Here is a 57671-nt window from a genome sequence, read left to right on the forward strand (position 1 = left end):
GTGCCCGGCCAGTAGCCGGTTTCGACGAACACAACGATGCCAGCTTCGGCAGCAATCACGGAAGCCTGGGTGTCGTTGACGCCGGTCACGGCGAGATGGGCGCTTTCCACGTTCCATTCCACGCCGGCCTGAGCCACGGCGTTGGCATAGGACAGGCCAACATCGGTCTTGTTGGTCAGCGTGGTCAGATCCTGACCCGCGGCAGAGTTCTGCGCGCCAGACGCCACAGAGGCGATGAAGTCACCCACCGGCACGGCGCCAGAGGTGAGCTGCTTGGTCCAGTAAGCAAGGCCTTCCGCGTCCGGGGCGCGGTTGAACATGTTCTGGTAGATTTCGGTGATGAACTGCTTGGTGTCGCCTTCCAGCAGGTTCGGATACTGGAGGAAGGGATAGGTCTGGAGAGCTTCGGGCTGCTCGGAGAAGCTCTGCGCGATCTGGTTGATCGTCATCTCGCCGGAGTTCAGCCGGCCGATCCAGTAGTTCAGGCCTTCCGGATCGGGAGCGCGGTCAAAGTAGCCCACATAGAGCTGGGAAATCTGTTGGGCAGAAGTAAGTGTCATCTTGAACCTCTTGATGGACTCGATGCGCATCCGGGTTCCCCGAAACAGGCGCGAATGGCGATATTCGTCGCCCCTTCGCACCGGGCTTTCGATGAAGGCCCCCGGAGGGCATCGAGACAGGTACAGCAGATACACTATGCGGCTGCGCGTATGCAATTAATAATTGTAGGTTCACAACCAATCATCTTTGGGTTGTGAACCTTTCCCCGAATTCCAGAGGCTCAAAGCTCCCAATAGGATGGGGCTATGTGTCGCACTGAATAGCCTCTGGATTTGTGGATGCCTTCGTTCCTGATTCTGAGGCACGGAGGCCGTGATGGGGGCTGGTAATTGCAGTGACGCCTTCAAGCGCGATGCTGTCGCGCAGGGCATCGGGCGAGGCTATCCGGTGCCGGATGTGGCGCCGTTATGGGCGGGAGCCAGCACTCGCTTTATGATGATTGTCGCGAAAGGCCGCTGCATCAACACTTGAAAGTTGATCTCAAGCTGGTGCAGCGCTTTCTTTGGTGAGAGCGTGCGGACTTATGGCCGTTCAGGATCTGGTGGAGGCTTGGGCCAACATACAGGGGCGCCCTTCGGCATCTGCTGTCCACAGATCAAGGCCGGTCGACGTTTCAACCGCATTCAACGTCATTGGCGCGCCATCGAAAATCGGCCGTACACTGCGAAAATCAAACAGGGCCGGAGGTGCGCCGAGGTGAAGGGCTGCAAATTCCGATAGCAATGTCGCCTGAAGCGGGCCATGGACGACAAGGCCGGGATAGCCCTCCTCCTCCATGCAATAACTGCGGTCATAATGAATACGGTGGCCATTGAAGGTGATGGCGGAGTAACGAAACAGCATCACCGGGTTTGGGTCCACTTCCGCACGGAACGTAGCGGGGCGGGGCGCTTCTGCCGGGCCTTTTCCGCCAGTTGGCGCATCCACGCCACGATAGACGATATCCTGCCGTTCCCGCACGGCGGTGCCGCGTTCCGTGCTGATGTCATGTGTCACCGTGACGAAACACAGCGTGCCGGTGCGGCCTTCTTTCACCACAACATCATCAATCCGCGAGGCGCGGGTGACAGTATCACCCACCCTCAGGGGGGACTGAAATTCCAGCCGCCCGCCGGCCCACATCCGGCGGGGAAGAGGCACAGGTGGCAGGAAGCCGCCACGCGCCGGGTGTCCATCCGGCCCCAGGGCTGAAAGCGGTGCGGTGGGCGGCGCCAGACACCAGTGCGCGGTGAGAATGGCTGCATCACCTGTCATCGGTGTGCCGGCCGGCTGGTCCAGCGTCACCCGCATCTCGCGCACGAGACGTTCCGTTACAGTATCTGTGGCGGTTTCACTGCGTCCGATCCAGCCGCGCAGATGTTCGATATCGAATTCAGGAGGCATGTCTTGCTCCTCAGAAGGATCGCGGCAGGCCCAGCACGTGCTCGGCCACATAGCTCAGGATCAGATTGGTGGAGATGGGGGCGACCTGATAAAGGCGCGTCTCGCGGAATTTGCGCTCCACATCATATTCGCAGGCGAAACCGAAGCCGCCATGAGCCTGAAGGCACATATTGGCAGCCTCCCAGGAGGCTTTGGCCGCAAGGTGTTTCGCCATATTGGCCTGTGCGCCGCAGGGCTGGTGCGCATCATAAAGGCGGCAGGCCTCATAGCGCATGAGGTTTGCGGCTTCGATCTCGATGAAGCTCTCCGCAATGGGGAACTGTACGCCCTGATTCTGGCCGATGGGCCGGCCAAACACCACGCGCTCATTGGCATAGGCCGTGGCGCGATCCACAAACCAATAGCCATCGCCAATACATTCGGCGGCAATCAGGGTGCGCTCGGCATTGAGACCGGTGAGAATGTATTTGAAGCCCTGACCTTCCTCGCCGATCAGGTTTTCTTCCGGGATTTCGAGATTGTCGAAGAAGAGTTCGTTGGTCTCATGGTTCACCATGTTGAGAATGGGGCGCACCGTCATCCCCTTGGCCATGGCTTCCTTGATATCCACGATGAAAATGGAAAGCCCCTCGGACTTCCTTTTCACCTGATCCAGCGGCGTGGTGCGCGCCAGAAGGATCATCAGGTCGGAGTGCTGGACGCGGGAGATCCACACCTTCTGGCCGTTGATGACATAGCGGTCACCCTGTTTCACGGCTGTGGTCTTGATCTTTGTGGTGTCGGTGCCGGTGGTGGGCTCGGTGACGCCCATGGATTGCAGGCGCAATTCCCCGGAGGCGATTTTGGGCAGGTAGCGTTGGCGCTGCGCTTCCGAGCCATGCCGCACAAGCGTGTTCATATTATACATCTGACCATGACAGGCACCGGAGTTTCCGCCCGCCCGGTTGATTTCCTCCATGATGACAGAGGCTTCGGTGAGCCCCAGACCGGAGCCGCCATATTCCTCCGGGATCAGCGCCGCCATCCAGCCCGCTTTGGTGAGCGCGTCTACAAATTCTTCAGGATAGGCGCGCGCCTCATCCACCTTGCGATGATATTCGGCGGGAAAATCCGCACACAACGCCCGTACGGCGTCGCGAATATCCTGAAACAGCTCGCTCCCGATGGTCTGCATGGTTTGATGTCCTCGACCTGTGTTGGTCATTGCGCCCCCTGAACCGGCGCAAATGGCGCGGATCTGGTGAGACCGGAATGCCGGGGGCGGGTGGCACGCCGGATGGCTCCTCACTCTCCTAGCATTGTGCGTGTTTATTCAGGAAAGTGATTAAAGTGATCGTGTGTATCGTGAAAAGTGCTATCCGGGAGGGGCGTCGGGAACCTGCCGGGCGGCTGCGATCCTGCTGCGCCACAGGGCCGGACCCAGCGCATGAATGGACTGCCCGGTTGCATCAACTGCAACCGTAACAGGCATGTCCTCCACGCGGAATTCATGGATCGCTTCCATGCCTAGATCCTCGAAAGCGACCACGCGCGACGCCTTGATGGCCTTCGAGACGAGATAGGCTGCCCCGCCAATGGCGATGAGATAGGCGGCCTTGTGCCGCGCAATCGCCCCGATGGCCTGTGGCCCGCGCTCGGCCTTGCCCACCATGGCGAGAAGGCCGGTGGCGGCGAGTATCTCTTCCGTGAAAGGGTCCATGCGGGTGGAGGTGGTGGGGCCGGCCGGGCCCACGGCTTCATCGCCGACAGCATCGACGGGGCCGACATAATAGATCACCCGACCTTTCAGGCTTACGGGGAGGGGGGTGCCGGCCCGCAACATCTGCACCATGCGCAGATGGGCCGCATCGCGCCCGGTAAGCATATGTCCGTTCAGAAGCAGTTTCTGCCCCGGTTGCCAATGCGCGACCTCTGCCAGGGTGAGGGTATCGAGATTGACCCGGCGGGCATGGCCTGCCACCGCATCCTGAGTGATCTGAGGCCAGACGGAAAGGTCAGGTGGCTCCAGTTGAACCGGCCCGCTGCCGTCGAGCGTGATGGTCGCGTGGCGGTTTGCGGCGCATTGAGGAATAAGCGCCACGGGCTTGGAAGCGGCATGGGTGGGGTAGGTTGCGATCTTCACATCCACCACGGTTGTGAGCCCGCCCAATCCCTGCGCGCCGATGCCGAGAGCGTTGATTTTCTCATAAAGCTCGATGCGCAGTTCCTCTTCGGGTGAGGCGGGGCCACGGCGCAGCAGTTCGCTCATATTGATGTCTTCGAGCAACGCTTCCTTGGCGAGCAGCATGGCCTTCTCGGCCGAGCCGCCAATGCCCAGCCCCACCATGCCGGGCGGGCACCAGCCCGCGCCAAGTTCGGGGAGGGTTTTCAGCACCCAGTCCACAACCGAGGCGGAGGGGTTGAGCGTGGTGAAGCGGGCCTTGTTTTCAGAACCGCCCCCCTTGGCCGCCAGCGTGATGTGCAGAGCATGGCCGGGCACCAGCTCGGTATGCACCACAGCGGGGCTGTTGTCGCGGGTGTTGCGGCGGGTGAACAGGGGGTCTTCCACCATGGAGGCGCGCAACGGATTGGATGGGTCGCCATAGGCCCGGCGCACCCCCTCATGGATGAGATCGGCGAGGGCGCATTCGGCATCTATACGCACCTGCATGCCCACCTTCACAAAGGCGATGACAAGCCCGGTATCCTGGCAAATGGGGCGATGGCCCAATGCGGCCATGCGGGAATTGATGAGGATTTGCCCGATTGCATCTTTTGCGGCGGGGGACTGTTCGCGCGCATGGGCTGCGGCGAGATGGGCGATGTAGTCCGCCGGGTGGAAGCAGGCGATATATTGCAGGGCATCGGCCACGCTGGTGACGATGTCTGCCCCGCTGATGCGCACCATGTCTGCCATGGGGCTCTCCATTGTGCGTCGCCCTTTTCCATGTTTGGCGGCGCTGTGTGCGGGGGGAGGGGGCTGCCGGTGCGCATCAGCACGAACCGGCAGCCGGGAAGCGGGATCTGCTTCGGATCACATCCCGAGCATACGCGGGAAGAACAGCGTGATTTCTGGGATGTAGGTAATGGCCGCCAGGAAGGCGAGCATGGCGAGCAGCCAGGGCATGACTGCCACGGTCAGCTCGGATATGCCCATGCGGCTGATGCCCGAGGCCACATAGAGATTGAGTCCCACTGGCGGGTGGCACAGCCCCACTTCCATGTTCACGATCATCATGATGCCGAAATGCACGGGGTCAATGCCCAGCTTCACGGCGACCGGAGTGAGGATCGGCGCCATGATGAGCACGATGGAGGAAGGCTCCATCACATTTCCGGCCAAAAGCAGCAGGATGTTCACCATGAGCAGGAAGCCGATCCATCCCAGGCCAAGATCCACCATCCACTGGGTCATGACCTGAGGAATGCCCTCATTGGTCATGAGGAAGGAGAACAGCGCTGCATTCGAGATGATATAGAGCAGCATTGCCGACATGTTGGCGCTGGAGAGCAACACCCGCGGCACATCCTTCAGGCGCATGTCCTTGTAGACGAACACGGCGATGACGAAGGCATAGACCGCGCTCACGGCGGCGGCTTCCGTTGGGGTGAAGGCACCGGAATAGATGCCGCCCATCACCAGCACGATCAGCAGCAGGCCCCAGACGCTTTCGCGGAACGCCAGCCAGCGGGTCTTGATGGAGGCGCGGGGCAGGCGCGGATAATCATTCTTCCACGCCCGGTACCAGGTGGTGACACCCAGAACTATCGCCAGAAGCAGGCCCGGCACTACGCCGGCCATGAACAGATCACCAATGGAGGCGGAGGAGACACGCTCGCCATTGGGGCCTGTCATGTTGAGCCCGGTCGTGGCGACAGCATACATTACCATCACGATGGATGGTGGGATCAACATGCCGAGCGAGCCGGATGTGGTGATGATGCCGGCGCCGAACTTGTTGGGAAACCCCTGCTGCACCATGGCCGGCAGCAGAATGGCGCCGATAGCCGCCACGGTTGCCGGGGAAGAGCCGGACACCGCTGCAAACAGGGCGCAGGCCAGCACACCGGCCAGACCGAGGCCGCCATGCCAGTGGCCGATGAGCGAGGTGGCGAAATTTATCATGCGTTTCGCCACACCGCCATGGGTGAGGAAGTTGCCAGCGAGGATGAAGAACGGGATCGCCATGATCTCGAACTTCTCGATGCCGGTGAAAAGCTTCTGGGCCACGATGTCGACGGGAATATTCGTCAATGTATAGACGAATGTCAGCACCGTCATGCCGAGTGCGATCGAAATCGGCATGCCTGTCAGAAGTAAAAGAAGAAACAGGCTAAAGATGATGAGGGCGCTCATCGGCCGTTCTCCTTCGGAAACAGATCGGAGGATTCCACGCCGGGCAGATCGTCGTCCAGGCCATCAACATGGGTGTGGTCATGAACAGGCAGCTCACCTGTCCGCCAGAAGGTCCAGGCAACTTGCAGGAAACGGAAGCACATGAGGTAGGAGCCGAAGGGAATGGCGAGATAGACGAGCCAGGAGGGGAGTTCCATCTCCGGTGTCATGTCGCCGAAGGCATAGCGGGCCATCACGAATTTCAGGCCAAAGGAGCCGACCACCGCGGTAAACAACGCGCCGCACAGCAGGCCGAACAGGATCAGCACTCCTCGCGGACGATGGCTCATCCGGTTAATCACCACATCGACACCCACATGGATGCCTGTGCGCACGCCGTAAGCTGCGCCAACCTTCGCCATCCAGACGAACAGCAGAATGCAGGCTTCCTGCGTCCATCCCAGATTAATGTGATAGACATAAGGATACAAAAAGCGCGTGCTGGCAGCATAACGCTGGCATACAGCCACGAAGATCAGCAGGGTGGCTGTTGCGATCAGCACTGAAATCAGTACTTCCTCGAAATGGTCGAGAATGTGAACGAATGCCGCGCGTACACCGTCTTCCCGAACCTTCAACGCCATGTACAGGGCGAAGCAGAGCGCGGTAATGGCGAGCATTATGTATAATTTATCCAGCGATTCATCCATCATCGCTCTCCCGGCCAGAGATGATCCATGACCATGGCGCAGCCGCAGCCATGGATTACCTCCGGCATATGTGCCGTGGTCGTATGGGCGGGAACCGGGGCGCGTGACCTGCTTGTGAGATCACGCGCGCAGGATCACTTGCCTTCGGGCTGGGTGGTGTCAGGCTGGGCCGCGTTGAGCACGGCGTCGATGGTGCCCTGACCAATGCGGCGGGACATTTCGGTATAGACAGGCTCAAGCGCCTTGCGGAAGGCTGCGGTGGCCTCCGGGGTCGGCTTCTGGATATCAATCCGGCCGGACTTCTTCATTGCCTCAAGGGCATCGTTATTGTCGCGCTGCGCGACGGAATTGGCATATTCCGTGGATTCCGCCAGGGCCTTTTCAAGCTGAACGCGGAGGTCTTCTGGCAGACCATCCCAGAACGGCTTGTTCACGATCACCGCATAGCCAATATAGCCGTGGTTGCTTTCCAATCCGTGCTTTTGCACTTCATAATGGTTCTGCGTGTAGACATTGGAGGGCGTATTCTCCGATCCATCCACGACGCCGGTCTGCATGGCCTGATAGACCTCGGAGAAGGCCATCACCTGAGGCAATGCGCCCAGCGCGCGGAACTGTGAATCCAGAACCTTGGAAGACTGAATACGCATCTTCAGGCCGTGGAAATCTTCCGGCTTGGTGATGGGGGAGTTGGCTGTCATGATTTTGAAGCCATTGTCCCAGTACGCCAGCCCCTTGATGCCCTTGGGCTCCAGCTTGGCGAACAGCTGACGGCCGACTTCACCTTCGGTGACACGGCGCAGCGCATCCTTGTTCGGAAAAATGTAGGGCAGGTCGAACACTTCAAACTCGCGCACCCCCAGTGGGCCGAACTTGGCCAGAGAGGGGGCCAGCATCTGCACGGCGCCAAGCTGGAGCGCTTCCATCTCCTCCTTGTCCTTGTAGAGCTGGGAATTGGGGAAGATTTCCACCTTGACCTGGCCGTCGGTGTATTTCTCGGCGAGTTCCTTGAACTTCTCGGCCCCACGCCCCTTTGGCGTGTCGGGTGTCGTGACATGGCTGAATTTGATGACTGTCTGCGCGAACGCAGATGGGGCGCTCAGCATGGCGGCGGTGGCGAACAGCGCGCCGAAAATCATCTTTTTCATGTTTTCCTCCCTCGTGGCTTTGTGCCTTGGTCTTGTTTTTAGGTGTCGGGCCAGAACCTGTGCCTGACTTCTGAATGGTGCAGCCCCGTCAGGAACGCGGCTTTCAGGAGGCGACTTTTGCAAACAGGAAGGGGCAGAACCAAAGACTATTTAAAGCTGGTTGCTATCACATTTCCTTATGTCCAAGGAAATGGATCATGACAGCCTCACGACATCAGCCCGGAGGTTCGGCAATGAACCGGGATGATGCGCGTGGCTGGATGGGGGAGGCGGTTTTGGAGGCCGTCTGGCACCCGCCTGGCACCGGCTTGGACCCCCCCCAGGGGCGTGTCATGATTTCCGGCTGTATTCTTCTTCCGGGTTCACAAGCGTGGCGGGCCATGCGCCTTCCTGAACCAGCCGAATCAAGGTGATATAGGCAAGTTCTTCGATCGCGCGCACGGCATTGGAGAGGGGGCGGTCGCACGGTCGCACCAGATGCAGGTCGCGCGAGAGGACGGGCTGGCCCAACGGCCATTGCCGCAGCCTGCCTTCCTGAACTTCCGCCTGCACGGCGGCTACAGGCAGGATGGAATAGCCCAGCCCCCCTTCGACCAGCATCTTGATCTGCCCATAGGTGTCGATATCAATTACGGTGCTGAGATGGGCGGATTCAGCCTGGGCCTGTTCGGTAATCAGGGCGCGCAGGCCATGGCCGGGGCTGGGCAGGATCAGTGTGAGATGAGACACGGTGGTAAAGGAGACCGGGCCGGGCGGGGGCTCATCCGTGCCCAGCAGGTCGCCGGCAGGCCGTGCCGGGCCGACAAGGGCCAGTGTCTCTGACAAAACACGCCTGGCTTCCAGATTGCGGTCACTGACGGTGCGGTACAAAACACCAAGGTCGATTTTACCTTCGCGCAGCCAGTCCAGAACGAAGCCGCTCATGGCCTCCGCCACCCGCAGCTTGATCTTGGGATAACGCCGCCGTGCCTCGCTGATGAGCGGAACGCAGAGCATTTGGCTGACAGTGCCGGGAAGACCGAAGCGCACTTCACCTTCGGGCTCGTTCTGTCCGCCTTTGACAGCTTCGCGGGCCACTTCCATCTGGTTGAGGATCAGCCGGGCATGGCGCTCCAGAGTTTCTCCGGCCTCTGTCGCGCGCACCCCCTGTGGGGAGCGAAACAGAAGCTCCACGCCGAGATCCATCTCCATATTGCGGACATGCTGGCTCAGGGCCGGCTGTGCCACATGCAGCACCTGGGCAGCACGGGAGAATGACCCGACCTCGACGATGGTGACGAAATAACGAAGCTGGCGCAGATCCATGGTGTTTCCTTGGCTGCCTCTTGGCGGGCAGAAGAAAGCACTATAGGCGCAAGCTTGTTGCAGAGCAAAATAATATGGAGAGCTGAAAACCCCGTGTGAACACGGGGCACGCGTGGCAGGGCCCTTGGAGGAAAACCTTCAGGAAGGCCGGGTCAGCAGATGGGCGCGGTGTGGTTGCGGCAGGGCGATGCCACCTTCCACTATTGTGGCGTATCGGGCGACGAGATCTGTAACCTTGTCTTTTTCGCGCACTGCACTCTCTGCTCGGGCCGGATCCACTTGCACCACCCGTGCAAGGAAGGCGTCTGAGTCTGCAAAGCGGCGGACATCATCATATTCGCCTATATTCAGCACACGCACTTCGCCTTCTGCGGCCGCCTCGGCCAGCGCGATCTGAGCTGCGGCGCGGATGTCCGTCTCATCTTCAACCGGCTGCATGCACAGGAAGAAGGGGCCTTCAGCCAGAGGTTCAATGATGAGAACCGGGCCGCGGCTGACGCGCGCACATTCGCGCAAGGCGGCGCGCATCAGGTCCAGCGGGACATGGTGGAAGGAGTTCAGCAGCACCACGGCATCAAAACTGTTATCGGTGAATGGTACCGCCTCGGAGCCCGCCTGCTCGAAGCGGGACTGTGGCAGGCGCGCGCGGGCAGTGGCGATGGCCTCGGCCTGCGGATCAATGCCGGTGACGTGCGCACCGCGTTTTGTAAGGGCGGCCGCAAGTGCGCCATTGCCGCAGCCTGCATCCAGAATCTGGCGACCCTCCAGTGGACCAAGCCAGCGCTGAAGAACGTCCATTGTGGCTGTTTCCGGCCGAGGCAGACGGCCGGGCGGGCGTGTGAGTTCAGCTTGTGCGGCGGGGGCTGCATCAACGCTCATGAGATGCTCCTTCAGGCCGCTGTTTCCGGCCGGGTTGCTGGCGGAGCGGCGAATTCCGCACGCACTTGCTCTGTATTCGCGCCCAGAGCCGGCACGGGGCCGAATTCCGGCAGGGTCTTGTTCACCAGTGCTCCGGGTGCAAGGCAACGAACCGGGCCGGTGGGTGTTTCCACTTCCACATAGCGGTTTTGGGGATGGTGCGCGACATCTTCCATGGTGCTGACACGGCCATATGCCACACGGGCCTTTTCAAGGCGCTCCACCATCTCCTCACGGGGGGCCGCAGAGAAGACCTGCACGATGATGTCATCCAGCGCAGGGCGGTTGGTCACACGCAGGCTGTTATTCTCAAATCGTGGATCTGCCGCCAGTTCCGCATCTCCCAGCACATCCGCGCAGAAGATGGCCCATTCCCGCTCATTCTGAATGGAGAACAGCACGGCCTTGCCATCGCCACAGGCATAGGCACCGTAAGGTGCAATGGTTGGGTGTTTGAGGCCCGCCCGCTCCGGCACCTTGCCGCCATAGGCATATTGCAGGTAGGGCACGTTCATCCAGTCTGCCAGGGAATGGTAGAGCGAGATGGCGAGATGGCGGCCCTCACCTGTGCGTTCACGAGCATAAAGGGCCTGTAGCACAGCCTGCAAAGCCGTCATGCCGGCTGCGATATCACAGACTGAAACACCGACCCGCGCAGAGCCATGTTCATTGCCCGTAATGGAGGAGAGCCCGCTTTCCGCCTGCACGAGAAGGTCATAGGCCTTCAGCTGACGATAAGGCCCTTCATCTCCATAGCCGGAAATGGAACAGGTAATCAGGCGAGGGTTGTTCTGGCGCAGCTTCTCCGGGGCAAAGCCGAGCCGGTCTATGGCGCCGGGGGCGAGGTTCTGAATGAACACATCGGCCTGTTCCAGCAGGCGATGAAGCAGAGCGGCATCTTCCGGGGTCTTCAGATCAAGGCAGATGGATTGTTTGCCCCGGTTCAGCCACACGAAATAGGCGCTTTCGCCATGGACCAGAGTGTCATAGCCGCGCGCAAAATCACCTTCCGGTCGCTCGACCTTGATGACGCGCGCGCCTGCGTCTGCAAGCCGGCCGGAGACATAGGGGGCCGCCACTGCCTGTTCGACGGAAATGACAAGCACGCCTTCGAGATCACGTTGCATCGCGTCATTGTCCTGTATCGCTGCGGTCTGGGAGCTTTTGAGCATTTGAGAGAGGATTGCCTTGCGCGCAGCAGATTTCAAATAGGAGTGTGGCCTAGCTGTCATAATGAAAAACGATATAGCCCCTCCCATCGGGGCCATAGCCCGTGGCTATGAGGGCGAGCGCAATTCCCTATTTTGCGCGGCGTCAGCCGGAAGGCACTGTGGCGGACAGTCTCTTCACTGTGCATCCGCATTTTTGCCAAAGGCTTCCGCATGTCCGCCGTGCCCGCTTCTTCTGTTCTTTCTGCGCAACAATGCGTGCGAGATGGGCGCTTGGTGGCCCTTTTTGTTCCCGGCACGCGGCCGGAGCGCTTCGGCAAGGCGCTCGCGACCGGAGCGGATGTGGTCATCATTGATCTGGAGGATGCCGTCGCATTGGCCGAGAAGGAGAGTGCGCGGGAGGCGATCTCTGCTGCATTTCCGGCCGCAGGGCGCATTCTTTTGCGGATCAATGGTCATGGCACGCGCTGGCACGAGGAAGATGTACGCCTTGCGGCCCGTTTGCCCCTGGCCGGGGTGATGCTGCCCAAGGCGGAAAGCGCCGCGGGTATGGCGAGGCTGAATGACGCCCTGGGTGGACGGATGCCGCTGGTGGCGCTGATTGAAAGCGCTCTGGGCCTGGCGCATGCGCGCGAGATTGCATCTGCGCCGGGCGTGGTGCGCCTTGGCTTCGGCTCCATTGATTTCGCGGCGGATCTGGGATGCGCCCACACCCGTGATGCCCTGCTTCTGGCGCGCAGCGAACTCGTGCTGGCCGCGCGCCTTGCCGGATTGGCCGGCCCCATAGATGGTGTGACAGCGGATGTAGGCAAGATGGATCTGGCCCGCTCCGATACGCTCCATGCCGTGGAACTGGGGTTTGCGGGAAAACTCTGCATCCATCCCCGCCAGGTCGAGACCGTTCAGGCGGCCTTTGCGCCTTCGGAAGAGGAGATCGCCTGGGCCCGCCGCATTGTCTCCAGTTTGGAAGCGGGCGGTGCCGTCGTTCAGGTTGATGGCGCCATGGTGGACGCCCCTGTGCGCTTGCGGGCTGAGCGCATTCTTGCGCGCGCCGATGGTTCGGGGGGCGAGGCTTTGTCACAGATGTGATGGGCTGAATGAGGGATGATCCAGACGTTATTGCCGGGACAAGACCATCTGGTGTGGCGTAGGCTACGGATCATTCGCAGGGCCGCCCTTCAGTGTAATGTGGACAGAAGAGCTTGGATCGCATGCGATGCTCCCCTGTTTCGTCGCGGTTCACCCATTGCGATGGGCGCAATAGGAAGAGATTTGTTTCATGTCGGCTTATGATGCAGAAAAAGGCGAATCCAAACCTGTAGGAGCACTGCATGGCGTCCGGGTTCTGGATATCGCAACCTTTATCGCCGCTCCTTTTTGCGGCACAATTCTTGCGGATTTCGGGGCCGAGGTCATAAAGATCGAACATCCCGAGACAGGCGATGCGCTTCGTCATTTCGGCACAGCGACAGAGTGTGGGGATTCTCTTGTCTGGCTGAGTGAATCCCGCAACAAGAAAACAATGTCGATTGATCTGCGCAAAGTGGAGGGGGCCGCCCTGTTCCGCGCGCTGGTCGCAAAATCTGATGTTGTTCTTGAGAATTTTCGTCCGGGCACGCTGGAAAAATGGGGTCTTGGCTACGAAGACCTTCGGAAAATCAACCCGAATATTGTCATGCTGCGGGTCAGTGCCTATGGGCAGACGGGTCCGAAAAGCCATGAACCCGGCTTTGCCCGGATCGCTCATGCATTCGGTGGCCTGTCCTATCTGGCGGGAGAGGCCGGCCGGCCGCCGGTGATCCCCGGCTCGACATCCCTTGCAGATTACCTTTCAGGCATGTGGGGGGCGATTGGCGTGCTGCTGGCGCTGCGTGCGCGTGATCGGCTGGGCCATGGTCAATATATTGATATCGGGCTTTATGAATCCGTTTTTCGCGTGCTCGATGAAATTGCTCCAGCCTATGCGAAATTTGGCATTGTGCGGGAGCGTATGGGTGCGGACACCGTCAATGTCTGCCCCCACAGCCACTATCAGACGCAGTCCGGTGAATGGGTCGCCATCGCCTGCACGAGCGACAAGATGTGGCAACGCATGGCAAATGCACTGGGCAAGCCCGAGCTGGCGGAGACACTGCCAACCGCAGAGATTCGCGTTGCTCACCGCGATGAGGTGAATGCGCTGGTGGCGAACTGGATCGGCAGCCTGACATTCGCCGAGGTGATGGAGGAAACTGCGCGCTTCGAGGTTCCTTGCGGACCTATCTACTCGATCGCCGATATCTTCCGGGATGCGCAGTATGCAGCGCGGGAAAATCTGGAGAAGTTGGATGATCCCCGCGCGGGGGAACTGGTGCTGCCCAGCGCCATGCCACGTTTGTCTGAAACACCTGCCATCCTTCGTCATGCGGGCCGGGAGCGGAATGCGGATACGGATGACATTCTGGGCGAGGTGCTCGGTCTTACGGAACAAGAAATCGACGCATTGCGGAGCGGGGGCGTGATCTGACAGCCTGGCCATGCCAGGCCGAGGCGCGTTGGAGGGGGATGTAGTATCCGGCTAATACCTCTGGCCACGTCTGCCGACCTACCCTTCCCGGACCGTCAGCAGGGAGGATGCGCGATGGCAAAAATTCTGATGATGACCGGGGATTTCACCGAAGATTACGAAACCATGGTTCCGTTCCAGACATTGCAGGCCTGTGGCCACAGTGTTGATGCGGTTTGCCCCGGCAAGAAGGCGGGAGAGACCGTCAAGACCGCGATCCATGATTTCGAGGGTGACCAGACCTATACGGAAAAGCCCGGCCACAATTTCGCGCTGAATGCCGATTTCGACATGGTGAATGTTGCGGATTATGATGCGCTGGTCGTTCCCGGCGGGCGGGCGCCTGAATATCTGCGGATGAACCCGGAGGTTCTTGCGCGGGTTCGTCATTTCTTCGAGGCCAACAAGCCTGTCGCGGCAATCTGTCATGGAGCGCAGCTTCTGGCAGCCGCCGGCGTGCTGAAGGGGCGCACCTGTTCAGCTTATCCGGCCTGCGCCTATGAGGTCACGGCCTCGGGTGGCACCTTCGCCGATATTGCGGTGACAGATGCCGTAAGCGATGGCAATCTGGTCACGGCCCCTGCCTGGCCGGCCCATCCGGCATGGCTCAGGCAGTTCATGGCGCTTCTCTGATCTGACCGGGAAGGAAGCCCCGCAATGTGCGAACTCTTCATCAAGGCTGCGCCCGACCAATGGCAAAGCCGCACACATAGTTTGCGTATTGATGGGGTTGCGACTTCCATTCGGATTGAGAACCATTTCTGGGAAACATTGACTGAAATCGGCCTGCGCGATGGCATGACTGTCGCGCAGCTCATCACCCGGCTTTGGCATGAGGCGATGGATGCCGATCATGATCTCGGCAATTTCACGTCATTTCTGCGCGTATGTTGCGCACGCTATCATGCCTTGATCGCGGCCGGGGAGATCTCGGCAGATCTGAATGAGCCGATCACCCGCCATTCCGCACAAGATATCCTGATGCGAGAGAGCGGCCGGCGCAGCTTGCGCATGAACTGAACGCACCTCGGTTTTCATACCGGCCTCCTGCTGCGGCAAGAGGCCGGCCCCGCAATTTCCGGGGCCGGGTGAGGCTATGCCGCCGGCGCCATGCGGCCCGAGAACAGTTCCGCCACATAACGGCTGTTGGGGCTGTGGGCGCAGAAGGTGAGAATGCCGATCAGGATCGGCACGCCGATAAAGGCACCGGCGATGCCCCACAGAAAGCCGAAGAAAAATACCGAAAACAGCACCAGAAAGGGCGAGACAGAGAGCGTCGCCCCGGCAATGCGCGGTTCAATATAGCTGCCGGAAAGAAACTGGATGATGTTGAGGCTGACAAAGACGAACAGCGCCATTTCCCACGAGCCCAGTTGCACCAGCGCGAACAGGGTGGGCAGCAGTGTGGCCACGAAGGGGCCGATAAAGGGAATATAGTTCAGCGCAAAGGCCAGCGCACCCCAGGCCAGCGCCAGTTCCAGCCCGGCTGTGAGGGTGAAAATCCACACGATGAAGCCGGTGCCGACGCTCATCAGCGTGCGCACCAACATGTATTTTTGCAGCTTGCGCGCCAGATCGCCCGTGGCTGACAGTAGAAAACGGCCCAGCTCCGCCCGCGGTCCGCCGCTGTCACGCAGGCGACGCAACTGGCTGGCGACGATTTCCACCTCCAGCAATCCCAGAAGTACGTAGACAAAGGTGAAGACAAGGAAGCTCGCCAGCCCCTGAAGCCGGGCGGAAAGATCCTGAAACAGCCGCAGCATCCAGCGCACATCGACATGATCGGTGATGAGCGAGGCCAGCACGAAGCCGTGCCCTTCCAGCCATTCCCCGGCCTGATCGTACAGGGTCTGAAAGAGGGCGGCATTGGCGAACACCCATTGGCCCACGCGCCCCAGCCCCCAGATGATGACGGATGTGACACCCCCCACCACAAACAGGGCGATGACAACCGTGATTAGCGTGGCCAGCATGGCAGGCATCCGGGCCTGCAAGGTGCGTTGCAAAGGCCAGACGATGGCAATGGTGAACAGGCCAAACACCATGGGTGCAAGCAGCGTGCGCGCCAGAAACAAAGCCGCACATATGGCGACCGCAGCCACCAGCCCAACAAGCACTTTCATGATGTTTCTCCAGCCATCCCCCGTTTCGCTTACAGGAAAGCGGTCGGCGGGGGCAGGGGGCGGCATGGTGTTAAGGCTGGAGAAAGGCCGTTTTCATGCCATTTTGGCCATGTGTTGCGTGTTTGCGCCAATGAGCCCATGCGTGCTGCCACAGGCCATGGGCAGATGGGCTCTGGCTATTGGTTACCATATTCTGAATGGCAGGCTTGGTGTCATTCAATGTGGACGCAAAGTGCCCTAGTAAAGAGGGTGGGATTCCGGCAACCGGTATTGGGCGGATGAAAATGTCGCATTGTTCTTCGGCAGGTGGCTTCCGCCAGGTGCTGCAAAGTGGTTTCAGCCGGATGGCCGGTTTTCTCTCCGGCTTTGCATTGCGGAGGGGCGCGGTGCGCCGACCCAGCCAGCGGTTGCAGATAGGTGCTGCCCCTGTCCTGCTCGTGGTCAGCGCCTCGGGCCTTGCGCTCAGCGCCTGCGCCACACCACAGGGCGTGCTGCTGCCAGTGGCAGTGGAGCCGGCCCCGTCGTCCGGTTCGCTGGTGGACATGCTGGCCGCCACCACCCGCGCGCCCAGCGATGAGCCGGGCGAGGTGTTCTCTGGAGAACGGGGCAGCCAGCTTTCTCTCACCAATATTGTGGTGTCGGTGCCACCCAACCGGCCTGTCGGGTCCATTCAGTGGCCCCGACAGATACCGCCGGACCCCAGCCGGGAATTCGCCGTGACTCAGGTGGACCCGCTGACCCGCGCGGGGGCCACGCGCTGGTTCAAGAGCCTGCCAAAGAACAAGCGCAAGGTGCTTGTGTTTGTGCATGGCTTCAACACGCGCTTTGATGCAGCTGTGTTCCGCTTTGCCCAGTTTGTGCATGATACCGATACCAATCTGGTGCCGGTGCTGTTCTCCTGGCCCTCTCGCGGGCAGATGAGCGGTTATATCTATGATCGCGAAAGCACCAATTTCTCACGGTCGGATCTGGCGCAGGTTCTCTTTGAGGCTGCCTCCAGCAACAAGGTGGATGAGGTGGTGGTGCTGGCCCATTCCATGGGGGCATGGCTGACCATGGAGGCGCTGCGGGATCTGGCCTTGAGCAAGGGGCGGGTGCCGGCCAAGATTTCCAATGTCATCCTCGCCTCGCCGGATCTGGACATTGATGTCTTCGAGCGGCAGATGGCCGAACTTGGGCCGAAACGGCCGGATGTCACCATTTTTGTGGATCGTAATGACAGGGCGCTGAGCCTGTCGCGCCTGCTGGCCGGGCAGGTTTCCCGCGTGGGGGCGGTGGATCTGTCGAAGCCGGGCTATGCCGCGCGGCTGGAGCAAGGCGATGGGATTGTCGTTCTGGATCTGACAGCCCTGCGCGGTGGTGATGCGCTGAACCACACCAAATTCGCGACCACGCCGGAAATGGTGCAGCTCATGGGTACGCGGCTTGTGGCCGGGCAGGTCATCAATGATGAGAGCACTGTGGGCATTGGCCCGGCGGGGCAGGCTGTGGGCGCGGTCGGCAATGTGGTCGGCACGGTCGCGACATTGCCGATTCAGGTGTTCACGGGTGGGCGGGTGAATTAGTCCGCCAATGCCAGGATGAGGATACAAAAGGCCGCCTGCAACGCATGCAGGCGGCCTTTTTGATGGGTCTTGGGCGCCAGCTCATTGCATCATGAAGGCGATGACAAGTGCGTTCACCAGATCAATGAAGAAGGCCGAGATCAGCGGCAGAATGATGAAGGCCAGCGGCGCGGGCCCGTGGCGCCGGGTGACGGCTGTCATATTGGCGATAGCGGTGGGGGTGGCGCCAAGACCAATGCCGGTGAAGCCCGCCGAGAGCACGGCAGCCTGATAGTTTCGCCCCATGGCCGGAAACACCACAAAGAAGATGAAGCCCACCGTCACGACCGTTTGCATGATGAGCACCGCCAGAAGCGAGAAGCCCAGCCCATCCAGCGCCCACAGTTTCATGGCCATGAGAGACATGGGCAGGAAGATGTTCAGGGATAATTCGGAGATGAGCGCCAGTTCCGGCGTGCGTGCTGGCCATTCCAGCTTGGGCAGAATGTGCGGCACGATGTTTGTAAAGACGATGGCCACCAGCAGGCAGATGACGAAGAGGGGCAGGTTCACGCCCATTTCCTCAATCATTTCATCCAGCGCATAGCCAATGGCGATGACGATGTTGAGCACCAGAAGAGAGGTGAGGAATTTGCGGTAGGAAATCTGCGCCTTGCTGGATTCCTCCTCTTCTTCCGAGAGGCCCACTATGGGGTCTTGCTCCTTGTCATTGTGGAGATTGTAGCGCCGGATCAGCACTCCGGCGATGGGCCCGCCCAGCACGCTGGCCAGCACCAGCCCCAGCGTGGCGCTGGCAATGCCGATCTCCATGGCATTGGTGATGTGGTAGCGCTCGGAGATGATGGGGGCCCAGGCAATGGTGGTGCCATGCCCGCCCACAAGGGAGATGGAGCCCAGAAGCGGTGCAACGCCATCCGGCAGCCCCATGAGGGCGGAACCGCCCAGAGCCACCACATTCTGCACCACCAGAAACACCACCGTGATGATAAGCAGAAACACCAGGGGGCGTCCGCCGGTGGCGAGATCCGAGAATTTGGCGTTGAGGCCGATGCCGGTAAAAAAATACAGCAGCAGCATATCCCGCGCCGCAAGATCGAAGTGTATCTCAATATCAAAGGCAATATAGATGGTCAGCGTAACCAGGGCCGCCAATATGCCCCCGGTCACGGCCTCTGGAATATTCCAGCTTCGCAGCGGGGCGATGGCGGAATTGAGCGCGCCACCCACAAAGAAAATCATGATGGCGAGGGTGAAGGTGATAAGGCCTGAAAGTTCCAGAGTGTCCGGCATAATCCCCCTCGCTATACTGTCCGGGCCAGCCTTCTGCTTGATGCGGAAAGTGCGCGGTCTTCACGGGCTGTGACAGGATACTTCACGCCGCCGGGGGCATGAATGAAGCTGGCAGGGAGGGCGTCAGCCCGCGCCCCCCATCCGAAACGGAAACATGACGTCTGGATACAGGGTCAAGTTCTGTGTGCGAAGCATAGCGGCATTTGAGCTTCAGGTCGCAAGACTTGAGGTGCTGTTCGGCCTGAATTACGCGCAACTCGGGTGGGTCATGCACAGCGAATATCCATCCTGTTGCTCCAGATGGATGGAAGAAGGTGCGTTCGTCGCCGTGCGCAGATCTTTTCTCCCCCGTGGGCGGGCGGAAACGGGTCACAGGAGCTGATGGGCAGGGTCTGCACCCTTGCCCATAGCCGCAGGCAGAATCAGTGCTCGTTCCGGCCTGGACCAAACCTGTCGGCCAGAGCCAGAACGGCATAACAGATGGCAAAGATGAGGTTTGCCACCACCAGCCATTGCACCTGCGTTTCGCTCACATTCGTTTCCAGCCGCATCAGCGCCTTCAGCATGGCGATGGCGGTGATGGCCATGAGGGTGGCGAACAGCTTGAGCTTGAGCCCGGCAAAGCTGATATGGGCCATCCAGTCCGGCCAGTCCTCGGCGGTGTCGTGATCGAGCTTCTCGACGAAATTTTCATATCCCGAAGAGACGACGATCACGATGAGCCCGCCCAGAAGGGCCATATCCAGCAGGGTCAGCACTTTCATGATGACAGCGGTTTCGCTCATCACCATCACATGGGTGGCAAAATTCCAGAGCTGGATGAAGAAGGAGGCCATGAGCAACACCAGCGCGCCCAGCAGCCCCACGAAGAGGGGCACCATGGCCCATCTTCCCATCACCATGCAGCGCACGATGAAACGGCGAACCTTCCGAAGTCGGTCATGCTGGAGCTGAGGGACAGGGCGGTTGTTCACAGTCAGAAGCTCCCCAGAACGGAACCCAGGGCGATAACCGCCACCAACGCGATGATGGCGCTGACAATGCCTGCCATCACGATATCCAGATAACCTTCCTTGTGGGTGACGCCGCACACGGCGAGCAATGTCACCACCGCGCCATTGTGGGGCAGGCTATCCAGCGTGCCGGAGCCGATCACCGCCACGCGGTGCATCAGGGCCGGGTCCATGCCGATATCATGAGCGATCTGCATATAGGTGGGGCCCAGCGCATCCAGCGCGATGGTGAGACCACCCGAGGCCGATCCGGTCAGGGCGGCCAGAATATTGGTGGCAACTGCCAGAGAAACCAGCGGCCCGCCCTCAATGCCCAGCACCCAGTTGCGCACATCCTCAAAGGCCGGAAGCGAGGCCACGATGGCGCCGAAACCCACAAGGCTGGCCACCGAGAGAATGGGCAGCACGGCGGCGTTGGCGCCGGCGGTGAGGGTGGCGCGCAGTTCCGGCACGCTGCGGAAATTGATGATGATGACGGTGATGATGGCCGCCAGCAGCGCCACGATCACCGACCACACGCCGCCCACGGCGGAGAGCGAAACCCCGCCCCATTCCGGCAGCGCCAGAAAGCTGGTGTCCATGCGCGGCAGAATGAGGAAGGACATGGCCAGATTGACCGCGATCACCACGATGATCGGCAGGGCGGCCAGAAGGATGGATGGGCCCTTGCCGGCTTCCTCACTGTGCTCGATCTCGGCCGGATCGAAGGTGCCGGAGGTGGTGGCGCGCTCACGCACGATGGGGTTTTCTGTTGCCACTTCCACGGATTCACTGTCGCCAGCGGTGAAGGCGCCAAAACCCTCACCACGTGCGCGAGCCGCATTTTCCCGGCGCTTCAGCCACCACATGCCGAAGCTGAGCATGATGATGGAGGCGATGATGCCCAGCCCCGGCGCCGCAAAGGGCGTGGTGCCGAAGAAGGGCATGGGAATGGCGTTCTGGATGGAGGGCGTGCCGGGCATGGCCGACATGGTGAAGGTGGAGGTGCCCAGAGCGATGGCGGCCGGCATCAGCCGGCGCGGCACGCCGGCCGAGCGGAACAGTGCAATGCCCATGGGGGCCAGCACGAAGAAGGCGACAAACAGGCTGACGCCGCCATAGGTGACAATCGCGCCCGCCAGAACCACGGCCAGAATGGCGCGCTGTGTGCCGAGCTTTACCGTCATGAAATTGGCGATGGAGGTGACGGAGCCGGAATCTTCCATCAACTTGCCGAAAATGGCGCCAAGCAGAAACAGCGGGAAAAATTGCGCGACGAAATCCGCCGCATTGGGCATGAAGGTCTGTGTCCAGCTCGCCAGCAGGGGCGCGCCGGCGAAGGCCGCGGCGATGAGGCCGGCAATAGGGGCCAGAATGAGAATGCTGGCCCCGCGAAAGGCCAGATAGATGAGAACGGCAAGGCCGAGAAGAATGCCGATGAAACCCATCATGGCTCACACTCCTTCCAGCAACTGGTCAATATCAAGGGTGGATTGGACGCCAAGCTTGTCGCCATTCTCCTGTAGGAACTCATCCCCCGCCTTGCGCCCTTCGCGCTTCAGCATGGAGAGGAAGGACCATTCCGCATTCAGCTTGGAGGAATAGCCAAGGTTTGCCATCAGATGGTTGCGCACCATATGCATGCGCATTCTGGCCCACTCGGCACCTTCCGTCTTGCCCGGATCTGCCACCTTGCGCAGCAGCGCGATCATGCGCAGCTCTTTCAGCAGGGTGGCGTTGAAGGAGACTTCGTTGAGGCGGTTCATGATATCGGCGGCGGTGCGCGGCGTGCCGGGGCGCTCCACCGGATTGATGGGAATGAGGATGGTGTCGTCTGATTTCAGCTCACGCACCAGTGGGGTCATGGTGGGGTTGCCGGAATAGCCGCCATCCCAATAGGGCTCGCCATCAATCTCGATGGCCTGGAACAGGGTGGGCAGGCAGGCTGAGGCCAGCAGCACTTCCGGCGAGATGTCCGCATTACGAAACACCCGGCCGCGCCCGGTGCGCACATTGGTGGCGGTGATGAAGACCTTGACCGGAGAATTCTTCAGCCGCTCGAAATCAATGTGCTTTTCCAGAATGTCCCGCAGCGGGTTGAAGTTCGAGGGGTTCAGATCATAGGGCGAGAACATCCGGCTCATCATGTCCATGCCAATGAACATGGGAGAGGAATCCATGGTCCAGCGGCCCAGAAGCCGATCCAGCGGGCTGCGCTGGAAAGGGCTGTAGCGGGCGGATTCACCCACAGACTGCCAATAGGCATCCAGCGCCTTGCGCGCGCCTTCCCGCCCACCGCTGGCATAGCCGTCGGCCAGCACGGCGGCATTCATTGCGCCGGCGGAGGTGCCGGAGATGCCGTCAATCTGCAACCAGTCTTCTTCAAGCAGCCGGTCGAGCACGCCCCATGTGAAGGCGCCATGAGCGCCGCCACCCTGAAGGGCGAGATCCACGAGAAGGGGCGAGCGTGTCATCTGAAGGTCTCCGGTCGGTTGCCGTCAGAACGGGAACAGGAAAAGTGAGGCATGGTGAGGGGCCGGCCACAGGGCTGTGGGCGCGGTTTCATGCGGTGAAAGGCTTTTGATGTCCGGCTTCTGGTGCGTCTTGCGCCACAGCTTCCGGCCCGCTTTCCGCTCCGAACCAGGCGACATAAAGCGCCGGAAGGAAGATCAGCGTCAAAAGCGTGCCAACCATGAGCCCGCCCATGATGGCGAAGGCCATGGGGCCCCAGAATACGGTGGGCGCGATGGGCACCATGCCCAGCACGGTGGAGAGGGCCGTGAGCATGATGGGCCGGAAGCGGATGGAAGAGGCATGGATCACAGCATCCCATACCTTGCGGCCTGCGGCCCTGTCCGCCTCGATCTGGCCGATGAGGATGACGGCGTTCTTGGTAATCATGCCGATCAGCGCCAGCACGCCCAGAATGGCCACGAAGCCCAGCGGCCGGCCGGAGACCAGTAGTGCCGCCACCACGCCGATGAGGCCGAGCGGAGCCACCGAGAGCACGATCACCATGCGCTGGAAGCTTTTCAGCTCGAACATCAAAATGGTGAGCATCAGCAACAGCATCACCGGCACCACGGCCACCACAGAGGCGAGTGAGGCGGCGCTTTCCTCCACTGTGCCACCGACCTCGATGTGATAGCCGGCCGGCAGGGTTTTGCGCAGGGCGTCGATTTTCGGAGCGAGTTCAGCCACCACCGTTTCGGGCAGAATGCCAGGGGCGACATCGGCCTGGACGGTGAGTGTGGGCACGCGGTCACGCCGCCAGATGGCGGGATAATCCTGATCCCAGGTGAAGGTGGCGATCTGGCTCAGTGGCACGGTGCGCCCGTTGGGCAGGGGCACTTGCAGATGAGAGAGGCGCTCCAGCGAGACGCGCTCCTCATCATTGGCGCGTGCGACCACGGGAATGAGATAGATATTGTCGCGCACCTGCGTCACCGGCGCGCCGGATAGCACGGTGTTGAGCACCCCGGCGAGCTGGGCGGTGGAAAGTCCCAGAAGACGGGCCTCGTTCTGGTTCACATCAATACGCACCTGCCGGGCCGGCTCGATCCAGTCATAATTGACCTTTTCAGCCTTGGGCGTGGAGGCTACGGCAGCCGCCAGATCAAAGGCGATGGCGCGCACCTTTTCGATATTCGGCCCGGAGACGCGATATTGCACCGGCCAGCCCACGGGCGGGCCCAGCTCCAGCGGGGAAATGCGCGAGACAAGCTGCGGGAAATCTTCCGCCAGCGCTTTTTCCAGCCGGGCTTGCAGGCGCTCGCGCGCTGCGACATCGGTGGCGACAATCACCGTCTGGGCGAAGAAGGCGTTTGGCAGCTGCACATCCAGCGGCAGATAGAAGCGGATGGCCCCGCGCCCCACATAGGTGCTCCAGCGCTCGACATCGGGATCATCCTGCAACAGCTTGTCGAAGGCTTCGGCCACCGCTTCGCTGGCATAAATGGAGGCGTTCTGCGGGCTGGCGAGATCCACCAGAAGTTCCGGCCGGTCCGAAGAGGGGAAGAACTGGCGCGGAATGAGCGGCAGCGCCAGAATGGAGAGTACGAACAGCCCCAGCGTCACCGCTATCGTCACCCAGCGCAGCTTCAGGCACCAGACGAGAAAGCCGTGATACAGCCTCATCACGCCCTTTGGCGGGGCGTCCGGGTCCGGCATCTTGTCTTTTGGCGGAGCTTTGAGAATGGCGACCTGTAGCAGCGGGGCAAACAGCACCGCCACGATCCATGAGGCGATGAGGGCAATGCCGACCACGGCGAACAGGGTGAAGGTATATTCCCCCGCGGAACTGGCGGCAAAGCCCACCGGCACGAAGCCGGCCACCGTCACCAGCGTGCCGGCCAGCATGGCGGCGGCGTAGGCGGTGAAGGCGTATGAGGCGGCAGTGTTCTTGTCATCACCTGCGGCGAGGCGGGTGAGGGTGGCATCCGTGGTGGTCATGGCGTCATCCACCATCAGCGCCAGCGCGATGATGAGCGCCCCCAGCGAGATGCGCTGCATGTCGATGCCGACAATCTGCATGATGGCGAACACCACCGCCAGGGTGAGCGGAATGGCCAGCGCCACGATGGCTCCGGCCCGCACACCCAGCGAGATGAAGCTAACCACCAGAATGATGGCCACCGCCTGCCACAGACTTTCCATGAATTCGGCGATGGCGCTGTCCACCGTCACCGCCTGATCCGCCACCAGATGGGCTTCGATGCCGATGGGCAGATTGGCGATGAGCCGGTTCATGGTGGTGTCGATATTCTTGCCCATGGCGAGAATATCGCCGCCATCCTGCATGGCGATGGCCAGGCCGATAGCCGGCTGGCCGTTCACCCGGAACATGGGCTGGGGCGGGTCTGCCAGCGCGCGGCGAATGGTGGCGATATCGGCGAGGCGGATGAGGCGGCCATTCACCACGAAATTCACATTGGCGATATCGGCTTCGGAGTTGAACGCGCCGGAGACGCGCACCGACATGTTCTCCGCCCCGGTCTGAATCTCACCGGAGGGACGCACGATATTCTGGCTGGCCAGAGCCTGAAGCACCGCTGCCCGGTCTATGCCGAGGCTGGCCAGTTCCTGCATGGAGAATTCAATGAAGATGCGCTCGTCCTGCGCGCCGAGAATCTCGATCTTGGAGACATCCGGCACATGCAGCAGTTCGGAGCGCACATCCTCCACATAATCGCGCAGCTCACGATGGGTGAAGCCGTCTGCGGTGAAGCCATAGATGATGCCGAATGTGTCGCCGAACTCATCATTGAAGAAGGGGCCGATAATGCCTTGCGGCAGGGTATGGCGAATATCGCCCACACTCTTGCGCACATGGTACCAGATGTCCGGCACCTCGGCGGCCGTGGCGGCCCCTTGCAGATGCACGAAAATGGTGGTGGTGCCGGGGCGGGTGTAGCTTTCCAGATAATCAAGCCGGGGCACTTCCTGAAGCTTGCGCTCCAGCCGTTCTGTCACCTGCTTGAAGGTTTCATCCAGCGTGGCGCCGGGCCAGTTGGCCTGCACCACCATGGTCTTGATGACGAAAGTCGGGTCTTCCGCCCGGCCCAGATTGCGAAAGGCCATGGCACCGGCAACCACGGCGATGGCCATGAGATAGATGATGACGGAGCGGTGACGCAGCGCCCAGGCGGAGAGATTGAAGCCCTTCTTCACGGCTGAGCCCCCAGCAGGCGAACCTTCTGCCCCGGATGCAGGGCCTGCACGCCCGCTGTCACCACGATATCACCCGTTTCCAGCCCGCTGGAGACGGAGACGCTGGTGGGGCTGAAGCGCAGCACTTCCACATTGCGCAGCTTCACGGTGTCATCGTCCGGGGTCACGATCCACACGGCGGGCTTGTCGTTCAGGCGGGTGAGGGCGGAAGCCGGCACCTCGATCACCGGGCCTTTGTCAATCATGACATGCCCCACCACGGTGGAGCCCAATCGCATGGCTTCCGGCGGGAGGATCAGCCCCACGCGCACCCGGAATGTGCGGGTCACGGGATCAGCCTGCGGCGCAACCTCACGCACCCGCCCGCGGGCGGTGATAGCGGGGTCGCTGGCCAGCGCCACTTCCACATCCGGGTTGGTGGGCAGGCTGGTGAGAAGGCTGGCGGGCACCTCAAACACGGCGTCGCGCCCATCATTGCGGGCAACCTCGATCACCGGCTGGCCGGGCTGCACCACTTCACCCATTTCGGCGCGGCGCTGAGTGACGATGCCGGAGGAATCCGCGCGCAGCTCGGTAAAATCAAGCCGGTCCTGCGCCATTTTCAGGCGGGCCTCGGCATCTTCCACCTGCGAGCGGGCATTCAAAAAGGCCTGTTCGGCCTGCTCATATTGCGCGCGCGGGGTGAAGCCCCGATTCAGCAACTGGCGCTGGCGATCATATTGATTGGTGGCCTGGGAGAGGTTGGCATTGGCGGCGGAAAGGGCGGCCTGCGCCGAACGCAGGGTGTTCTGCTCATCCTGCGGGTCCAGCCGGGCGAGCACCTGTCCGGGCTCAACCGTGTCACCCACATTCACCAGCCGTTCGATGATGCGCCCGCCGATGCGGAAGGCGTAGGCGGCCTCATTTTCGGCTTCCACCTGCCCGGTGAGGTTCACGGCATCGGCCGCGGTGCGGGCGGTGGCGGTGATGGTGCGCACGGGGCGCGGCTCTGGCGCCTGCGCCTCTTCCTGCTCTCCACATGCCGTCAGAAGCAGGGCCGCTCCCAGCAGAACAGCCGGTGCGCCCATCTGGCTCAGATGCGGAAGCCGCTTCGGCAAAAGGGTGGAGAGCCGGGCAAAGCGATGTGGCGCGAGGGTCACAATGTCATCCTTTCCGCGCGCGCTTCGTGGTGCGGCAACCGAAAAGGGGCCGCTGCGAAATTCCTGAAGGCCGAAGCGCTGCGCCCGTCAGGATAGGGATGTGTAACATTGGTGCACGTGAAATATGCCGGATGGTGTGTATGCATTGCAGCATTTCTCTTCAATGTTGCAGCTTTGCACAAAATTTCCTGCATCTGAAAGGCTGTGGGGCATGATGAGCCGGGCTTGCCCTGGAAGCGCGCCTCGCGGACAATGCGGGTCGTCAAAGACATTGATTTTGCTGCGCCATTTTCGGGCGTGGCCTGTTTGCGGAAGATGGCCCGTTCTGAACCATGGCGGGCCGGCCGCCCACATATCCTCACAAGCTTCTGTCTGCTACCGGAGACCTGATTGATGCCCCTTGATCTTGGCGCGATGCTGAAACCTGGAATGCTGTTTGTCGCGGTTCTGGCGGTGCCTGTCGCCAGCCTTGCGGGCCCGGCGCATGCAGATTCTCAGGCCGTGGGGCAGAGCCTCATGCCGGAGCTGGGGGCCAGCCCGGCTGCGGATGTGATGCCGCTTGCGCCGGAGGGCATTTCCAAGGCGCTCGCCACTCTGCCGGATCTGATTTCGGATATCATGACGCGCAGCCAGGTGCCAGGGTTGGCCGTGGCCGTGGTGCATGATGGTAAGACCGTCTTCGCCCAAGGTTATGGCGTGCGTGAGCTTGGCAAGCCGGAGCCGGTGGATGCCGATACCGTTTTCCAGATCGCGTCCCTGTCCAAGCCGATCACGGCCACCATCACCGCCACGCAGGTAACGGCCGGTTTGGTGGGGTGGGATGACAAGGTGCAGGCTTTGTTGCCGGATCTTCATCTGTCCGACCCATGGGTGGATGCCCATGCGACCATTGGGGATTTTCAGGCGCATCGCTCGGGCTTGCCCCATGCGGCCGGCGATGATCTGGAAGATATGGGCTATGATCGCGCCGCTATCCTGAAACGCTTGGCCCTGTTGCCGCTCACGCCTTTCCGCATCTCCTACAATTACGCCAATTTCGGCACGACCATTGGTGGAGAGGCCGTGGCCGCCGCCGCGAAAATGTCGTGGGAGGATCTGGCCGAAACGGCGCTTTATACCCCTCTGGGTATGAGCCGAACGAGTTCGCGCCATGCCGATTTTCTCCAGCGCGCGAACCGGGCCACCCTGCATGTGTGGGAAGATGGCCGCTTCCAGCCACTTTATGCGCGCGACCCGGATGCGCAGTCGCCGGCGGGTGGCGTATCCTCCAGCGTGACGGACCTTGCCGCGTGGCTGAAGCTGCTGCTTGCCGGGGGGCAGCATGAGGGGCGCGAGATGATTTCATCTGTCGCGCTGGTGCCGATGCTGCGCCCGGAGGCGTTCAGCGGGCCGACACCCTCCGTGGATGCGCGTTCCGGCTTTTATGGTTATGGCTTCAATGTTTCCGTCGGAGCCAATGGACGCCCGCTCATGAGCCATTCCGGGGCGTTTGTGCTGGGAGCGGCCACGCATATGCAGATGCTGCCGTCTGCGGATATCGCCATTGTGGTGCTGACCAATGGCGGGCCGGTGGGTGCGGCGGAAGCCATCTCCGCGCAATTCATGGATGTGGTGCAATATGGCGTGTCCACGCGGGACTGGTACGCGGCCTATCATCCGCGCCTGATGGCCTATTATGAGCCCGAGGGGGATCTTGCCGGAAAGACTGCGCCGGCCGATGCGAAGCCCGCCATGGCGCTTTCCGATTATGTCGGCACCTATGACAATGCCTATTTCGGCCCGGCGAAAATCGTGCAGGAGAAGGACGGGCTGGTGATGATTGTGGGCCCTGCGGCTGTGCGCATGCCCTTGCGGCACTGGAGCGGAAACACCTTCGCGATCGCGCCTAACAACGAGAACGCGCCGGCCGGCTCTCTCTCATCCGTCACATTCGTGCAGGATGCCGACGGAAAGGCGCGGGCCTTCATGGTGGAATATTTCAACCATTATGGGCAGGGCAAATGGACCCGCTGAGCTGAGCGGATAAGCTGTGCGACAGGGCGGGCCATTTGCCATGCCCTGTCGGCTACAGTCACTGCGGATGGCGGGGCGGATCAGTCCGTCGCCCCGAACTCATGCTCTCCCCGCTCATGGATGGAGTTGGCGCGCCCCACCAGCAGGGGTTCGACAGGGCCGACACGCTCCAGATCCTTGTCAGCATAGGGCAGGGAATGCAGCACATAGCGCATGGCGTTCAGGCGGGCGCGCTTCTTGTCATCGGATTTGATGACCGTCCAGGGGGAGTCCGCCGTATCGGTGTGGAAGAACATGGCCTCCTTGGCCTTGGTGTAGTCATCCCACTTGTCGAGAGAGGCGAGGTCAATGGGGGAGAGCTTCCACTGTTTCAGCGGATGCACTTCGCGCTCCTTGAAGCGGCGTTTCTGCTCCATCCGGCTGACAGAGAACCAGAATTTGAAAAGATGAATGCCGCTGCGCACCAGATTGCGCTCGAAATCCGGCGCCTGACGCAGAAACTCGCGATATTCATCATCCGAGCAGAAGCCCATGACCCGCTCGACCCCGGCGCGATTATACCAGCTACGGTCGAACAGCACGATTTCCCCGGTGGTGGGCAGATGCTCCACATAGCGCTGGAAATACCACTGGCCGCGTTCCACCTCGCTGGGCTTTTCCAGCGCCACGATGCGCGCGCCACGCGGGTTGAGATGTTCCATGAAACGTTTGATCGCGCCGCCTTTGCCGGCTGCATCACGCCCTTCAAAGATGATGATGACGCGCTGATGAGTTTCCTTCACCCAGGATTGCAGCTTGAGCAGCTCGACCTGAAGTGCGAATTTCTCGCGTTCATAATCCCGGCGCAGCATCTTGTACTTGAAGGGATAGCCGCCGGAGCGCCAGTCCTCGGCCAGTTCATCGCTGGTGATGCGGGGGCTACGCGGCGCCTTGGGCAGGCCGAGGGCCTTGCGCAGCCGCTGGGCATCATCTGGTGATGCGCCGGCAATCAGCGCATCCAGCCCTTCGCGGGTGCTTTCATCCAGAAGATTCGCGGCAGCCCATTCCGAAGCTTCCTGCGCGGCTTCCAGCCGGGCATCAGCAAGGGCTGTCTCGAATGGTTCACTGGTGCTGGAGTGGGGGGCTTCCTGCGTGGTTTTGTCCTGCACCATCATCATCTCCTCACGGCGAACGCGATTAGCTTGCGCTGCGCATTGTGTTCCATGTCACCGGAATGGCGGTCGCACCGGACGGGGACCTTTGCGGAAGCGCACCCGGATGGATCAGCTCTCCAGCCGGGCAGTTGTGCCAAAGGGGCGAATATGCGCGCAACCTGCGATGCCATATGGCTATGTGCCTTGAGCAATATCAAAGATTTCTGCAAGCCGGCATGCGCCATGCGCAGCCGTGCTGGCTACAGGGCGCAGAGGTGTCAGGAGAGGGGAGAAAAAGGGGGGCAATGGGATATGCGTCTCAGCCCGAATATCTGTCCGGGCCAGATTCTCATAACAGAAAAAATCGTTTGATTTTATGGTGCTGCGAGAGAGGATTGAACTCTCGACCTCTCCCTTACCAAGGGAGTGCTCTACCACTGAGCTACCGCAGCAGGTCCATGTTTCGAAGTGCTAGCAATGTGCGTCGGCGTGGAGCGCGTCCGCAACGAAGCATCACCTCGTTAGGTGGCGTCGTTTGCCACAGCTTTGCGCTGCTGGTCAAGCGCTGCTGTGTTTTTCTTTTCACAAAGCTGTTGAAATCTCCTTTCCGGCCCCTGCCGCGCCATGATGCGCAAAGCTGTAAAAAGCTGCCAATTTGAGGGCCTTGTTGTCTTGAGGCTTTCGCACTCGACCTGTAACCCTTTATCCGACAATGTATCGTGCGGGGGCCGGAATGGCGGGCGAGAAGGCGCATAAAACCATTATTGGTGCGGTGCGGCGCACATTTGCGCCGTGGAACGACCCGGACAAGAAGCCGCTCATTCGATTCGAGAATGTGGTGAAGCGCTTCGGGGATTTCACCGCGCTGAACAATGTGACGCTTGATATTTATGAGCGCGAATTTTTCGCCCTTCTCGGCCCTTCGGGATGTGGCAAGACCACGCTGATGCGCATGCTGGCCGGCTTTGAGGAGCCCACCTCCGGCCGTGTGCTGCTGGCGGGAGAGGATCTTGTGGGCGTGCCGCCCTATCGCCGGCCCGTCAACATGATGTTCCAGTCCTATGCGTTGTTCCCGCACATGAATGTGGCCGACAATATCGCTTTCGGCCTGAAGCAGGACAAGATGCCCAAGGGCGAGATCACCGCCCGCGTTGAAGAAATGCTGAAGCTGGTGAAGCTGGAGCAGTTCGCCCGGCGCAAGCCGCACCAGCTTTCGGGCGGTCAGCGTCAGCGTGTGGCGCTGGCGCGCTCCCTGGCCAAGCGGCCCAAGGTGCTGTTGCTGGATGAGCCTCTCGGCGCGCTGGATCGCAAGCTGCGCGAGGAAACCCAGTTCGAGCTGATGGATCTGCAAATGGATCTTGGCATGACCTTCCTGATCGTCACCCACGATCAGGAAGAGGCCATGACAGTGGCAGACCGTATCGCCGTGATGAACCATGGTGAGCTGATCCAGATGGCCCCGCCATCCGAGATTTATGAGCAGCCGGCCACCCGCTATGTGGCGGATTTCGTGGGCGATGTGAATCTCATTGAGGGGCAGATCCTGCGCAGCACGGAAGGGGAGACACGTTTTTCCTCTCCGCTCACCACGCATCCCATCGTGGTGTCGCCCGGTGTGGTGGCAAGCCCTGGAGATGCGGCCTGCGTTGCCATTCGCCCGGAGAAAATGCGCATTACACTGGATCAGCCGCAGGAAATCGCGGAAAACTGCTTCGAGGGCAGCATCTGGGATATTGGCTATCTGGGCGATTTGTCCATCTATCATGTGGAACTGGCCGATGGCACACGCATCAAGGTGTCTCAGCCGAACATGTCGCGCGTGGTGGAGCGTCCGATTTCATGGGATGACAAGGTGTGGGTGACATTCGCACCCCATGCCGGCGTCGTCCTCACCCGCTGAGGGAGGGGAGCCCATGTCACTGGCACGGGAAAAGGGGCTGGGGCGCTATCTGATTATCGCGCTGCCCTATCTTTGGCTTCTGGCGCTGTTTCTGGCGCCCTTCATCATCGTCTTCAAGATCTCGCTGTCGCAGGATGTGCTGGCCATGCCGCCTTATGCACCCCTGCTGGATCTTTCCGAGGGTTGGGATGGTTTTACGGCCTTCCTCTCGGAGCTGTCCTTCGAGAATTACGCCTATGTGCTGGATTGGCAGAACGAATTCATAGAGGCCTATGGCTCCAGCCTGTTGATTGCCAGCATCTCCACAGTGCTGCTGCTTCTGGTGGGTTACCCTGTCGCCTATGCCATGGCGCGGGCTCCGGCCTCGATCCAGCCCATGCTGGTGATGCTGGTGATCCTGCCCTTCTGGACCTCCTTTCTCATTCGCGTTTATGCGTGGATCGGCATTCTCTCGCGTGAGGGGCTGCTGAACCACACCCTGCTGTGGCTGGGTGTGATTGATGAGCCGCTGGAAATTCTGAATACCGATATCGCTGTCTATATCGGTATCGTCTATTCCTACCTGCCCTTCATGGTGCTGCCGCTTTATGCGGCGCTGGAAAAGCTGGACGATACCTTGCTGGAAGCGGCGGCAGATCTGGGCTGCCCACCCTGGAAAAGCTTCTGGACCATCACCTTCCCGCTCTCCCTGCCGGGCGTGGCGGCAGGGGCGCTGCTGTGCTTCATTCCGGCGGTGGGTGAGTTCGTGATCCCGGATCTGCTGGGTGGGTCCGACACCATCATGATCGGCAAGGTGCTGTGGACCGAATTTACGGTCAATCGCTCCTGGACGGTTTCTGCGGCCGTGGCCGTGCTTCTTCTTCTGGTTCTGGTGGTGCCGATCGTGATTTACCAGAACATGCAGCAGCGCCAGCTGGAGGCGGAGCAATGAAGCGTAGCCTCAACTGGTTCAATGTGTCCTCTTTGGTGCTGGGGTTTGCCTTTCTCTACATCCCCATCCTGCTGCTGGTCGTCTACTCTTTCAACGACTCGCGGCTGGTAACGGTGTGGGGTGGCTTTTCCACGCGCTGGTACTGGGCCTTGCTGGAGAACAAGCAATTGCTCGCCGCCGCATGGGTCTCGCTGAGGGTGGCCTTCTTCGCGGCGGTCGTCTCCACGGTGCTGGGCACCATGGCGGCGCTGGCACTGGTGCGCTACGGGCGTTTTCGCGGGCGACTGCTGTTTTCCGGCATGATCTATGCACCGCTGGTGATGCCGGAGGTGATTACCGGCCTCTCCCTGTTGCTGCTGTTTGTGGCGGTGGATTTTGATCGCGGCTTCTATACGGTGCTGCTGGCGCACATCACCTTCTGCATGTGCTTCGTGGCGGTGGTGGTGCAATCGCGGCTTGTCACCTTCGATAGCGCGCTGGAAGAAGCCGCTCTGGATCTGGGCTGCACGCCCTTCAAGACCTTCTTCCTCATCACCCTGCCGCTCATCATGCCGGGTGTGGCGGCAGGCTTCATGCTGGCCTTCACCCTCTCAATGGATGATCTGGTGATCGCCAGCTTCACCACCGGGCCGGGTGCCACCACTCTGCCCATGCGCATCTATTCGCAGGTGCGTTTCGGGGTGACGCCGGAAATCAACGCCGTGAGCACCATTCTCATTACGGTGGTGACTGTGGTGGTGTTGACGGCCTCCGTCATTTCCAAGCGCGCCAGCAACAGGCGTTCGGCCGAGGAACAGGCCGCCATTCACGGCTGAAACAGAGTGGCGGGGCATCCCCCCGCCACTCATAAGGTTTGAATGCTACAGGGCCGAGAAGGTCAGAAGCGTTTCGCCTTCTGGCCCCAGCAGCAACAGTTTCTGGTTTTCGTCATCCAGCTTCCAGCTGCGGACGTCCTCCAGTGTGTTGAGGAAGCGGGCTTCCTGCTTCATCGCCTCTTCAGAGCACGCCATGCGGGTGCTCATGAGCGGGCCGAAGCTCAACTGGTTGTCGGAAAGCTTGGCCTCGCCATTGAAGCGGTTGCAGCCGCCGGAACCAAATGCCCGGCCATCCGCCGAAATCTCCAGATCCGTGCGGACGCGTTCCTGCGAACCTGCACCCTGCATGTCTTCCAGCAGCCATTGTCCAATGGGGGAGGCAGGGGCTGGGCTTTGTGGCATGGAGGCTTCCCGGTTGAGAGGGTCATTGGCCGGCGGTGGTTCATCCGCGAGGCTGGGCGTTGCGGCCGGGCCCAGGCTGCCCAATGCCAGCAGGGCACTTGCGGCCAGCAGGGGAAGCAGGCGGCGGCGCGCGTGCGGAAGGGGCTGGCTGGTGCCGGGCTGATGGGTCTGTCGGGTCATCTCGTCCTCATATCGTGCCCTGTTGCGGGGGAGGGGCGGGTAGCATAGTTCCGGTGCTTCGCAGCAAAATCATGTCCACCCGGCAGCAGGTGCGGGAAAAGCTGTGCAAGCTTGTGTGGCGCACCGTATGGGAGCCGGCAGCTTGTTCACGGGGGCTGACTTTGCCATAAGCAGGGCCTTCAGTTGAATGGCGTCGGCAGGGCCGGCCGGCGTCTTTTCCATGCAGGCGATCTTGTGCGGCACTGTGCGCGCCTTGTCTGCCGCGAAGGCTTCGGAGCTGGATCTGAGAGATGCGATATCGGGCAGACATCAGCGGGCTGCGCGCGCTGGCGGTGATACCTGTCGTGCTGTTCCATGCCGATCCACGTCTGGTGCCGGGCGGCTTTGTGGGCGTGGATGTTTTCTTCGTTATCTCCGGCTATCTCATCACCTCCATTCTGGCGGCGGATCTGGCGCAGGCGCGCTTTTCACTGGCCCGCTTCTATGACAGGCGGGTGCGACGCATTCTGCCGGCCTATGTGCTGGTGGCGGCCTGTACAGCCATTGCCGCCCTCATCTGGTTCACGCCGCGGATGCTGGAGGATTTTGGCGCGTCTCTGCGCTATGCCTCGGTGTTTTTCGCCAATCGCTATTTTCTTTCGGCTACCGGCTATTTCGCCCCCACGGCCGATGAACAGCCTTTGTTGCACACATGGTCTCTGGCCATTGAAGAGCAGTTTTATCTGATCTGGCCGCTGCTGTTGTTCGCGCTGTTCCAGCCGCGTCTGGCGCGGTTCCGGCCCTATGTGGTGTTTGCGCTTATTGCTGTGTCGCTGTTCGTGGCCACGCGCAATGCAGTGCTGCGCCCGCCACAGGCATTCTTCAATTTCGAGGGCCGGGCGTGGGAATTGCTGCTGGGGGCGGCGCTGGCGCTGGGCTATCTGCCGCGTCCGCGCGGGCGCTGGCTGCCAGAGTTGATCGCGCTGGCAGGGGTGGGGGCCATTGTGGCTGCCATTATCCTGTATGACAGCCACACCATCTTTCCCGGTGCGTCTGCCCTGCTGCCCACGCTGGGGGCGTTGGCCGTGCTGTGGGCCGGACAGGATGGCCGAGTGACATGGATGGGGCGTCTTCTGTCCCTGTCGCCATTGGTTTGGGTGGGGCTCATCTCCTATTCGCTCTATCTGTGGCATTGGCCCATTCTCTCTTTCATGCGGCTCTATATTGGGCCGCATCTCTCGCTGGTACAGCTGCTGGCCGGGGTGGGCGCGGCGGTGGCGCTGGCGGCTTTTTCCTGGCGCTTTGTGGAACATCCCTTTCGGGCGCATGGCCCCACCACCCTGCGGGAAGAGCTGCGCCATATCACGCTGGGGCTGGCCGCTCTGGCGGTGCTGGTGGGCGTGGGGGCGGCCTTCAGCCTCTCCGGCGGTTTTCCGGGGCGTGCGAATGAGGCTGCCCGTCAGGCCGAAGAGGCCGCGCATCAGCATTGGGCCGGAAGCGCCCACTGCCTTGTGGGGCCGGGTATCTCTTCCGCCCCGGCCGATTGCCGCTTCGGCCTGACGGGAGATGATACGCCTCTGATGGCGCTATGGGGTGATTCCCTGGCGGATCAGCATGGCGCCACGCTGGATGAGCTGGCGCGTGCGCAGGGTTATGGGGTGGTGCAGCTCACCAAGGCCGGCTGCGCGCCATTATTGCCGGGACCGCAGGGGAGTGGCCTTTCCAATGAGGCGCGGGCTTGTGACGCTTTCCGGGCAGAAAGCCTGAAGGCCATTCTGGATAATCCGCGCGTGAGGCTGGTGGTGATTGGCGGGGCCTGGATCGGGCAGATGGTACGGGGGGCAGACGGCCTGGCACCGTTGGCGGCAGCGGTGCGGCGACTGACGGATTCCGGCCGTGGCGTCGTTCTGGTAGCTCCGCCCGTACCCTTCGAGACAGGAGGCGGGCGCTGCGTGGCGCGCCAGCGTTTCGCCGGTTTCAGCGAAGCACGCTGTGCGCGGCCAGCCCATGAGGCTGCTGCCGGGCTGGCTCCAGTGGAAGGGGCGTTGAAGGCAATCGCCATGTCCTCACCACGCGTGCGGCTGGTGCTGCCCCGGCACATTCAGTGCGATGGCGCGATGTGTCGGCCGGTGCTGGCAGATGGCGCTGTGGCGATGACCGATGGCGGACATCTCAATGTCGCGGGCTCCATGGCGCTGATGGGAGAACTGGCTGCGGCGCTGAAAAGTCTGGAAGCTAAACTGCCGAATGCCCGGCCCTGAGTCTGGATCGTCAGATCCGTAGGGGCCAATAAGGGGGATCAATAACGGGGACATGGAATGATCCTCGAAGAGGCAGGGCGCTTCTAACGATCATTTCCGTTTGATGCTCTTTGGTGCAAGGGCGTGTCGTCTAAAGCTTTTGGGTGAAAAATATGTGGCGCATGCTTGCGGCTTCAGGGGCATCTCTGGTTTTGTTTTCACTGCCTGCCCAAGCCTATTGCACGAAACCCAGCACTCCTTACTGCGCAGAGCAGTATGGTCAGTTCAGTGACCAGTATGAATTCGATCGTTGCAAGGCCGAAATGGCGGACTATGCCAGATAGTCTGGAGCGTTTTCAGAGATGTATAGTTGATGATGCCGAAAATAAAATATCTGCGGCCACGCGTGACTATAATAATGCGATTGAAGGTTTTAATCGCCGGGTAAATGCGTACTGACCTCTGCAAAAGGGGTGTGGCGACCGGAGCAGTTATGCCCCTCACCTTGAAGGGGGAGGAAACGCCCGCCCCAACATCGACCGTCTTGATGACTGTTCCGCTACGCGCCATGGATTGGATGCGGCAGGCAGAGCCTTTGGCTGAAGTTTCCTTCAAGCTTTCAGGTGGGAATGAAAACGGGGCCGGCATATGATGCCGGCCCCGCTTCGGTTCTGATTTTCAGCGCATCCGTCGTCAGGCGGCAGACTGCTTGTTCTGGCGGTTGTGGATGAGATCATCCACAACGCCGGGATCGGCCAGCGTGGAGGTGTCCCCGAGGCTCTCGAACTGATCTTCCGCGATCTTGCGCAGGATGCGGCGCATGATCTTGCCCGAACGGGTCTTCGGCAGGCCCGGTGCGAACTGGATAAGATCTGGAGAGGCGATGGGGCCAATCTCCTGCCGCACCCAGGTCACCAGTTCCTTGCGCAGCGCATCGGAGGGTTCCTCGCCATCCATCAGGGTGACATAGGCATAGATGCCCTGGCCCTTGATATCATGCGGGAAGCCAACCACGGCGGCCTCGGAGACCTTGGGGTGCGCCACCAGTGCGCTTTCCACCTCGGCCGTGCCCATGCGGTGACCGGAGACGTTGATCACGTCATCCACGCGGCCGGTGATCCAGTAATATCCATCGGCATCACGGCGGCAGCCGTCGCCGGTGAAGTATTTGCCGGGGTAGGTGGAGAAATAGGTCTGCTCGAAGCGCTCATGGTCTCCATAGACGGTGCGCATCTGGCCCGGCCAGGAATCGGCGATCACGAGATTGCCCTCGCAGGCGCCGTCCAGCACCTTGCCTTCCGCATCCACCACTTCCGGTATGACGCCGAAGAAGGGCAGGGTGGCGGAGCCGGGCTTCAGCGCCGTGGCGCCAGGCAACGGGGCAATGAGAATGCCGCCGGTTTCCGTCTGCCACCAGGTATCCACGATGGGGCAACGCTCTTCGCCCACCACGCGGTGATACCATTCCCATGCTTCGGGGTTGATGGGCTCACCCACCGAGCCCAGAAGGCGCAGGGAGCTGCGAGAAGTCTTCTTCACAGCCTCGTCGCCATGCTGCATCAGTGCGCGGATGGCGGTGGGGGCGGTGTAGAAGATATTGACATTGTGCTTGTCGACCACTTCCCAGAAGCGGGAGTTGGACGGATAGTTGGGCACGCCCTCAAACATCAGCGTGGTCGCGCCATTCGCCAGCGGGCCATATACGATGTAGGAGTGGCCAGTCACCCAGCCCACATCGGCCGTGCACCAGTACACCTCACCTTCGTGGTAATCGAAGATATATTGATGCGTCATGGAGGCGTAGACGAGATAGCCGCCGGTGGTGTGCAGCACGCCCTTCGGCTTGCCGGTGGAGCCGGAGGTGTAGAGGATGAACAGCGGATCTTCCGCATGCACATGCTCAGGCGGGCACTCATCGGTGACCATGGCGATGGCTTCGTCATAATAGACGTCGCGGCCGGGCTCCATATTCACATCACCGCCGGTGCGGCGCACGACGATGACATGGTCCACACCGCCGCCCATATGGTCGATGGCGGCGTCCACATTGGCTTTCAGAGGCACTTTGCGGCCACCACGCAGGCCTTCATCGGCAGTGATGATGACCTTGGCGCCGCAATCGGCCACGCGGCCAGCCAGGCTGTCCGGTGAGAAGCCGCCGAACACGATGGAATGCACCGCGCCAAGACGGGCGCAGGCCAGCATCGCATAGGCTGCTTCGGGGATCATCGGCATATAGATGGTGACGCGGTCACCCTTCTGCACATCGCGGTTGCGCAGCACATTGGCGAGCTTGTTCACCTGCTCGGAGAGTTCACGATAGGTGATCTTGCGGCTCTCATCCGGGCTATCGCCTTCCCAGATGATGGCGACCTGATCGCCGCGCTTCTCAAGGTGACGATCTACGCAGTTATAGGCGACATTGGTGATGCCGTCTTCAAACCACTTGATGGAGACATGGCCGGGGTCAAAGGAGGTGTTCTTCACCTTGGTATAAGGGTGGAACCAGTCGATCCGCTTGCCATGCTCGCCCCAGAAGGCATTCGGATCCTTGATGGATTCCTCATACATGGCCTTGTACTGGCCCGCATCCACAAGTGCCTGGCCGGCCCAGCTGGATGGGACATCGTAGATCTTATCCGACATGTTTTCCTCCTCCCGCGTGATCTTGCCCGATCTTTCTGCCGAAGCGTCGATCACCTGTTGTTGAAGGGATTATGGTGAGCCGCGAAGGTCTGCACAAGGCGCATGGCAGGCATACTTTTGGCGAAGTCCCCCATATCTTCTGGTTGCACTGCACACATGCCGCACTTCGAAAAGGTATGTAGATAAGAAAAAGCCCGAGTTGTCGGACAACCCGGGCTTTTCGCATTCAGTAGAGACCGCCTGTCGGCTGGGAGGTCTGCGGCGCGTCATAGGCATCGCCTGAGAAATCCGAGACCGAATAGCTGTCAGGCGGGGCGGTACCGGGCTTGAAGCCTTCCAGAATGGTGTTGCCACCTTTCTCGGCGCGCTGGCCGCTCTTGCGGTCGATCCGTACCAGCTTGATACCCGGCGGCACGCGGAACGGGATGGCCGGCCGATCTTCCAGCGCATCCTTCATGAAATCGCGCACAACGGGGGCAGCCAGAACGCCGCCGGTGGAACCCCGCCCCATGGGCCGCGGCCGATCGTAGCCAATATAGACGCCCACCACCATTTCCGGGGTGAAGCCGATGAACCAGGCGTCCTTTTCCTCGTTGGTGGTGCCGGTTTTGCCGGCCACGGGCTTGCCCACGGCCTTCAGCCGGGTGCCAGTGCCGCGTTGAACCACGCCCTCCATCATGGATGTGATCTGGTAGGCGGTCATGGGATCGAGCACCATCGGGCGACGGTCGATCAGGGTGGGTTCGTCCTGGCCTTCCCACTTTTCAGCCTCGCAGCCCTGACATTCACGCTCATCGTGCCGGTAGATGGTGTGGCCGTAGCGATCCTGAATGCGGTCGATAAGCGAGGGGGTCACCTTGCGCCCGCCATTGGCGATCATGGCATAGGCACCCACCATGCGCAGCAGCGTGGTTTCGCCTGCCCCCAGCGAATAGGAGAGAAGCGGCGGCATGTTGTCATACACACCAAAGCGCTTGGCATATTCAGAGATGATCGGCATGCCGATATCGTTGGCAAGTTGCACGGTCATCACGTTGCGGGAGCGTTCCAGCCCGAAGCGCAGCGTTTGCGGGCCGTAGAACTTGTTGGAATAGTTGGAGGGTCGCCATACGCCAAGGCCCGGTCCCTGATCAATCTCGAAGGGGGCATCGGCCACGATGGTGGAGGGGGTGTAGCCATTGTCCAGTGCCGTGGCGTAGACGATGGGCTTGAACGAGGAACCGGGCTGGCGCATGGCCTGCGTGGCGCGGTTGAACTCGCTCTGATCGTAGGAAAAGCCGCCGGAAAGGGCGAGCACGCGGCCTGTTGTCGGTTCCATCACCACCATGGCGCCGGAGACAGCGGGGATCTGGCGCAGCCGATACTGCCCCTTCTCCTTGGTGGGTTCGACATAGACCACATCACCCGGCTTCAGCACGCTGGTGAGGGATTTGTGCGTCCATTTCACGCCGGAAGCGGGAATAATGCCCACATCACGCTCTGTGCCGCGCCGGCCGGATTTGTCATGCGGCGGTTGCAGGCCGATGCTGGCGTTGGATTTGTTGACATCCAGCACAACGGCAAGCTGCCAGGGAATATCCGAGAGTTCCTTGACCTTGCCCAGCTCCTCGCCCCAATCCCCGGTGAGGGGAATGGTGGTGACCGGGCCGCGCCAGCCGCGCCGCTCATCATAGCCTACGAGGCCGGCAGAGAGGGTTTTCTTGGCCAGCGCCTGTAGCTTGGGGTCCAGCGGCGTGCGCACGGAAAGGCCGCCCTCATAGAGCTTGTCTTGCCCGTAGCGCTCGTAAATCTGACGGCGCACTTCCTCGGCATAATATTCGGCGGCGAAAATCTGCGCGCCAGTGGGGCGGGGCGTCACATCAAGGGGGGATTTCTTGGCCTCGGCGGCCTGCTCCGGCGTGATGAAGCCGTTTTCTGCCATGCGGTCGATCACCCAGTTGCGGCGGTCGATGGCGCGCTGGCGATCACGGAAGGGGTTGTAGGAGGAGGGGGCCTTGGGCAGGGCCGCCAGATAGGCGGATTCCTGAATATTCAGCTCTTCCACCGACTTGTCGAAATAGACCAGAGCCGCGGCGCCGATGCCATAGGCGCCCATGCCGAGATAAATCTCGTTCAGATACAGTTCGAGGATACGGTCCTTGGAATAGGCCTGCTCGATGCGCAGGGCCAACAGGGCTTCCTTGATCTTGCGATCAAAGGAAACCTCATTGGTGAGAAGGAAGTTCTTGGCCACCTGCTGGGTGATGGTGGAGGCGCCCTGCGGACGGCGATTGGTGCCATAATTCTGCGCATAGGCCACGGCTGCGCGGAAAATGCCTGTGGGGTCAATGCCGCCATGCTCGTAGAAATTCTTGTCCTCGGCGGAGAGGAAGGCCTCGATCACAAGCTTCGGCACGGATTCGATCGGCACATAAAGCCGGCGCTGCTTGGCGTATTCGGCCACCAGCGCGCCATCGGCCGCATGCACGCGGGTCATCACCGGCGGCTCGTAATTCTGGAGTTGGGTATAGTCCGGTAGGTCCTGGGAATATTTCCAGATCACATAGGTCGCGCCGGCGGCGCCAATCAGCACCACCAGAGTCATGAGGGCGAACAGGAAACCCAGAAACCTCATCATCAGACTCATTTCGCGGGGCCCCTCCATTCGCCTCGTTCAAGACACGACTCGCATGGCGCGACTCGAGCTGTCCAGCCAATCACCCGTTCCGCTGTAGCGCGACAGGGCCGCGATGCGAAAGCTTTTCCTCTACCCGCGCCCGGCATTGTGGTCGTGCATGGGCGGGTCTTCCGCGTGAGGCGGCATGTGGCCAGACTGCGCTGCTATGACGGGAAAACGTGGCCGCATCGCGACAAACACGGTGCGCCGCATGGCTTTCCGGCGTGTTTGATGGTGGGCGGGTGATAGCTGCGCCGCAGGATAAGGGCGCCCACCGGGCGGCATCTCAGTTGCGGGGCTGATTCGGAATCGAGCCGGTTGTTTCCACGCTATCCACGGAGAGAAAGACGGCGTGGCGCTCGGAGAAGAAGTGTTCGATAGCCGCCATCATGGCATCGCTCATGCGGTCGCGCCAGGTTTCCGAGGTGAGCTGTCGGAGGTCTTTCCGGTTGGACATATAGCCCAGCTCGACCAGTACGGAGGGGACATCATGGGCCCGCAGCACCCGGAACCGGGCAGATTTGAGCGGTTTGCCATGGGTGTTCACCCGGCCCTTCATATTGGAGACGAGCTCACGGGCGAACCGGGCGGAGAAGGAGCGGGTTTCACGATGCGCCAGTTCCAGCAGAATATCGGCCACGGCATCGGTTTCGTCGCTCAGATCAATGCCGGCGATCAGATCGGCCTTGTTTTCCTTTTCGGCCAGCCGCGCGGCATCTGCATCACTGGCTTTTTCCGAGAGGGTGTAGACACTGGCGCCACTGGCATTGCCATCCCCCCTCGCCAGAGCGTCGGCATGGATGGAGATGAACAGGTCTGCCTGATGTTCCCGCGCAATGCGCACCCGCTCCCCCAGCGCAATGAAGGTGTCGCTCTCGCGGGTCATCACCACCTTGTAGCGCCCGGTTTCCTCCAGCTTGCGGCGCAGGGCGAGGGCGGTTTCCAGCACAATGTTCTTTTCCGTGAAGCGGCTGTAGCCCGTGGTGCCGGAATCAATGCCGCCATGGCCGGGGTCCAGTACCACAACGGGCAGGGCGCTGGCGCGCTCCTGTTTCGCGAGGGGTGCAACTGAAGAGGCGGCCGCCATGGCGGGCTCTTCCACCGGCTGGCGCGCGGCGGCGCTGGCGGCATCGCGCACGAACTGATCGGCGTCGCTCTTGATGAGATCCACCACCAGCCGGGCGGGCTGGTCATCAACGGCGTCCAGAATATAGGTCTTGTCGATGGCCACCGGGCCGGTTGCGTCCAGTACCATGCGGGCCTTGCCGGGAGCGAACACGCCAAAGCGATAGGTGGAAATCAGCCCCCGCTGGCGGGCTTCCGGTTCCGGCTGGAAATGAAAATGCACATTCTTCAGGTCAATCACCACGCGGGGCGGATTGGCCAGGGTGAAGGCGCGGATATCTACCGTGCGGTCGAGATCGACAATCAGCCGTGTGCGGCTGTCATCGCCGGCCAGGCGGGCATCCTGTGCAATGGCGGTTTGCTGTGCCACGGTTTGCTGCGCCACGGCTTGCTTGGTGACGTGTGCGGAGGTCTGCGTCGCAGTGTCGGAGGCGTCCGGGGGCGTTTCCGCATGGGCCCCCCACTGCGTGATGCACAGGAACAGGGTGGCAAGAAGAAGGGGCAGAATATGGCGCGCCCGACCGGACCAGACCCGAATCGCGGTTGAGACCGCGCCGGCGTCGCCGGAGGCTGTGATCTGCCGAAGGGGCTGGTCCATGGGCTTCCCGAATTGCCGGCTGGCTGTGTTTTCCGTCCCTTCAAGCGATAAGCAGCTTTCCTTAACCGGACGTTGATGGGCACAGGGCGGGCCCTGTGAACAGTTGAGGAAAATCCAGTCCGGGCAGGCGGTGGCCGGGGTGCGGCTGTCTTTCGTCGTCAGGCTTTCACCATGCGGCAGAGGTATGAAGTGCCGCAGATCACGCATAAATCTTGCAAAGGGTGAAGGCTGGCGGCTAAGAAGGAAGTCGTACACAGTTCGCGTTCCGGACAAGGCCTTTCCGCCGCCGGCTCCGCGGCTGCCGCGGGTGGTTCGGTCCGGGTGTCGCGCGTTCATGTGTTGCGCTCCGCTACAAGGCCGGGAACTCATCCTTTCAGCAGGTTGTGCCGCCGTTTCATGCCGGCTGGCCTGCGGGGGCATGCAAGGCATGCGCCCGGCGGTGGCCCGAGCAGCCTGTGCCGTGGAGGATTCCTTCCGGAATTTCTGGCAATGGGCCAGCTGTGTGCGCCAAGGCCGGAGCGAGGCAACCCTCACAGAGGAAGATCTCGGCTCCGGTGAAATGATCATCGAGAGGCGGGTAGCCGAGGGCATGGATTTTTCTCCGCACGACAGGCGCGTTGGTCGCGCTCCCGTGTGCCCCGACGTCGGAGGCGTGGCAGACACGCCTTGGCGCAACCGTTTCTCTGCTTCTTTGCGTCATCACATCCGGCGTCCGAATGGCACGCGGGCTGGCCCCCGAAGGGCAGCGCCCCGGCGACCATGGCCATGCCCTGCCCCCGGCGCCGTGAAGAGAGATTTACATGGCCAACAAGATGCTCATCGATGCCACCCACCCGGAAGAAACACGGGTGGTTGTGGTGCGCGGCAACCGGGTCGAGGAATTCGACTATGAGTCTGCCTCCCGCAAGCAGTTGCGGGGCAATATCTACCTCGCCAAGGTTACGCGGGTTGAGCCGTCGCTCCAGGCGGCGTTCATAGAATATGGCGGCAACCGCCACGGCTTCCTCGCCTTCAGCGAGATCCACCCGGATTATTATCAGATCCCGGTCGCTGATCGCCTTGCGCTGCTGGAAGAGGACGAGCGCGCCGCGCGTCTCGCCGAGGATGATTCCGAGGTGCGCGAGAAGCGCCGCAATCGCGGTCGCAAGGGGCGTTCCGAACAGCGCGATGCCGCAGCCCGCGATGCTGAAGCGCATGACGATGCCGAGGATCAGATCCCCGATGCAGGGGAGAATGACGTCGCGGAAGCCGGGGTTGTAACCGAGCCGGTCGTCCCCGTGGCTGCTGAAACCGCGATGCCGGAAGCGCAGCCTGTTGCGGAAGCCGTCGAAGCCTCCGAGGCCGGAAGTGTGTCTGAAGACGCAGCGACGGTTGAGGTGTCCGAAGCGCCGGAAGCGGCAGAGCCCGCGCAGGCTGAGCCCGTTGCGGAAGCTGCTGCCGAAAAGCCGCTTGAAGCCGCCCAGCCCGAGGCGGAGCCGGTTGCCACTGAGGCTGAATCTGGTGAAGAGGCTGAAAAGCCCGCTGCGGATGAGCCCCCGGCGGCCACATTCGCAGCCCCGGCGGATGAGGTGGTGAGCGAGCCGGCCCCGGAAGCGCCTTCTGCCGGGGAGCCGGTTTCTGTCGAAGCTGCGCAGGCTGAAGTCGTCGTGGCTGAAGAGCCGTCATCTGAGGAGCTTTCCACCCGGAACGCTCCCGCTGAAGATGCGCCCGCAGTCGCGGAAGCTGAGCCTGTTGCTGAGTCGGAAGAGTCTTCCGCCACGCCGGAAGACGAAGACGAGGTGTCTTCTGTCGCCTCTGGCGATGCGTCCGATGAAGACGAGGCGGACGAGGGCGAAACTTCCGATGAGGAAGCCTCCGATTCCGCAGATGAGGAAAAGGGACGCTCCCGGCGCAATGGCCGCTATCGTCGTTATGGCAAGCGGCGGGGCAAGCCGGCCGCAGCGGAAGCATCCTCCCACGATCATGATGATAATCATGATGACGATGAGGATGATGGCGACGTCGAGCAGATTGATGAGGATGACGAGATCGAGCATCTCGGCGCTGATGACGATGCGCTTGAGGAAGTGCCGGAGCGTTCGGGCCGTCGCGCCCGCACCTACAAGATCCAGGAAGTCATCCGCCGTCGCCAGGTGATGCTGGTGCAGGTGGTAAAGGAAGAGCGCGGCAACAAGGGCGCAGCGCTCACCACCTATCTCTCGCTCGCCGGTCGCTATTCCGTGCTGATGCCCAACACCGCGCGCGGTGGCGGCATCTCCCGCAAAATTACCAATACCGCCGATCGCAAGCGCCTGAAGGAAGTGGTGCAGGATCTGGAGGTGCCGGAAGGCATGGGCGTGATCCTGCGTACGGCAGGCGCGAACCGCACCAAGACCGAGATCAAGCGCGACTTCGAGTATCTCTTGCGCCTGTGGGAGACTGTGCGCGAGCTGACACTGGATTCCGCCGCGCCAAGCCTTGTCTATGAGGAGGGCTCGCTCATCAAGCGCGCCATCCGCGACCTGTACAACAAGGATATCGACGAGGTGATTGTGGCCGGCGAAGACGGCTACAAGGAAGCCAAGGACTTCATGCGCATGCTCATGCCGAGCCATGCCAAGCTGGTCCAGCCCTATCGCGACCCGCAGCCTATCTATGCCCGTTACGGTGTGGAGCAGCAGCTCGACGCCATGTTCTCGCCGGTGGTGCAGCTCAAGAGCGGCGGCTATATCGTCATCGACCCGACCGAAGCGCTGGTGTCGATCGACGTTAATTCCGGCCGCTCCACGCGGGAGCATCATATCGAGGACACCGCGCTCAAGACCAATCTGGAAGCGGCGGAGGAAATCGCCCGCCAGTTGCGCCTGCGCGATCTGGCCGGCCTGATTGTTGTCGACTTCATCGATATGGAGGAGAAGCGCAACAACCGGGCGGTGGAACGCAAGCTCAAGGATTGCCTGAAGACTGACCGCGCCCGCATCCAGATCGGCCGTATTTCGCATTTCGGCCTGCTGGAAATGTCGCGTCAGCGCATCCGCACCGGCGTGCTGGAAAGCTCCATCGAAGTGTGCCCGCATTGCGGTGGCACCGGCCATGTGCGTTCGGCGGCGTCTGTTGCGCTCCAGCTTCTGCGGGCGCTGGAAGAACAGCTTCTGCGCTCAACCACGCATAATCTCACCGCGCGCGTGCGCACCGAGGTTGCGCTCTACATGCTTAACCAGAAGCGCGCCCATCTGCGCGAGCTGGAAGATCGTTTCTCCGTGAACCTCATCATTCTTGCTGATGATGAAGTGACGGGTCACCAGCCCTTCGTGATCGAAAAGGGTGAACCGGCCTCCCGCGCGCCGGCTGTGACGCGTTCCGCGCCGGTGGTGCAGCCCGACTCCATTCATCTTGATGATGATTTCATGGAGGAAGAGGCGGTCGAGGAAGAGGCCGGGCAGGAGACCGAAACCGCTGAGGCCAGCGAGGAGACGGAAGAGGAAAACAACCGGCGCAACAATAACCGCCGCCGCCGCAGCCGTCGCCGCCGTCGTCCAGAGGACGGGCAGGATGAGGCGCAGTCCGAGGCCGGCGAGCAGGAGGGCGAGAGCGAAGCTTCTCCCGCGCAGGCTGAGGGCGGTGAGGAAAGCGAGAGCGCTGAGGACGACGGCGAAGACAATCGCGGCAGTGATGATGAATCCGAAGAGAGTGCCGATCGTCGTCGCCGCCGTCGCGGGCGTCGGGGTGGCCGCCGCAATCGCCGGGACCGCGAGGGCGAGGGCGAGGGGACGTCTTCTGAAGGTGCGTCTTCAGAGGATTCGGAGGCGGATCAGGCTGAAGCCGATCAGGTCGCAGGCCACAACGCGAATGCAGATGCGTCTTCTGAAGTGATGGCCGCAGAGCCGGTTCCGGTCGATACGGATGCGACGCAGGAGACGCAGAAGGAAACCTCTGCTGCCGCGCAGGTGCCGGCGACGGAAAGCCCGGTGGCCGCGAGCCCTGTGACGGAGCCTGCGGTTGAAGCGGCGCCTGCGGCAGTGTCGGCCAAGCCGGATGAGACGGAAGAGGTGGTTGCGAAGCCCCGGCGTCGACGTCGCACGGCTGTGCGCGAGAAGGCGCCTGCGGTGGGGGCTTCCGAGCCTGTGGCGGAAACAACGCCTGCGGCAGAAGCGGACGCGGCAGTCGCCACTTCCCCGGTTGAGGTTGAGATTCCCGCTGCCGAGGTGGCTCAGCCAGTGGAAGCGGCTGAAGCCGCGGTGGAACCAGCCGGGGCTGAAGCGCCGGTTGTTGCTGTAGAAACTGCTTCTACAGCCGAGGCTCCGGCCGAAGCCGAAGCGCCTGTGCGTCCGCGTCGCACCGGCTGGTGGCAGCGCAAGTCTCAGGGTGAATGAGGGGCACACCCGCCCTTGAGATCATCATCGGAATGAGCTCAGAAAAACAGACACCCGCCGGTTGCTCCGGCGGGTGTTTTTCATTGTACCGGTTGCCCATGCGGCTGGCTGTCACGCCATGGCTGCGCGCACCAGCTCTTCAGCCTCGGCCAGAAGGGCTTCATCGGCATCGCCACCCACGCGCTCCTGTCCGATTTCCAGCAATATGGGGACGGAAAGTGGGGAGATGTGGGATAGGGGCTGATGCACGATCTTGCCGCGAATGCGCGTCAGCATATCCCCCAGCCTCTTCACATCCAGAAGGCCGGTGGCGGCATCGGCCCGCGCGGCGCGCAACAACAGGTGGTGCGGCTCATGCCGGCGCAGCACGTCATAGATGAGATCGGTTGAAACCGTGACCTGCCGGGAGGTCTTCTCCTTGCCGGGAAACCGCCGCTCGATCAGCCCCGCTATCACCGCGCAATGGCGGAAGGTGCGGCGCATCAGGGCACTTTCATCCAGCCATTCTTCGAGGTCATCTCCCAGCAAATCCTCGTTGAAAAGAGTGCAGAGTGGCAGGCGGCCCTGTTCCACCGCAAGGCCCATGTCCCGCACGCCATAAACAGCCAGCGCATAATCATTGGCCACGAAGCCCAGCGGTTTCAGCCCGGCGCGCTCCAGCCGGCGGGTCAGCAGCATACCCAGCGTCTGGTGGGCCAGTCGTCCCTCAAACGGATAGGTGACGAGATAGGAGCGCCCACGCTCGGTGAAGGTTTCCACCAGAAGATCATCGCGCCCCGGCAGGCGGGAGCGTGTCTGTTGCAGCCCCAGCCATTCGCGCACCGGGGCGGGCAGTAGCTTCCAGCGCTCCGGGCTGGCCAGCAAGGCGCGCACGCCGGCCGCCAGAAAGGTGGAGAGGGGAAATTTTCCGCCGGCATAGGCCGGCACTTTCGGGTCTGTCGCACTGGTGCGGGAGACCAGAACCTCCTCTTCCACCAGCCCTTCATAGCGCAGCACTTCCCCAGCGAAGACGAAGGTGTCGCCGGGTGTGAGGGTTTCGACGAAATATTCCTCCACATCTCCCAGAATACGCCCGCCCCACGGCGCGCGCCCCACAGCCTGCCCGGCGCTTGCACGACGTGCGCCGCCACGGGATGAGACAAGGCGCACCCGCAGCATGGTGGATTCCACAATGGTGCCCACATTCAGCCGGTACGCCTGCGCCACCATGGGGTTGGAGACCCGCCAGCGGCCATCCTTCATGCGGCGGATTTTGGCGTAATGCTCATAGGCGCGCAGGGCATAGCCGCCCGTGGCCACGAAATCGAGCACGGCGTCGAAATCCGCACGGTCCAGTGTGCGGTAGGGGGCGGCGCTGCGCACTTCTCTGAAGAGGTCATCAGCCTGAAAAGGGGCGGCGCAGGCCATGCCCAGCACATGCTGGGCCAGCACATCCAGTGCGCCGGTGCGTTCGGGTGGGGTATCCTGCGCATTCGCCTTCACGGCTTCCAGCGCCGCGCGGCATTCGAGAACCTCGAAGCGATTGGCGGGCACCAGCACCGCGCGTGAGGGCTCATCCATGCGGTGATTGGCGCGGCCAATGCGCTGCAACAGGCGCGAGGCGCCCTTGGGCGCGCCCACATTAATGACGAGTTCCACATCGCCCCAGTCAATACCGAGATCGAGCGATGAGGTGGCTACCACGGCGCGCAGTTTACCTGCCGCCATGGCGGCCTCCACCTTGCGGCGCTGCTCCACTGCCAGCGAGCCGTGATGCAGGGCGATGGGCAGATTGGCATCATTGATACGCCATAATTGCTGAAACAGAACTTCCGCCTGTCGCCGCGTATTCACGAACACAAGGCTCATGTGGCTGTGTTCAAGCCGGGCGTAAATATCCGGCACGGCATGCAGCGCCATATGGCTGGCCCAGGGCATGGGCGCACGGGTCTTCAGAATGGAGACATCCGCCTTTGCGCCCCCCTTGGCCAGAACAAGATCAGCCAGACGCGCAGCTTCGGGCAGGGTCTTATCCTGTGGAGCGAGATAGCGGCGCAAGGCGTCCGGTTCGGCCACGGTGGCGGAAAGGCCGACACATTGCAGGCCGGGGGCAATGGCGCGCAGCCGGGCCAGCGCCAGGGCCAGCAGGTCGCCGCGCTTGGAGGTTACAAGGGCATGGAGCTCATCCAGCACCACACGCCTGAGCCCATTGAAAAGATGCTCGCCATCCTTGGAGGCCAAAAGAAGAGAGAGCTGCTCCGGCGTGGTGAGCAGAATATCCGGTGGATCGCGTCGCTGACGGGCGCGGCGGCTGGCGGGGGTGTCGCCGGTGCGGGTTTCCACCCTTATGGGAAGACCCATCTCGCCAATGGGCGTTTCCAGATTGCGGGCAATATCTACCGCCAGTGCCTTGAGCGGCGAAATATAAAGCGTGTGCAGCGGTGAGGTGCCCCCGGCTGCCCCGTGGTGGGCAAAGGGGGTGGCGATGGAAGGCTCCTGCGCCATGTTGCGGGCCCGAAGGGCGGGCTTGGCGCGCCCCGCCTTCAGCTCCACCAATGTGGGTAGAAATCCAGCCAGCGTCTTGCCCGCGCCTGTGGGGGCAATGAGCAATGCGGAACGCCCGGCTTGTGCCGCTGCCAGAAGATCCAACTGATGCGGGCGTACTTTCCAGCCTCTCGCCGCGAACCAGTTTTCAAATTCAGGCGGCAGTTGCGGTCTGGCCGGCTTTCTGCGTTTCGGCTTTTGTGTTGTGGGTTCAGCCAGCTCGGCTGGGGGCGTGTGTACCGCTTTTTTTGCCGGCACAATCGCGGGCATATTCTTTTCCCCGGTGGGGTTTGCTGCTTCCCCTTTCTTTTTCGGCACGACTTTTCCGGTGCCGCGCCGTCCGGCCTGCGGGGAGGAGGGGGAAGTGGGGGGAGGTCTGGCCACACGCAAAAGATAGGCTGCACGTGCCCCTCTGGCGAGGGGAGGCCCGCAAAAAGGGCGGAATGCAGGGGGCTGGCTGACGCTATGGCCCAGGGTGGGCGCTTGCCGCCTGCGGGCCGGGGGCAAGCACTGTCTTTGCCGGGATGATCTTAAGGGGCCGTCAACCCTCCTGAGGCATATTGGACGACACCTTTTCTGTCTGGAGTATGCGCCTCATGATGTCGCGTGCCGACCGCACCCCCTTGAGCGAGTGGTGGTGGACGGTGGACCGGGCTCTTCTGGCCGGCCTGTTCGCCCTGATGGTTATCGGCATCATTCTGTGCCTGGCCGCCAGCCCTGCCGTGGCCGCGCGGCTGGATATTCCAGATCCATTCCACTTCGTGAACCGCCAGGTGGTGTTTCTGCTGCCGGCCGTGGGGGTGATGCTCATTACATCCTTCCTGTCGCCGCGCGCCATTCGTCGCATCTGTGTGGGGGTGTTCGCGGTCTTCTTTCTCATGTTGCTGGCCACGCTGGTGCTGGGGCCGGAGGTGAAGGGGGCGCGGCGCTGGCTGACGATCGCCGGCATCACCGTGCAGCCTTCGGAATTCATCAAGCCGGCCTTTGTGGTGCTGGCGGCATGGCTGTTCTCCGAGAGTGTGCGCCGGCCGGAAATGCCCGCCCGCCTGCTGGCCTTTGGCCTGCTTTTCAGCGTGGTGGGGCCGCTGGTGCTGCAACCGGATTTCGGGCAGACCATCCTGATTTGTGCGGTTTGGGCTGCGCTGTTCTTCATTGCCGGGCTGCGCATCGTGTGGGTGGCCGGGCTTGCCGGGCTTGGGGTGGCCGGGCTCACCGTGGCCTATTTCACGGTGTCTCACGTCCGCAAGCGTATCGACCGCTTTATCAACCCCGATTCCGGTGATTCCTACCAGATTGATATGGCGCTGAATTCCTTCCGCAATGGCGGCTGGTTCGGGCAGGGGCCGGGTGAAGGCACGGTGAAACGCCTGCTGCCGGACGGACATACCGATTTTGTCTTCTCCGTGGCGGGTGAGGAGTTTGGCGTTATTCTGTGCCTTATCATTCTGGCGCTGTTCGCCTTCATCATCCTGCGCGCCATGAACCGTGCCGCGCAGGAGCCCGACCCCTTTGCGCGGTTCGCCATGACGGGTCTTGCCATGCTGTTTGGTCTACAGGCGGCCATCAATATGGCGGTGAATGTGCACATTGCCCCGGCCAAGGGCATGACCTTGCCCTTCATCTCCTATGGCGGTTCCTCGCTCATCTCTCTGGCTTTCGGCATGGGTATGCTCATCGCCCTTTCGCGCAAGCGTCCCGGCGCTGCCGCGCTGGCCGCGCTGAGCGAGCCGCGGGCGGCGAAAGGCCGGATGGCCCGCCCTGCGCTGGAGCCGCAGCAGGGGGCGGCCAGCCCGGCCTGAGCCTCTGCCTGCTGAACAAAGCGCCCGCCTGCCTTCCGCCGTAATGGAAGTGCAGGGGGGGAATATGAGGGTGCCGTGAACAAGCTCATTCTTCTTGCCGCCGGCGGCACTGGCGGCCATCTTTTCCCCGCAGAGGCGCTGGCTGCGGTGCTGAAGGCGCGCGGCTATGAGGTGGATCTGGCCACAGATGCCCGCGCCGCCCGCTATGCCGGCCATTTTCCCGCGCGGGAGCTGCATGTGTTGTCAGCCGATACGGTGCGCGGTCGCTCGCCCGTTGCGCTGGCCCGCACGGTGCTGGCGCTTGGCTCCGGCCTTGTTTCCGGTCTTGCCCTGATGCGCCGGCTGAAGCCGGCCGTGGTCGTGGGTTTCGGGGGCTACCCCACCGTGCCGCCTTTGCTGGCGGCCAGTTTTTCCGGCGTGCCGACCGTGGTGCATGAATCCAATGGCGTGATGGGCCGTGCGAACCGCATGCTGGCGGGCCGGGTGCAGGCCATCGCCACCGGCTTTCCGGGGCTTCTGAGGGGTGATACCGCATTGGCCGCCAAGGAAGTGTGGACAGGCAATCCGTTGCGTCCGGCAGCGCTTGCCGTCGCCGGCCTGCCCTATGAGACGCCGCAGCCCCAGGGCCCGTTGCGGGTGCTGGTGTTTGGCGGCAGCCAGGGCGCGCGTGTCATGTCCGATGTGGTGCCGGCAGCGCTGGAGAAGGTGAACCCGGCCCTGCGCGCCCGCCTGCATCTGACCCAGCAGGCGCGTGAAGAGGATATGGCGCGTGTGCAGGCCGCCTATGAGCGGCTGGGCGTGACAGCGCAGCTTGCTCCCTTCTTTGATGATCTGCCGGCGCGCATGGCTGCGGCGCAGCTTGTCATTTCGCGTTCCGGCGCAGGTACGGTGGCGGAGCTTTCGGCCTTGGGCCGGCCCTCCATTCTGGTGCCTCTGCCCGGTGCGATAGATCAGGATCAGGCCGCTAATGCCCGTGCGCTGGGCGAGGCCGGTGGCGCGCTGGTTTTGCCGCAGCCGGATTTCACACCCGTGCGCCTTGCCGCCGAATTGGCCCGCTTCGCCTCCAGCCCCGACCTGCTGGAAGACATGGCGCTGGCCGCCCGCGCCAATGGCGTGCTGGATGCCGCCGAGCGCCTCGCCGATCTGGTCGGGCATCTCGCTGGTGGCGGGACCACAGACAGTTTCAGGAACCTTCAAGGACCACGCACATGAAGTTGCCCTCCGGCCTCGGCCCCATCCATTTTGTCGGCATTGGCGGCATCGGCATGAGCGGCATTGCCGAGGTGCTGCACAATCTCGGCTATACCGTGCAGGGCTCGGATGCGGCGGAAAACGCCAATGTGAAGCGCCTGCGTGATCTCGGCATCACGGTGCATATCGGCCATGATGCGGCCCATATGGAAGAGGCGGCCGTTCTGGTGGTGTCTTCCGCCATCCGGCGAGATAATCCCGAGCTTGTCGCCGCCCGCGCCCGCCGCCTGCCGGTGGTGCGCCGCGCCGAGATGCTGGCCGAGCTGATGCGCCTGAAGAGTTGCGTCTCCATCGCCGGCACTCATGGCAAGACGACGACCACCTCCATGGTGGCGACCCTGCTGGATGCAGGCGGTTTTGATCCCACCGTCATCAATGGCGGTATCATCAACGCCTACGGCACCAATGCCCGCCTCGGCGATGGCAACTGGATGGTGGTGGAAGCCGACGAGAGCGACGGCACCTTCCTGAAGCTGCCCACTGAAGTGGCGGTGGTGACCAATATTGACCCCGAGCATCTCGACCACTTCAAGACCTTCGAGAAGGTACAGGAAGCGTTTGAGAGCTTCGTGGAGAATCTGCCCTTCTACGGTTTTGCGGTGATGTGCATAGACCATCCTGTGGTGCAGGCGCTGGTGGGCCGCATCGAGGATCGTCGCATCATCACCTATGGCGAGAATCCGCAGGCGGATGTTCGGGTCATCAATCTCGACCTGAAGGGCGGCATCACGAAATTCGATGTGGTGTTCCGCAATCGTGCGGAAGGCACGACGCATGAGCTGAAAGGCCTGCGCCTGCCCATGCCCGGCAAGCATAATGCGCTGAACGCCACCGCCGCCATTGCTGTGGCGCGCGAGTTGGGTATTCCCGATGCGCGCATCGTGGAGGCCATTAGCCAGTTTGGGGGCGTGAAGCGTCGCTTCACCCGCACCGGCGAGTGGAATGGCGTGGCCATCTTTGATGATTATGGCCACCATCCGGTGGAGATTTCTGCCGTGCTGCATGCGGCCCGTGCGGCAACGGATGGGCGGGTTATCGCCGTGGTGCAGCCGCACCGCTATTCACGCCTGCAATCGCTGTTCGATGAATTCTGCACCTGCTTCAATGATGCCGACCATGTGATTGTCGCCCCCGTCTATGCTGCCGGAGAGGCACCGCTGGAAGGGGCGGACCGGGATCATCTGGTTGCCGGGCTTCAGGCTCATGGCCATCGCAGCGCCACGGCGCTGGAGGGCCCGGAGGAGCTGGCCGGGCTGGTGGCCGGGCTGGCGCAGCCGGGCGATTATGTGGTGTGCCTGGGGGCGGGCAATATCAGCGGCTGGGCGCAGGCCCTGCCGGATGAGCTGCATGCGCTGAAGCCTGTGAGCTGAACTTTCATCGGTGCGATCCGTGTATGAAAAGGGCCCCTTCCGGGGCCCTTTTTGCCGGGTTCAGCCTACAAGTGGCTCGATGCTGGCGGCAATGTCCAGAATATGGGCATCGCTCATGGCTGGGCCGGCAAGGGTCAGGCCCACCGGGGCGCTTCCCGCCGGACTGATCGGCAGGGAAATGGCGCAGCCATCCACCGTGTTGATGAGCGAGGCGTTGCGCAACGCCATGGCATTGGCCGTGGAATAGGCCTTGTCCTTCCCCTCCTGCACCGTGATGCCGAGATCGCCAAGGCGCGGCGGAAGAATGGCGACTGTGGGGAAGATGATAGCGTCGAAGGGGGCGAGGCTTTCTTCAAAGCCGGCGATGATGGCCGCACGCTGGGCCTGCATATCAATATAATCCGCCGCGCTCTGTTGGTGTCCACGACGGATGCGGAACAAGACGCGCGGATCATAGTCCTCCGCATGGGCTTCGATCAGGCCGCGATGCCAGGCATAGCTTTCCGAGGCGGTGAAGCCACCCTTGGCATTCATGGGAGCAATGTCGTTCAGGGCCGGAACATGTACAGGGGTCACCAGCGCACCCGCATCTTCCAGCTTCTGCACGGCCTGGGCGAATTTCCGGGCCACTTCCGGTTCCAGATCATCCATGACAATGCTGTCGGGAATGGCGAGACGCAGGCCGACAACAGGCCGGGGCGTGAGGGGGCGCGGGGTTTCGCCGGCAAGCAGGGCATCCAGCGTGGCGCAGCACTGCACGCTGTTGGCCAGTGGGCCGATCGAATCCAGATGGGGGGACAAAGGTACCGCACCGGCAGAAGGTACACGCCGCGCCGTGGGCTTGAAGCCGACAATACCGCAGAAGGCTGCCGGAATGCGGCAGGAGCCGCCCGTATCCGTGCCCAGTGCGCCATGGGCCATGCCATCTACCACAGCCACCGCGCCGCCGGAGCTGGAGCCACCGGAAACACGCCCTTCCTCCGGCTTGCCGGCCACCCGCTCATAGGGCGAACGGGGCGAGCCATAATGGGGGTTCATGCCCAGGCCGGAATAGGCAAATTCTGTCATGTTGGATCGGCCGATGAAGATGAAGCCGGCCGCCCGCAGCCGCGCGACAGCCTGTGCATCGGCGCTGGCCGGGGCATGGTCTGCCAGCACTTTCGAGCCTGCCGTGGTCACCTGGCCCTGAATATCGAACAGATCCTTGATGGTCAGCGGAATGCCCGCATAGGCCGAGGGGGCCGCGCCGGCCTTGCGCAGGGCATCCATGGCATCGGCGCTCGCCAGAGCCTCTTCATGCGCGACAGAAATGAAAGCGCGCGCGCCTTCCCCTTCCGGGGCCTTGATGCGGGCCAGGCACTCTTCCACCAGCTTGCGGCTGGTGGTGACACCGCTGGCGAGATCACGCGCCAGCCCCGTGAGGGTGACGCCGCCGGACGCGTGTGAAGGCGGGGTTGAGGAGGCGCGAGCAGACGCAAGAGCAGGCACGAGAGCAGGCATGAGAGCAGGCATGAGGCATTCCTGAAACCGGGTGGCGAGCGAAGCCGGGGAGAGGTGCCCATATTATGGGCAGGCCGCAACGTAAGGTGCAAGGGCACCCCGCTACCTTCTTTCGGTCGCCTTTGTTCATGCCGGAGTCGCCAGCCCACATCACGCGCATGGTTTTGCGCAGCGGGATGGGTGGCATGGTGCTGAAGAGTGACGGCGCGGCCTTCCGGCCTTCGGCCTCAGGTCAGGGGCGTCATCACTGCGGACTGGTAGGCGGGGCGTATTTTCAGCCGTTCATACCAGGCTTCGAGATGGGGGAGATGCGGGCGGGCGATGGGAAGCTCGAACCACCCATAAGCCATGCTACCCAGCGGAAGATCTCCAATCCCCAGCACGGGGCCAGAGAGAAATGGCTGGGCGCTGAGGGTCTGATTGGCGATGGCCATCAGATGATTGCACTGTTCCAGCCCATTCTGGATCGCCGCTTCATCACGCTGTTCCGGCGTGGCGCGCACAATATTCCTGAAGACCGCGCGGAAGGGGGGCATGAAAGAGGTGGAGGCCCAATCCATCCATTTCTCGGCGCTGGCGCGGGCCTGCATATCATCCGCCAGAAAGGGGGCCCCGCCATAACGGGCGGCCAGATAGCGCACGATGACATTCGACTCCCACAAAATGAAGCCGTTATCGTCAAGGCAGGGCACCAGCCCGTTGGGGTTCATGGCCAGATAGGCGGGCTCCTGCACCAGGCCGAAGGCGCCGCCGGCCTCAATATGCTCATAGCTGAGGCCGAGCTCTTCGGCGCACCACAGCACCTTGCGCACATTGTTGGAATTGCGCCGGCCCCAGATCTTCATGTCACCGCTCCCGAATGCTGTGTGTTCCCTTATTTGCCCTTGTTGGCATAGGGGTTATCCTTTTCACGCAAGGCAATGCGGATGGGCACGCCGGGCAGGTTGAAGGTTTCGCGGATGATATTGCTGAGATAGCGCAGATAGCTTTCCGGCAAGACATCCGGCCGCGAGCAGAACAGCACGAAGGATGGCGGGCGTGCCTTGGGCTGGGTGATGTAGCGCAGCTTGATGCGGCGACCGGAAACGGCCGGTGGCGGATGGTTGTCCACCGCATCCTGAAGCATCTTGTTGAGCGGGTTGGTGGGAATGCGGGTGTTCCACACCTTGTAGGCGTCCACAATGGCATCCACCAGCTTGTCCAGCCCATGTCCGGTGAGGCCGGAAAGCGGCACGATGGGCACGCCCTTCACCTGTGCCAGCAGCCTGTCGGCCTCCTCGCGCAGATGGGTGGCCAATCCGCCACGGGGAATGAGATCGGATTTGTTGTAGCCGATCACCATGGCCCGGCCCTCACGCGCCACCAGATCGGCGATGCGCAGATCCTGCTCCTCAAAGGGGCGGGTGGCGTCAATCAGCACCACCA

Annotated in this window: 40 protein-coding genes and 1 tRNA gene (1 of these 41 running past the window's edge); 14 read left to right on the forward strand and 27 right to left on the reverse strand. The window is 61.9% G+C overall.

Features of this window, described 5'->3' with window-relative positions:
- The 10 genes from ACT6QH_RS06660 to ACT6QH_RS06705 all read right to left on the reverse strand — a co-directional run.
- A partial coding sequence (locus ACT6QH_RS06660) for a DUF4214 domain-containing protein (RefSeq protein WP_444974034.1) occupies positions 1-560 on the reverse strand: 560 nt, incomplete at its 3' end.
- Between the two features lie 532 nt (positions 561-1092).
- Complete coding sequence (locus ACT6QH_RS06665; RefSeq protein ID WP_444974035.1) at positions 1093-1944, reverse strand: HTD2 family dehydratase; 852 nt, start codon at positions 1942-1944, stop codon at positions 1093-1095.
- A gap of 10 nt (positions 1945-1954) precedes the next feature.
- The gene (locus ACT6QH_RS06670) at positions 1955-3118 is read right to left on the reverse strand and encodes an acyl-CoA dehydrogenase family protein (RefSeq protein WP_444974036.1); all 1164 of its coding nucleotides are present in this window, start codon (positions 3116-3118) and stop codon (positions 1955-1957) included.
- A 180-nt stretch (positions 3119-3298) separates the two neighbouring features.
- Positions 3299-4840, reverse strand: a complete 1542-nt coding sequence (locus ACT6QH_RS06675; protein ID WP_444974037.1) for a fumarate hydratase — start codon at positions 4838-4840, stop codon at positions 3299-3301.
- A 117-nt stretch (positions 4841-4957) separates the two neighbouring features.
- A complete protein-coding gene (locus ACT6QH_RS06680; protein ID WP_444974038.1) occupies positions 4958-6280 on the reverse strand; it encodes a TRAP transporter large permease in 1323 nt (440 codons plus the stop codon).
- Positions 6277-6903, reverse strand: a complete 627-nt coding sequence (locus ACT6QH_RS06685; protein ID WP_444974163.1) for a TRAP transporter small permease — start codon at positions 6901-6903, stop codon at positions 6277-6279. The genes ACT6QH_RS06680 and ACT6QH_RS06685 overlap by 4 nt, the downstream gene beginning before the upstream one ends.
- Before the next feature lie 200 nt (positions 6904-7103).
- Positions 7104-8117 (reverse strand): TRAP transporter substrate-binding protein, encoded by a 1014-nt coding sequence (locus ACT6QH_RS06690; RefSeq protein ID WP_444974039.1) that lies wholly within the window; start codon positions 8115-8117, stop codon positions 7104-7106.
- 330 nt (positions 8118-8447) lie between these two features.
- The gene (locus ACT6QH_RS06695) at positions 8448-9422 is read right to left on the reverse strand and encodes a LysR family transcriptional regulator (protein WP_444974040.1); all 975 of its coding nucleotides are present in this window, start codon (positions 9420-9422) and stop codon (positions 8448-8450) included.
- A 138-nt stretch (positions 9423-9560) separates the two neighbouring features.
- On the reverse strand, positions 9561-10301 hold the full coding sequence (locus ACT6QH_RS06700; protein WP_444974041.1) for a class I SAM-dependent methyltransferase: 741 nt from the start codon (positions 10299-10301) through the stop codon (positions 9561-9563).
- A gap of 11 nt (positions 10302-10312) precedes the next feature.
- A complete protein-coding gene (locus ACT6QH_RS06705; RefSeq protein WP_444974042.1) occupies positions 10313-11467 on the reverse strand; it encodes a CaiB/BaiF CoA transferase family protein in 1155 nt (384 codons plus the stop codon).
- A gap of 318 nt (positions 11468-11785) precedes the next feature.
- Between ACT6QH_RS06705 and ACT6QH_RS06710 the strand changes: the two genes are divergently transcribed.
- The 4 genes from ACT6QH_RS06710 to ACT6QH_RS06725 all read left to right on the forward strand — a co-directional run bounded on the left by ACT6QH_RS06710 (position 11786) and on the right by ACT6QH_RS06725 (position 15074).
- Positions 11786-12598, forward strand: coding sequence for an HpcH/HpaI aldolase/citrate lyase family protein (locus tag ACT6QH_RS06710; RefSeq protein WP_444974043.1), 813 nt, complete (start codon positions 11786-11788; stop codon positions 12596-12598).
- 190 nt (positions 12599-12788) lie between these two features.
- A complete protein-coding gene (locus ACT6QH_RS06715; protein ID WP_444974044.1) occupies positions 12789-14015 on the forward strand; it encodes a CaiB/BaiF CoA transferase family protein in 1227 nt (408 codons plus the stop codon).
- A gap of 114 nt (positions 14016-14129) precedes the next feature.
- A complete protein-coding gene (locus ACT6QH_RS06720; protein ID WP_444974045.1) occupies positions 14130-14687 on the forward strand; it encodes a DJ-1/PfpI family protein in 558 nt (185 codons plus the stop codon).
- Between the two features lie 24 nt (positions 14688-14711).
- Entirely contained in the window at positions 14712-15074 is a 363-nt protein-coding gene (locus ACT6QH_RS06725; protein WP_444974046.1) for a ribbon-helix-helix domain-containing protein, read from the forward strand.
- 74 nt (positions 15075-15148) lie between these two features.
- On the opposite strand, the gene ACT6QH_RS06730 is transcribed toward ACT6QH_RS06725, so the two are convergent.
- The gene (locus ACT6QH_RS06730) at positions 15149-16177 is read right to left on the reverse strand and encodes an AI-2E family transporter (RefSeq protein WP_444974047.1); all 1029 of its coding nucleotides are present in this window, start codon (positions 16175-16177) and stop codon (positions 15149-15151) included.
- 284 nt (positions 16178-16461) lie between these two features.
- Between ACT6QH_RS06730 and ACT6QH_RS06735 the strand changes: the two genes are divergently transcribed.
- Positions 16462-17742, forward strand: coding sequence for an alpha/beta hydrolase (locus ACT6QH_RS06735; protein WP_444974048.1), 1281 nt, complete (start codon positions 16462-16464; stop codon positions 17740-17742).
- Between the two features lie 81 nt (positions 17743-17823).
- Here the strand turns inward: ACT6QH_RS06735 and gltS are convergent, their stop codons facing one another.
- From gltS to ACT6QH_RS06765, 6 genes are all read right to left on the reverse strand, one after another.
- Positions 17824-19032 carry a sodium/glutamate symporter gene (gltS, locus tag ACT6QH_RS06740; protein WP_444974049.1) on the reverse strand — a complete coding sequence of 403 codons (1209 nt, stop codon included), beginning with the start codon at positions 19030-19032 and terminating at the stop codon, positions 17824-17826.
- Between the two features lie 422 nt (positions 19033-19454).
- Positions 19455-19934 (reverse strand): YqhA family protein, encoded by a 480-nt coding sequence (locus ACT6QH_RS06745; protein WP_444974050.1) that lies wholly within the window; start codon positions 19932-19934, stop codon positions 19455-19457.
- A 74-nt stretch (positions 19935-20008) separates the two neighbouring features.
- Entirely contained in the window at positions 20009-21472 is a 1464-nt protein-coding gene (locus ACT6QH_RS06750) for a GntP family permease (RefSeq protein WP_444974164.1), read from the reverse strand.
- A 6-nt stretch (positions 21473-21478) separates the two neighbouring features.
- Entirely contained in the window at positions 21479-22498 is a 1020-nt protein-coding gene (locus ACT6QH_RS06755) for a patatin-like phospholipase family protein (RefSeq protein WP_444974051.1), read from the reverse strand.
- A gap of 88 nt (positions 22499-22586) precedes the next feature.
- Complete coding sequence (locus ACT6QH_RS06760; RefSeq protein WP_444974052.1) at positions 22587-25694, reverse strand: efflux RND transporter permease subunit; 3108 nt, start codon at positions 25692-25694, stop codon at positions 22587-22589.
- Positions 25691-26833, reverse strand: coding sequence for an efflux RND transporter periplasmic adaptor subunit (locus ACT6QH_RS06765; protein WP_444974053.1), 1143 nt, complete (start codon positions 26831-26833; stop codon positions 25691-25693). Before ACT6QH_RS06765 ends, ACT6QH_RS06760 begins: the two co-directional genes overlap by 4 nt.
- Before the next feature lie 393 nt (positions 26834-27226).
- Here ACT6QH_RS06765 and ACT6QH_RS06770 point away from each other — a divergent pair, with 393 nt between their 5' ends.
- Positions 27227-28846 carry a serine hydrolase gene (locus tag ACT6QH_RS06770; RefSeq protein ID WP_444974054.1) on the forward strand — a complete coding sequence of 540 codons (1620 nt, stop codon included), beginning with the start codon at positions 27227-27229 and terminating at the stop codon, positions 28844-28846.
- Positions 28847-28926: 80 nt separating this feature from the next.
- Here the strand turns inward: ACT6QH_RS06770 and ppk2 are convergent, their stop codons facing one another.
- The gene (ppk2, locus tag ACT6QH_RS06775; protein ID WP_444974055.1) at positions 28927-29997 is read right to left on the reverse strand and encodes a polyphosphate kinase 2; all 1071 of its coding nucleotides are present in this window, start codon (positions 29995-29997) and stop codon (positions 28927-28929) included.
- Positions 29998-30356: 359 nt separating this feature from the next.
- Positions 30357-30431 (reverse strand) — tRNA-Thr (locus tag ACT6QH_RS06780).
- A gap of 281 nt (positions 30432-30712) precedes the next feature.
- On the opposite strand from ACT6QH_RS06780, the gene ACT6QH_RS06785 reads away from it, so the two are divergent.
- Genes ACT6QH_RS06785 through ACT6QH_RS06795 form a run of 3 tightly spaced genes read left to right on the forward strand, consistent with a single transcriptional unit; the run spans position 30713 to position 33625 of the window.
- A complete protein-coding gene (locus ACT6QH_RS06785; protein ID WP_444974056.1) occupies positions 30713-31879 on the forward strand; it encodes an ABC transporter ATP-binding protein in 1167 nt (388 codons plus the stop codon).
- A 13-nt stretch (positions 31880-31892) separates the two neighbouring features.
- Complete coding sequence (locus ACT6QH_RS06790) at positions 31893-32810, forward strand: ABC transporter permease subunit (RefSeq protein ID WP_444974057.1); 918 nt, start codon at positions 31893-31895, stop codon at positions 32808-32810.
- Complete coding sequence (locus tag ACT6QH_RS06795; RefSeq protein ID WP_444974058.1) at positions 32807-33625, forward strand: ABC transporter permease; 819 nt, start codon at positions 32807-32809, stop codon at positions 33623-33625. The genes ACT6QH_RS06790 and ACT6QH_RS06795 overlap by 4 nt, the downstream gene beginning before the upstream one ends.
- A 45-nt stretch (positions 33626-33670) precedes the next feature.
- On the opposite strand, the gene ACT6QH_RS06800 is transcribed toward ACT6QH_RS06795, so the two are convergent.
- Positions 33671-34207, reverse strand: a complete 537-nt coding sequence (locus ACT6QH_RS06800; protein WP_444974059.1) for an META domain-containing protein — start codon at positions 34205-34207, stop codon at positions 33671-33673.
- A 290-nt stretch (positions 34208-34497) separates the two neighbouring features.
- Here ACT6QH_RS06800 and ACT6QH_RS06805 point away from each other — a divergent pair, with 290 nt between their 5' ends.
- Positions 34498-36447 carry an acyltransferase family protein gene (locus tag ACT6QH_RS06805; protein ID WP_444974060.1) on the forward strand — a complete coding sequence of 650 codons (1950 nt, stop codon included), beginning with the start codon at positions 34498-34500 and terminating at the stop codon, positions 36445-36447.
- Between the two features lie 672 nt (positions 36448-37119).
- Here the strand turns inward: ACT6QH_RS06805 and acs are convergent.
- The 3 genes from acs to ACT6QH_RS06820 all read right to left on the reverse strand — a co-directional run bounded on the left by acs (position 37120) and on the right by ACT6QH_RS06820 (position 43451).
- On the reverse strand, positions 37120-39072 hold the full coding sequence (gene acs / locus ACT6QH_RS06810; protein ID WP_444974061.1) for an acetate--CoA ligase: 1953 nt from the start codon (positions 39070-39072) through the stop codon (positions 37120-37122).
- 226 nt (positions 39073-39298) lie between these two features.
- Positions 39299-41698, reverse strand: coding sequence for a penicillin-binding protein 1A (locus ACT6QH_RS06815; RefSeq protein WP_444974062.1), 2400 nt, complete (start codon positions 41696-41698; stop codon positions 39299-39301).
- A gap of 316 nt (positions 41699-42014) precedes the next feature.
- Positions 42015-43451, reverse strand: coding sequence for an N-acetylmuramoyl-L-alanine amidase (locus ACT6QH_RS06820; protein ID WP_444974063.1), 1437 nt, complete (start codon positions 43449-43451; stop codon positions 42015-42017).
- A gap of 800 nt (positions 43452-44251) precedes the next feature.
- Here ACT6QH_RS06820 and ACT6QH_RS06825 point away from each other — a divergent pair.
- Positions 44252-47803, forward strand: a complete 3552-nt coding sequence (locus tag ACT6QH_RS06825) for an Rne/Rng family ribonuclease (RefSeq protein WP_444974064.1) — start codon at positions 44252-44254, stop codon at positions 47801-47803.
- 111 nt (positions 47804-47914) lie between these two features.
- Here ACT6QH_RS06825 and ACT6QH_RS06830 read toward each other — a convergent pair whose 3' ends face one another.
- The gene (locus ACT6QH_RS06830; RefSeq protein ID WP_444974065.1) at positions 47915-50596 is read right to left on the reverse strand and encodes a ligase-associated DNA damage response DEXH box helicase; all 2682 of its coding nucleotides are present in this window, start codon (positions 50594-50596) and stop codon (positions 47915-47917) included.
- A 326-nt stretch (positions 50597-50922) separates the two neighbouring features.
- On the opposite strand from ACT6QH_RS06830, the gene ftsW reads away from it, so the two are divergent.
- The 3 genes from ftsW to murC all read left to right on the forward strand — a co-directional run bounded on the left by ftsW (position 50923) and on the right by murC (position 54746).
- Positions 50923-52125 (forward strand): putative lipid II flippase FtsW, encoded by a 1203-nt coding sequence (gene ftsW / locus ACT6QH_RS06835; RefSeq protein WP_444974066.1) that lies wholly within the window; start codon positions 50923-50925, stop codon positions 52123-52125.
- A 75-nt stretch (positions 52126-52200) separates the two neighbouring features.
- A complete protein-coding gene (gene murG / locus ACT6QH_RS06840) occupies positions 52201-53337 on the forward strand; it encodes an undecaprenyldiphospho-muramoylpentapeptide beta-N-acetylglucosaminyltransferase (protein WP_444974067.1) in 1137 nt (378 codons plus the stop codon).
- Positions 53334-54746: a UDP-N-acetylmuramate--L-alanine ligase gene (gene murC, locus ACT6QH_RS06845; RefSeq protein WP_444974068.1), complete on the forward strand. Its 1413-nt coding sequence runs from the start codon at positions 53334-53336 to the stop codon at positions 54744-54746. The genes murG and murC overlap by 4 nt, the downstream gene beginning before the upstream one ends.
- A gap of 60 nt (positions 54747-54806) precedes the next feature.
- On the opposite strand, the gene ACT6QH_RS06850 is transcribed toward murC, so the two are convergent.
- From ACT6QH_RS06850 to der, 3 genes are all read right to left on the reverse strand, one after another.
- A complete protein-coding gene (locus ACT6QH_RS06850) occupies positions 54807-56258 on the reverse strand; it encodes an amidase (protein WP_444974069.1) in 1452 nt (483 codons plus the stop codon).
- A 215-nt stretch (positions 56259-56473) separates the two neighbouring features.
- On the reverse strand, positions 56474-57091 hold the full coding sequence (locus ACT6QH_RS06855) for a glutathione S-transferase family protein (protein WP_444974070.1): 618 nt from the start codon (positions 57089-57091) through the stop codon (positions 56474-56476).
- Between the two features lie 29 nt (positions 57092-57120).
- Positions 57121-57671, reverse strand: partial view of a ribosome biogenesis GTPase Der gene (gene der, locus ACT6QH_RS06860; RefSeq protein ID WP_444974071.1) — the 3' portion only. It continues 823 nt past the right edge of the window; only the last 551 of its 1374 coding nucleotides appear in the window; its start codon lies off the right edge, out of view; its stop codon occupies positions 57121-57123.

It is taken from the genome of Haloleucobacter albus, assembly GCF_052492075.1.

Coding starts and splice junctions, on each gene's coding strand:
- ACT6QH_RS06665 (WP_444974035.1), bottom strand. CDS start 1,944: ATGCCTCCTGAATTCGATATCGAACATCTGCGCGGCTGGATCGGACGC.
- ACT6QH_RS06670 (WP_444974036.1), bottom strand. CDS start 3,118: ATGCAGACCATCGGGAGCGAGCTGTTTCAGGATATTCGCGACGCCGTA.
- ACT6QH_RS06675 (WP_444974037.1), bottom strand. CDS start 4,840: ATGGCAGACATGGTGCGCATCAGCGGGGCAGACATCGTCACCAGCGTG.
- ACT6QH_RS06680 (WP_444974038.1), bottom strand. CDS start 6,280: ATGAGCGCCCTCATCATCTTTAGCCTGTTTCTTCTTTTACTTCTGACA.
- ACT6QH_RS06685 (WP_444974163.1), bottom strand. CDS start 6,903: ATGGCGTTGAAGGTTCGGGAAGACGGTGTACGCGCGGCATTCGTTCAC.
- ACT6QH_RS06690 (WP_444974039.1), bottom strand. CDS start 8,117: ATGAAAAAGATGATTTTCGGCGCGCTGTTCGCCACCGCCGCCATGCTG.
- ACT6QH_RS06695 (WP_444974040.1), bottom strand. CDS start 9,422: ATGGATCTGCGCCAGCTTCGTTATTTCGTCACCATCGTCGAGGTCGGG.
- ACT6QH_RS06700 (WP_444974041.1), bottom strand. CDS start 10,301: ATGAGCGTTGATGCAGCCCCCGCCGCACAAGCTGAACTCACACGCCCG.
- ACT6QH_RS06705 (WP_444974042.1), bottom strand. CDS start 11,467: ATGCAACGTGATCTCGAAGGCGTGCTTGTCATTTCCGTCGAACAGGCA.
- ACT6QH_RS06715 (WP_444974044.1), top strand. CDS start 12,789: ATGTCGGCTTATGATGCAGAAAAAGGCGAATCCAAACCTGTAGGAGCA.
- ACT6QH_RS06720 (WP_444974045.1), top strand. CDS start 14,130: ATGGCAAAAATTCTGATGATGACCGGGGATTTCACCGAAGATTACGAA.
- ACT6QH_RS06725 (WP_444974046.1), top strand. CDS start 14,712: ATGTGCGAACTCTTCATCAAGGCTGCGCCCGACCAATGGCAAAGCCGC.
- ACT6QH_RS06730 (WP_444974047.1), bottom strand. CDS start 16,177: ATGAAAGTGCTTGTTGGGCTGGTGGCTGCGGTCGCCATATGTGCGGCT.
- ACT6QH_RS06735 (WP_444974048.1), top strand. CDS start 16,462: ATGTCGCATTGTTCTTCGGCAGGTGGCTTCCGCCAGGTGCTGCAAAGT.
- gltS (WP_444974049.1), bottom strand. CDS start 19,032: ATGCCGGACACTCTGGAACTTTCAGGCCTTATCACCTTCACCCTCGCC.
- ACT6QH_RS06745 (WP_444974050.1), bottom strand. CDS start 19,934: ATGGTGATGGGAAGATGGGCCATGGTGCCCCTCTTCGTGGGGCTGCTG.
- ACT6QH_RS06750 (WP_444974164.1), bottom strand. CDS start 21,472: ATGGGTTTCATCGGCATTCTTCTCGGCCTTGCCGTTCTCATCTATCTG.
- ACT6QH_RS06755 (WP_444974051.1), bottom strand. CDS start 22,498: ATGACACGCTCGCCCCTTCTCGTGGATCTCGCCCTTCAGGGTGGCGGC.
- ACT6QH_RS06770 (WP_444974054.1), top strand. CDS start 27,227: ATGCCCCTTGATCTTGGCGCGATGCTGAAACCTGGAATGCTGTTTGTC.
- ppk2 (WP_444974055.1), bottom strand. CDS start 29,997: ATGGTGCAGGACAAAACCACGCAGGAAGCCCCCCACTCCAGCACCAGT.
- ACT6QH_RS06785 (WP_444974056.1), top strand. CDS start 30,713: ATGGCGGGCGAGAAGGCGCATAAAACCATTATTGGTGCGGTGCGGCGC.
- ACT6QH_RS06790 (WP_444974057.1), top strand. CDS start 31,893: ATGTCACTGGCACGGGAAAAGGGGCTGGGGCGCTATCTGATTATCGCG.
- ACT6QH_RS06795 (WP_444974058.1), top strand. CDS start 32,807: ATGAAGCGTAGCCTCAACTGGTTCAATGTGTCCTCTTTGGTGCTGGGG.
- ACT6QH_RS06800 (WP_444974059.1), bottom strand. CDS start 34,207: ATGACCCGACAGACCCATCAGCCCGGCACCAGCCAGCCCCTTCCGCAC.
- ACT6QH_RS06805 (WP_444974060.1), top strand. CDS start 34,498: ATGCGATATCGGGCAGACATCAGCGGGCTGCGCGCGCTGGCGGTGATA.
- acs (WP_444974061.1), bottom strand. CDS start 39,072: ATGTCGGATAAGATCTACGATGTCCCATCCAGCTGGGCCGGCCAGGCA.
- ACT6QH_RS06815 (WP_444974062.1), bottom strand. CDS start 41,698: ATGAGTCTGATGATGAGGTTTCTGGGTTTCCTGTTCGCCCTCATGACT.
- ACT6QH_RS06820 (WP_444974063.1), bottom strand. CDS start 43,451: ATGGACCAGCCCCTTCGGCAGATCACAGCCTCCGGCGACGCCGGCGCG.
- ACT6QH_RS06825 (WP_444974064.1), top strand. CDS start 44,252: ATGGCCAACAAGATGCTCATCGATGCCACCCACCCGGAAGAAACACGG.
- ACT6QH_RS06830 (WP_444974065.1), bottom strand. CDS start 50,596: ATGCCCGCGATTGTGCCGGCAAAAAAAGCGGTACACACGCCCCCAGCC.
- ftsW (WP_444974066.1), top strand. CDS start 50,923: ATGATGTCGCGTGCCGACCGCACCCCCTTGAGCGAGTGGTGGTGGACG.
- murC (WP_444974068.1), top strand. CDS start 53,334: ATGAAGTTGCCCTCCGGCCTCGGCCCCATCCATTTTGTCGGCATTGGC.
- ACT6QH_RS06850 (WP_444974069.1), bottom strand. CDS start 56,258: ATGCCTGCTCTCATGCCTGCTCTCGTGCCTGCTCTTGCGTCTGCTCGC.
- ACT6QH_RS06855 (WP_444974070.1), bottom strand. CDS start 57,091: ATGAAGATCTGGGGCCGGCGCAATTCCAACAATGTGCGCAAGGTGCTG.